The organism is uncultured Shimia sp., assembly GCF_947498095.1.
GTDB lineage: Bacteria > Pseudomonadota > Alphaproteobacteria > Rhodobacterales > Rhodobacteraceae > Shimia.
Window position 1 is genome coordinate 110,574 of sequence record NZ_CANMJE010000007.1, and the last position, 56,753, is coordinate 167,326.

The window sequence follows — 56,753 nt, forward strand, 5'->3', positions numbered from 1 at the left end:
GCGGCAATTTCCTTTGGATTCGAAGACACGGCCCATCCGGCCAACGGCTTTCGCACGGGTCGGGCAACGCTGGATGACATGGTGGTTTGGCACGACACCTAGGCTGAGCACCAATCAACTGGCCTGCGAGGCACCTTCTGGGTTCACGACCTGTTCGGCAGTTTCGTGCAGGCTTTCGGACACGTCCTGACCAATCTTGCGCTTCTTGCGAAAGAGGAACAATTTCCCCCAGTTTTGCCAGGTGCCAACGGCGGGCGCGTCAGGGTCCGTGACAAAGCGTGATCGCCAGTCCGGAGGCAGTGACAAGCCACAGCTTTCGGCCTTTTCCAGCATCCAGACCAGAGGAATATTTGAAAGTGGGCGCGCCGCATCAAACCCGCCAAGCTGTCCGCCTATGTCTCCATGCGCTCCGGGGAACCAAACCTGTTCGGCCCGTCCGCCCCACCCTTCGGGGCACTCCCAAAGAACCGGCTCAAAGACTTCGCGGGTTTCATCCAAGGCGAGCGCGTGAAACCCATGTTTGATGGACGCGCCAAGATGGTGGTTGTGAAAGGCATGCCGGTCTTCGGTTAGCCGCCACAACAGGGGCAAGCGCAGCCCCAAGGCTTTGACCGTATCCCAGACACCGATCATTTCGATCTCAATTTCGGGGTGGCAGTGCTCTTGCGCAAAGGCCTGCGCCGCGTCCCCATCGGGATTGGCCTCATACAGCCGATAGACCTGACGCACGTTGCGCTCAGTCGCGCAAGATGCCCGCAACAGGCCAACCCGGTCAATGACGCCAGCCAATGATCGCACCGCAAAGGCGCCGCGAGAATACCCCATCAGGAAAATCCGATCACCGGGGCGATATCGTGAAGCAAGAAACCCATAGGCCCGACGAATTTGCCGGTTCAGGCCCCGCCCCATCATCACGTCCAGTGCAGAGCGCCAACTGGACCATTGAACGCCTGCCTCATAATAGAGCGTCACGCTCCCGTTCATTTCCTGCAACAGGCGATAGGTCAGCCCGGCGTTGGTTTCTTTGCCCGGCTCAAGCGAGGACATCGTACCATCAAGGATGATGACATGGGTTTGCTGCCCACGTCCACGCGTCTTGGTATGGTCTGACCACAACCGGCCACCGAACCATCCAGAGATACGTTTTTTAAGCCCTTTCAGATCCATCCTTCAACATGTCCCAAACTCGAAGCGGTGTGAAAGGCATATCGGCCTGCCGCACGCCCCGCTCCCATAACGCATCTTGCACCGCGTTGGCCGTGGCTGCCATTGCCCCGACCGTCCCAGCCTCGCCACAGCCTTTCATACCCATGATGTTGGCCGTGGATGGCACCGGTTCGGTGTCAAACACATACATAGGCACGTCCGCCGCCCTTGGCATCGCATAATCCATAAACGTTGCCGTGAGCAGTTGGCCGTCTTCATCATACCCCACATGTTCCATCAAGGCTTGGCCGATCCCCTGAGCAATGCCACCGTGGACCTGCCCCTCAGCCAGCATCGGGTTGATAAGATTGCCAAAATCATCAACCACTGTATAGCGATCAACAGTGATTTGGCCAGTTTCTGGGTCCACCTCAACCTCGCATACATGGGCACCATTGGGAAAGGACCGACCCGGCAATGTCATACGTTCCTGATGGGTCAAAAGATCGTGACGCTCGTCAGCACGGGCCATCTCTGCGACCTCCAGAACCGTGGGCGTCTCGTTTGAGCCTTCGGCGCGGAAGCGCTCGTCGTCAAAGCCGATCCCGTCTTCATCAACCCCCAGCTTGTCTGCCAGATAGGGACGGAAGGCCGCCATCATTTTGTCCACGGTCGCAAGCGTGGCGCTGTTTTGCGTAGTGACCGAGCGTGACCCGCCGGTGCCACCACCTTGGGCAATGCGGTCGCTGTCGCCCTGCACCACTTCGATCAGATGGGCGGGAATGCCCGTCTGATCCGACAGGAACTGGGCGTAGACCGTTTCATGCCCCTGACCATTGCTTTGCGTGCCTACGTAGATCGACACCGTGCCATCCTCGTTAAACTCAACCTTTGCGCCTTCGGAAGCATCCCCCAGAATGCTTTCGATATAGTAACACAAGCCCTGCCCCCGCAGTTTGCCTGCCGCCACGCTGGCGGCTTTGCGGGCCGCAAAGCCCGCGTGATCGGCCAGTTTTCCAACGGCTTCCAGAACGCGCGAGAAATCCCCGACGTCATAGGTTTCTCCAGTTGATGCGGCGTAAGGAAAGGCGTCAGGTGCGATGAAATTCTTGCGTCGCAACGCCCAAGGGTCGACGCCAAGCTCACGTGCGGCGCGATCCATCAGGCGTTCAAGGACATAGATCGCCTCGGGGCGCCCTGCCCCACGATAGGCGTCAACCGGTGCGGTGTTGGTAAAGATGCCTTCGACCCGCAGCCAAGTGTTTTGGACGTCATAGACCCCCATCAGAACGCGGCTGAAAAGGCGCGTCTGGATCAACTGCCCGAACTGAGAGTTATAGGCGCCCAGATTGCACTTGGAATGGACACGATAGCCTATGGCCTTGTGGTCCGCATCAAAGGCCATCTCGGCCACCGATGTCAGATCACGGGCACCGTTGTCGCCCAGCATCGCCTCGGTCCGGTCCGACATCCAACGCACAGGGCGCCCCAAATGGCGGGCGGCTTGCGCAACCGAGAACATCTCGGGATGCACCATGCCTTTGAGACCAAAACCACCGCCGACATCAGGATTGGTGACGCGCACCTGTTCGGCGTCCAGCTTGAAGGCGCTGACCAGTTGGTTCTTGGGAACCCAAACCCCTTGGGCATTGACCGCAACATGCAGCCGATCCCCATCCCATTCGGCGTAACAGCCACGGGGTTCCATCGGATTCACGATCACCCGGTTGTCGTCAATCTCAAGAGAGACAACATGCGCGGCCGCGTCAAACACCGCTGAAACTGCGGCCTTATCGCCCATACCCCAATCAAAAGCGCGATTGTCGGGGACATCCGTGTGGATGGCTTCACCGCCCACTTCACGGTCCAGTTTCGCGGGCAGGTCATCGTAATCCAACAGGATCATCTCAACCGCATCGCGCGCCTGATCCAGGGATTCGGCCACCACCAGCGCCACGGGTTCGCCGACAAACCGCAGCTTGTCGCGGGCCAGCATGGCGCGGTTGGGGTTGGCACCTTTACTGCCATCCTGATTGTCGACCGTCACGGCAAACATCGCTGTGTTCATGCCTGCCGCGTCCAGATCGTCGATGGTTAGCACCGCGTGCACCCCGTCGGCCTCTTGCGCGTCGCCGATGTCAAGCTCGGCAATCACCGCATGGGCCACGGGAGACCGCAGGAAAACCCCGTGCAAAGCCTCTGGTGGAGCAATGTCATCGACATAACGCCCCTCCCCCGTCAAAAACCGCAGGTCTTCGACTCGCGTCACCGATTGGCTTTTGCCGAATTTTTCCATGATGGTCCCTCGCGCCTCGCTTTGAACAGAGACTAGGCGCGCAAGGGGACCTGTCCAACCCTTCCGGGTGTCATTTTTAACTTTCGTCGCGGAACCGGTTCACGATGGGATAACGGCGGTCCATCCAAAAGGCCTTTTTCGACAGGCGGGCGCCGGGGGCCGACTGGAACCGCTTGTATTCCGAGATGTAGATCAGATGCTCGACCCGTTTCACAGTGGCGCGGTCGTATCCGGCTGCCACGCAGTCAGCCACGGATTTGTCCTCGTCGACCAGCATGTACAGGATCGCGTCTAACACCTCGTAAGGCGGCAGGCTGTCTTCGTCCTTTTGATCCGGGCGCAGCTCGGCCGAGGGTGGCTTGTCGATGATCGACACAGGAATGACCTCACCCTCAGGCCCCATCATCCAGTCTCGATGCACCGCGTTGCGCCAGCGCGAGGTTTCAAAGACGCGGATCTTGTACATGTCCTTGATCGGATTGTATCCGCCCGCCATGTCTCCATAAATCGTGGCATAGCCCACTGCGACCTCGGATTTGTTGCCCGTGGTCAAAAGCATTTCGCCAAACTTGTTCGAGAGGGCCATCAGCAAGAGGCCGCGCAGCCGCGACTGGATATTTTCCTCGGTCAGCCCAGCCTCGGTGCCCTCGAACAAAGGCGCCAAAGTGTTGGTGATCGCCTGTCGCCCCTCTTTGATCGGGACATAATCGTATCGAACACCCAGTCTCTCTGCGATGTCCTTGGCGTCATCCAGTGACCCTTGCGACGTATATTCCGAAGGCAGCATCACGCAGCGTACATTCTCTGCGCCAAGCGCGTCGACAGCGATCGTCGCCACCAACGCCGAGTCGATGCCCCCAGACAAGCCTAGCAAGACCTTCTTGAACCCAGTTTTACCCATGTAGTCGCGCAAGGCTTCGACGCTGACGCGATAGTCTTGTTCTTCGCCCGCGGGAAGCATGGCTTTCTGCCCATGCTCTGCTCGCCAACCGTCGGCAGTGCGCTCAAAGTCCACATGGACTGTCATCTCATCGAAGACCGGCAGTTGAACCGCCAGCTCACCACCTGGATTCAGCACAAAAGAACCGCCATCAAAGACCTGATCGTCCTGTCCACCAACCATGTTGATATAGACCAGCGGTAGACCGGTTTCGATCACGCGGGCAACCATGTGGTTCATGCGGCGGTCAAATTTGTCTCGGTAATAGGGCGATCCATTGGGCACCAAGAGGATTTCCGCGCCGGTCTCTTCGAGAGTCTCGCAAACGTCCTCGAACCAGGCATCTTCGCAAATCGGCGAGCCCACACGAACATCATTCACGTCATACGGCCCACCAAGCGGGCCATGCGCGAACAGGCGTTCCTCGTCAAAGACGGTGTAATTTGGCAGGTGATGCTTGCGCTGGCGATGTACGATCTTGCCACCACGGCAGATGAAATACGCGTTGTAGAGTGTGCCATCCTCGAACAGCGGTCCCCCAATGGCCAAGGCAGGCCCGTCCGCGCATTCCGCAGCCAGTTTTTCGATCCGCGCCATCGCGGCAAGGTAAAAAGCAGGTTTCAGGATCAAATCTTGTGCGTTGTAGCCTGTGATGAACATCTCAGGCAGCGCAACGAGGTCTGACCCTGCGTCTTTGCCTTCTTGCCAGACTGCGAAAGCCTTGGCAGCGTTGCCTTCCAGGTCACCCATCGTTGGGTTGGCCTGAGCCATTGTCAGTCGGAATCGCTCGGGCATTCTCAGCCTCCTGTCACGTCTTCGCACGAAGATTTAGCAGATGTGCACGAGAGGAAAAGGTCAAACGCCCAAAAGACATTGCCTGCCGCGCGGCCCTGCTTTAGGATTTTGCAAAAGACGTGGCAGCGGCTGGGGTAAACCCTTGGGGATAGAATAAGATGAGCAGAACTCGGGCATTCACTTTCGCATCCATCTTGGCAGCGGGCAGTTTTGCCTTGCCGGTGTTGGCGCAAGAGGGCGAAATTCTCACCAAACAATATGATGATGGTGGTGTTTACGAGGGCACTTTCAAAGGTGGCCTGCAACATGGCACCGGGACCTATCGTCTGCCAAATGGCTACGAATATGTTGGCGACTGGATCGACGGCGAAATCAAGGGCAAGGGCATGGCGCGCTTTCCCAATGGCTCTGTTTATGAAGGCGAGTTCGCCAAGGGCAAGCCCGAAGGGATCGGCAAGATCACCTTTACCGACGGCGGCACCTATGAGGGCGAATGGGCTGACGGCAAAATCACCGGCAACGGCGTTGCGATCTATGCCAATGGTGTGCGGTTCGAAGGCAGCTTTATGAATGCCATGCACAACGGCAAGGGCGTGATGACCAGCCCCGGCGGCTATATCTACAGCGGCGATTGGGTCAACGGTGTCAAAGAGGGCATGGGCGAAATCACCTATCCTGACGGCGCCACCTATCTTGGCGATATTGTTGCAGGGGAACGTGATGGTCAGGGCACCCTGACCATGCGCGATGGCCTTGTGTACGAGGGGCTATGGCGCGCGGGTCAGATCGAAGGCACTGGCAAGCTGACTCAGCCCAACGGCGATGTCTATGAAGGCGAGTTGGCCGGCGGTCAGCGTCAAGGTCAGGGCAGTGTGATTTACGCCAACGGCGACGTCTACGAAGGGGCCTTTGAGGCCGATAAACGCCACGGCCAAGGATCCTTCCGAGGTGCCGACGGATATGACTATGTTGGCGGTTGGGTTGCGGGGCGCATCGAAGGCGAAGGCACCGTGACCTATCCCGATGGGTCTGTCTACGTCGGCCAGTTCCGTGATGATCTTGCAGATGGGATCGGCAAAATCACCTACCCCGACGGCTCGTCATACGAAGGAGCCTGGGTCGCAGGCGTGATCGAAGGATCGGGGAAAGCCATTTACGCTAACGGCTTGGTTTATGACGGAGAATTCCTGAACGCCAAGAACCACGGTTTTGGCATCATGACCTATGAAGACGGCTATCGATACGAAGGCAACTGGGTCAACGGCCAACGCGAAGGCATGGGAACGGCCTCTTATCCGGATGGCACTGAGTACAAAGGCCAGTTCGCAAACGGTCAGCGCGAAGGCATTGGCGAAATCGTCATGCCAGACGGGTTCACCTATGCAGGCGAATGGCAAGCTGGCGAGATCAGCGGCAGCGGCGTGGCAACATACGCCAATGGCGACATCTACGAAGGCATGTTCAAAGCGGGTAAGCGTCAAGGCGAAGGCACCATGCGCTATGCCACAGGCCAGGAGGCCACAGGCAACTGGCAAAACGGAGCGCTGGCCAACGACGGGTAGTCACCAAGGCAGCTGAGTGCCGTCCCAGTTGTAAAACTGGCCGGTGTCGGCAGGGCTTAGCCCATTCAAAACCTTCAAGAGATTGGCCGCGCTTGTTTCAGGCGCGGTTTTCTTATGCGCCGGATAGTTTTGTGTGAACGCCGTATCGACCGTACCTGGATGTAACGCTACGCAAATTGACTGTCGATGGCTGCGTGCCAACTCGATCGCGCCTGTACGGATGATCTGGTTCAAGGCCGCCTTGGACGCGCGATAGGAATACCAGCCGCCCAGACGATTGTCGCCAATCGAACCGACCTTGGCCGAGATTGCCGCAAAGACACAGTGCGCATCCCGCCGCAACAAACGTGGCGCAAGGCGCAATACCATTGCAGGCCCAATCGTATTGACCGCAAACTGAGCCGTCAGTTCCTCGGACGTAAGTTCTGACAAGGATTTCTCCGGGCGCGCCGTGGTGACACTCAGCGCACCGCTGGCCACCAGAATGCCATCGAAACCGGTCGACAACTCTGACAGAACCGTTTCGATGGTCTCAGGGGCGTGGAAATCCAACCCGCTGGATCGGGACAGGGCTGTAACCTGAGCACCAGCGTCCTCCAGCTTTGAGCGCAACGCGGCGCCTATTCCGCCGCTTGCACCGATCAGCAATACGTTCTTCATAGGTACGCTAGATAGGCCACGTTGAGGCGAGGACCAGTGTCTGAGCCCCCCTTTTGTTTACCGACAGATGCAAAAGAGAACGCGGCTTTTGCACTTTTCATTTCGTTTTGGGCATGTATTAATCGCTCTCATGATGACCAAGGCCCATATCGCAGCACCCGCACAGCGCACCCGCGCTGCGATTCTGGCCGACCTTCTCCTACTAGCCCGCCTCTGAGCGTGCCGGTCTTTGGCGCGACCGCTCAGAGGATGCCGCTTCGCGCCTAGGCTTCTGGAGAAATAAGAGAGATTTCAAAATGACTACGACTAGCAAACAAGACCGCGTCTTGATTTTTGACACGACATTGCGCGACGGCGAGCAAAGCCCCGGCGCCACGATGACCCACGAAGAAAAGCTCGAAATTGCTGAGATGCTGGACGAAATGGGTGTCGATATCATCGAAGCAGGTTTCCCGATTGCCTCGGAAGGTGATTTTCGCGCTGTAAGCGAAATTGCGACCCGCTCTAAGAACAGCCGCATTTGTGGTTTGGCCCGTGCCAACTTCGCCGACATTGACCGCTGTTGGGAGGCGATCAAACACGCTGAAAAGAGCCGCATCCATACGTTCATCGGAACGTCCGAGCTGCACCGCGCCATCCCAAACCTCACCATGGATGAGATGGCCGACAAGATCCACGAGACCGTCACCCACGCGCGCAATTTGTGTGAAAACGTGCAGTGGTCACCGATGGACGCCACCCGGACCGAGTGGGATTACCTGTGCCGTGTGGTCGAGATCGCAATCAAAGCTGGCGCCACAACGATCAATATCCCTGATACTGTGGGCTACACTGCGCCGGTCGAAAGTGCTGATTTGATCCGCAATCTGATCGAAACTGTACCGGGCGCCGATGAAGTGGTGTTTGCCACCCATTGTCACAATGATCTTGGGATGGCGACTGCGAACTCTTTGGCGGCCGTAGCCGGAGGTGCGCGCCAGATCGAATGCACCATCAATGGACTTGGTGAACGCGCGGGCAACACAGCACTGGAAGAAGTGGTGATGGCGTTGAAAGTACGCAACGACATCATGCCCTGGACGACAGATATCGACACCACAAAGCTGATGGCCATCTCGCGCCGGGTGGCCACCGTGTCGGGCTTTCCTGTGCAATTCAACAAAGCCATCGTTGGCAAGAACGCCTTTGCTCATGAGAGCGGCATTCACCAGGATGGCATGCTGAAAAACAAAGAGACATTCGAGATCATGCGCCCCGAAGACGTGGGCCTCTCGGGAACGTCATTGCCATTGGGCAAACACTCGGGCCGGGCCGCCTTGCGTGACAAGCTGGAGCATCTGGGCTTTGACATTGGCGACAACCAGTTGAAAGACGTCTTTGTCCGCTTCAAAGACCTCGCAGATCGTAAGAAAGAGGTCTTCGACGACGACATCATTGCCCTCGTGCGCACAGGTGGCGACACGGAGAATGATCATCTGAAACTGGTGACCTTGCGCGTCGCATGCGGCACCGGTGGCCCTGCGGAGGCAACTATGGTCATGTCGGTCGACGGCGAAAACAAAACCGCTATTTGTCAGGGGGACGGCCCCGTAGATGCGGCCTTCAAGGCGGTGCGCGAAGTGCACCCCAATGACGCGCATTTGCAGCTTTATCAGGTGCACGCAGTCACCGAAGGTACTGATGCCCAAGCCACCGTTTCGGTGCGTCTTGAGGAAGATGGCAACATCGCCACCGGTCAATCGGCTGATACAGACACGGTTGTTGCCTCGGCCAAAGCCTATATTCACGCGTTGAACCGCTTGATTGTGCGGCGTGGCAAAATGGGCGAAGGCGTCGATACGCGGGAAATTTCGTATCGCGACGTCACCTGACATTCTAAGGGATATGACCGGAAGAGGCCGCCCATTTGGGTGGCCTCTTTCGTTTTACAGGGGCCAAACAACAAACCTAAATCTATGATCCTGTGGACAAAAACTACATTCTAGGCAAAGCTGGACTCACAATTGATCACGGAATGCCAAATGGCCAACCTCATCTCAAAGCTCGGATTTGCCGCCGCCGTGATTTCAACCGCGACGCTTGCGTCGGCGCAAGACGTCAACTGGTCTTGGGGTATCGATTTCACGTCGAACTACGTCTTCGCCGGCGTCACGCAAAGTGATGACAAGCCCGCGATCCAGCCGTGGTTCGAGGTCGAAAGCCGCGGATTTTACTTTAGTTTCTGGGGGTCAACTGTCGATCTGGGCCCCGACGATTGGGAGCTTGACTACTACCTCGGATATCGCAGTACCACCGGCTATGACCTTAATTGGGATGTCAGCGTGGCGCGATATACCTATGACTCCACCGGATATTGCTGCAGCGAAGTTCGTCTCGACTTGTCCTATCCAATTGCCGATCGCGGTGTGATCGGGGGATTTCTCGGCGTGGATCCCGACACTGGTGACGTTCATCGGTATCTGGATGGATCCTATAATATCTCTAACAAGATTACGGCTTTGGGACGCTACGGAGCTTCTGACAGTTTGGGCACCGAGTATTGGCAACTGGGTGCAAGCTACGTTCTCAGTGACCGCGTTTCCGCCGATCTGCGCTATCACGGTGCCAATGTCGGAGACGCTGGACTGGTCTTCAATCTGAGCCTTGGTTTCTGAATTTACGGCTTTAAGAAACCAAGCGTCACAGATGTGACGGGGTACCATGCAAAAAAACCGGCGAAATCGCGCTGATATGAAGGGATTGAGGTCTTTCGTAATGGGGGGAGGCCGACTATAAGAAAGCCCGGTCTGCACCCGGGGAGTCGCAGGCCCTTTTTGAATTTCTGCGGGAACTTTACATTTATGCTGGGAAATCTGGGCAGCCTGTTTACTTCTGACATGGCAATCGACCTCGGGACGGCCAACACGCTGGTCTACGTCAAAGGCAAGGGCGTGATCCTGTCGGAACCTTCTGTGGTCGCGTATCACGTCAAAGATGGCGTCAAAAAAGTGCTGGCCGTGGGCGAAGACGCAAAGCTGATGCTTGGTCGGACGCCGGGGTCAATCGAAGCCATTCGCCCGATGCGCGATGGTGTGATTGCAGACTTCGACACAGCCGAAGAGATGATCAAGCACTTCATCCGCAAGGTTCACAAACGCTCGACCTTTTCCAAGCCCAAGATCATCGTCTGTGTGCCGCATGGCGCAACGCCGGTTGAAAAGCGCGCCATTCGCCAGTCGGTTCTTTCGGCAGGTGCGCGCCGCGCGGGCCTGATCGCCGAGCCCATTGCTGCCGCGATTGGCGCTGGCATGCCCATCACCGACCCAACCGGCAACATGGTCGTGGACATCGGCGGCGGAACCACAGAGGTTGCTGTTCTTTCGCTGGGCGACATTGTCTATGCCCGTTCGGTCCGCGTTGGTGGAGACCGTATGGACGAAGCGATCATCAACTATCTGCGCCGTCAGCAGAACCTGTTGGTCGGCGAGAGCACTGCAGAGCGCATCAAAACCTCGATCGGCACCGCCCGCATGCCCGACGACGGCCGCGGCCAGTCGATGCAGATCCGTGGCCGTGACCTGTTGAACGGTGTCCCGAAAGAAACCGAGATTTCGCAAGCCCAGGTGGCCGAAGCTCTCGCGGAACCCGTCCAGCAGATTTGCGAGGCCGTGATGACCGCGCTGGAAGCAACGCCGCCCGATCTGGCCGCAGACATCGTGGATCGCGGCGTCATGCTGACCGGTGGCGGAGCGCTGCTGGGGGATCTGGATCTTGCCCTTCGCGAACAGACTGGTCTTGCCGTTTCGATTGCAGATGAAAGCCTGAACTGCGTTGCGATGGGTACGGGCAAAGCATTGGAATACGAAAAGCAGCTGCGTCACGCGATCGACTACGACAGCTGATCCCGATTTGACGCATGGGTTAAGCCCATGCCAGTCTCGGGCTGATGACCTGAACAGGGGATGACGTGGCCAAGGACCGCAGCCAAGGCGAAGACTATATCGGCCCGCTGAAACGGCTTCTGCTGGCAGTCCTATTGCTATGCCTGTTTGCCATCTTTCTGGTTTGGCGCATCGACAGTCCGCGCGTGGAACGGTTCCGCGCACAGGTCGTCGATCAAGTTGTTCCCTCAATGGATTGGGCGATGGCGCCGGTCACTGGCGCGATCAATCTGGTGCGGGATTTCCAAAGTTACCAGCGTATTGCTGCGCAAAACAAAGAGTTGCGGCGAGAGCTGCAGCAGATGAAGGCGTGGAAAGAGGCAGCCCTTCAGTTGGAACAGGAAAATGCGCGACTATTGGACTTAAACAATGTGCGGCTTGACCCGCGTCTGACCTTTGTCACTGGCGTGGTTCTGGCCGACAGCGGCTCGCCTTTCCGTCAGTCTGTCTTACTGAATATCGGCGCCCGTGATGGCATTGTGGATGGCTGGGCGGCGATGGACGGGATCGGTCTGGTTGGCCGGATATCCGGCGTTGGTAAATCTTCGTCCCGCGTGATCCTGCTCTCAGACAGTTCCAGCCGCATTCCGGTGATCATACAGCCCTCGGGACAATCGGCCATTGTGGCGGGTGACAACACCATCGCGCCCTATATCGATTTTCTTGCGAATCCTGAGCACGTGCGCCCCGGAGACCGCGTGATTTCGTCCGGGGATGGCGGAGTATTTCCAAGTGGGTTGCTTGTGGGGCAAGTGGCGGCTGATCCGGGTGGCCGTTTGCGTGTGCGCTTGGCCGCAGACTATGGGCGTCTGGAATTCCTGCGCGTGCTGCGCGATCATGGCATGGAACAAATTGAACAACCCGGTGGCGTAATTTCCGCGGAAGAGGCTGAAGTGCAGGAGGGCAGCGATGGCTGACGCTGCGATCTCGGGCAAATGGCGCATGCGCTTCTGGTTTGTGTTGCTGATCTTTGTTCTGCTTTTTCTGCAGCTCTTGCCTCTGCAAACCGTTCCACGCAGTTGGGCTGGGCCGGACCTGATCGTGCTTTTCACGGTTGCCTGGTCTGTTCGCCGCCCCGAGTATGTGCCCACCCTTCTTGTGGCAGGACTGACCTTGCTGGTGGACTTGATACTGCTACGCCCGCCCGGAGTCATGGCAGCGATCATGATTCTGGCGCGGCAAACGTTAAAAGGACAAGAACGGGGATTGCGGGATTCAACATTCATGGCGGAATGGCTTGTTGCCACTTTGGCTCTGGCGACGATCGCTTTGACCAACCGTGTGTTCCTATCGGTGTTTTTGGTGGATCAGGCGCCTCTGGGCATGAGCCTGACGGAATTGGCAATGAACGTGATCACCTATCCGTTCGTGGCTTTGGTATCTTACACTGTGTTTGGGCTGCGCAAGGTCAGCCCCGGTGAAACAGATGCAATCGCAGGTGCCACATGAAGCGCCCCAAGGTGGATTCGAGTGAATTTCAGGCTAAAGTCAGCCGCCGCGCCTTGTTGCTTGGCGGTGTACAGCTGGGATTCATGGGTCTTCTTGGGTTGCGAATGCGCCAGTTGCAAGTCGAACAGGCCGATCAGTACCGGCTGTTGGCCGAAGAAAACCGGATCAACATTCGCCTGATCCCCCCAGCCCGGGGCGAGATCTTTGACCGCAACGGCATCACTTTGGCCCGTAATCAGCCGTCGTATCGCATCAACATCGTTCGTGAAGATGCCGGAGATATCGACGATGTTGTTCATCGCCTGTCGTCGTTGGTTACCCTCGAAGATGAGGACATCACCCGCGCATTGGCCGAGATGAAGCGCTCAGCGCCATTTTTGCCGGTGACTTTCGCGGATCACGTGAGCTGGGAAGAGGTCAGCCGGGTCGCGGTCAATGCCCCTGCCCTGCCCGGTGTGACACCCGAGGTCGGCTTGTCGCGCCAATACCCGATGGGCAAGGATTTTGCGCATGTTGTGGGCTATGTCGGCCCAGTCAGCGACTATGATCTTTCCAAGATCGAGAACCCTGATCCATTGCTGCGCATTCCCCGTTTCCAGATCGGCAAAGTCGGGATTGAGGCAAAGCACGAAGCCGAATTGCGCGGCTCAGCTGGCACCAAGCGTGTCGAGGTCAACTCGGTCGGGCGCGTGATGCGAGAGTTGGACCGTCAAGAAGGTTTGCAAGGTCAGGACCTGCAGCTGACTATTGACCAAAAGCTGCAATCGTACATTCAGGCGCGGCTGGGTGAGGAAAGTGCCGCAGCGATTGTGATGGATTGCCAGAATGGCGATCTCTTGGCCGTCTGTTCAGCGCCCACTTTCGATCCCAACCAGTTCGTGACCGGAATATCTGTCGCGAACTATCAAGAGCTGACGGACAACAAGTATCGGCCCTTGGCGGCCAAATCCGTACAGGGCACTTATCCTCCGGGGTCAACGTTCAAGATGATCACTGCCCTTGCTGCTCTGGAAGACGGCCTGATCTCATCGGAAGACACTGTCTGGTGCCCCGGCCATCTGGAAGTCTCGGATCGCAAGTTCCATTGTTGGAAACGCGCAGGCCACGGCCACATGAACCTCAACAAGGCGCTGCGCGAAAGCTGCGATGTCTATTTTTACGAACTGGCGCTGGAACTGGGCATCGACCGAATTTCGGCAATGTCGGAAAAGCTGGGCCTTGGTCATCGCCACGACCTGCCGCTATCTGGCATCGCCAGTGGGCTGAACCCCACTCGGGAATGGAAGGAACAGGTGCGCGGGCAAAACTGGGTGCCGGGTGACACCGTCAATGTCTCAATTGGACAGGGGTTTGTGCTGGCCTCCCCCCTGCAACTGGCGGTGATGACCGCGCGATTGGCCTCAGGTAAGTCGCTGGATCCGCGCGTCGTCAAATCCGTGAACGGGGTTGAGACCCCGCGGGTCGATGCCCCGTCGCTGGGATTGAACGAAAACAACCTGCGCCAGGTCAGGCGTGCCATGTTCGACGTGTCGAACAATCGCCGGGGCACGGCCTATGGCAGCCGGATCATCGACGATGCCGCCCGCCTTGCTGGCAAGACAGGAACCAGCCAGGTCCGCAACATCACGGCTGCAGAACGGGCGGCCGGTGTGACACGCAATGAGGATCTGCCTTGGGAACGTCGCGACCACGCCCTGTTTGTAAACTTTGCCCCTATGGAAGACCCGAAGATCGCGGTTGCCGTGGTGGTCGAACACGGCGGCGGCGGTTCAAAAGCAGCCGCCCCCATCGCGCGCGACATCACCCTTCAGGCGCTGTTTGACGGCGATCCACCGCTTGAAGCCTATCCCAGTCGAGATCGCCGCAAAATCAAGGAACAGCAGGATCGATTGCGCGTCCTGATGCCCGACCGGGACGGCAATCGCGGGGATGCCCGCACATGAGTTATCTAGAGTATACCGTCAAATCCGTGCCAACCGGCCCGCGCAAGGTGCTCTACCTGAACTGGCCATTGATCCTGTTGCTGTCGGCAGTGGCGGGCGTTGGTTTCATGATGCTCTATTCAGTCGCCGGAGGTGGTTTCAGCCCTTGGGCAGAACCGCAGATCAAGCGCTTTGTCATGGGGCTGGGCTTGATGATGGTTGTGGCCCTGATCCCGATCTGGTTCTGGCGCAGCATCTCAAGTGGGGCGTATTTAGGTACGATCCTTTTGCTGGTTCTGGTAGAGGTCATGGGCAGTGTCGGGATGGGGGCTCAGCGATGGATCGACCTTGGTTTCATGCGCCTGCAGCCTTCAGAGTTGATGAAAATCACGCTCGTGATGGCGTTGGCAGCTTACTATGACTGGCTATCGCCAGACCGGGTGTCGCGCCCGCTTTGGGTTTTGCTGCCGGTGCTGGCGATCCTGTTGCCAACCGCCTTGGTTCTGCGCCAACCCGATCTTGGCACATCGCTTTTGCTGATCATGGGCGGCGCGATGGTCATGTTTATGGCGGGTGTTCACTGGGGGTACTTTGCCGCCGTGACGACGCTGGGTGTTGGCCTGATTACAGCGGTCTTTCAGTCGCGCGGAACCACATGGCAATTGCTCAAAGACTATCAGTACCGCCGTATTGATACTTTCCTTGATCCTGCCAGTGACCCCTTGGGCGCCGGCTATCACATCACGCAGTCCAAGATCGCCTTGGGGTCCGGCGGATGGACGGGACGTGGCTTTATGCAAGGCACACAGTCACGGCTAAACTTTTTGCCCGAAAAGCATACCGATTTTATCTTTACGACTTTGGCGGAAGAGTTTGGCTTTCTGGGCGGCATCTCATTGTTGGGGCTTTATGCGCTGATCATCGTGTTCTCCATCACCGCCGCTTTGGTCAACCGCGACAGGTTCTCGTCACTCCTGATCCTAGGGATCGCAGCGACCTTCTTCCTGTTCTTTGCGGTCAATATGTCGATGGTCATGGGATTGGCGCCTGTGGTCGGGGTGCCCCTGCCCTTGGTCAGCTATGGCGGCTCTGCCATGTTGGTTCTGATGGTGGCCTTTGGGTTGATCCAAAGCGCCCATGTGCATCGGCCCCGTTAACCGGGCTTGCCCAGCGCTGTGATCTGTGGCCTGACTGTCGCAATTCGCAGGTGACGTCTCAGAGGAAATTAGATGATCAACGTTCTATTTGCCGCCCGCCCCGAGCGTTGGACCACTTACGAGGCCCCGCTGAAGGCTGCGTTTCAGGAACTGGCGCTTGAGGTTAACTTGCGCACTGATTTGGCGCCGCAAGAGGTGGATTACATCGTCTATGCGCCCAACAGTGAGGTGCAGGATTTCGGACCCTACACAGACTGCAAGGCGGTATTGAACCTGTGGGCCGGTGTGGAAGCCATTACCGGCAACCAAACTCTGACCCAGCCTTTGGCCCGCATGGTGGACTATGGATTGACCCAAGGCATGATCGAATGGGTCACAGGGCATGTTCTGCGTCACCATCTGGGTATGGACCTGCACATTACCGGGCAAGACGGAGACTGGCGCACATTTGTCCCGCCCCTAGCCGAAGATCGCCGCGTGACGATCCTGGGATTGGGCGAACTGGGCATGGCCTGTGCAAACGCCCTCGCAGGGCTGGGGTTCCCGGTGACAGGCTGGAGCCGTTCTGCGAAAACCGCCGAAGGGATAACATGCCTGAACGGACCTGGTGGGTTAACAGAGGCATTGGCGACCGCCGACATTCTTGTGTTGTTGCTGCCCAACACACCCGCGACCACCAACATCTTAAACCATGAGACCTTGTCACAGCTTCCCAAAGGCGCGGTGATCATCAACCCCGGTCGCGGTCAGTTGATCGACGATGATGCCTTGCTGACGGCGTTGGACTGCGGACAGGTCGGCCATGCCACGCTGGACGTGTTTCGTGTCGAACCTTTGCCCAAGGACCACCCCTATTGGGCCCATCCAAACGTGACGGTGACGCCGCATATCGCCAGTGAAACCCGGCCGGTATCAGCCAGCCGCGTGATCGCGCAAAACATTCGTCGCTGCGAAGATGGAGAGCCTCTTTTGTATCTGGTCGACCGGGCCGCCGGCTACTGAGACCACGCGCGCTTGGCCATCCAGATTGTTGCCCCGATCACAACGCCCCAAAAGGCACCGCTCACGCCAAACAGGCTCATGCCGCTGGCGGTAATGAGGAAAGTCATCGCAGGCGCCTCGGTTTGAGCGGGATCGTTGAACGCGGCTGAAATGGCAGCGACCAGCGCAGGGATCAACGCCAAACCCGCCACGGCCGTGATCAGATCCGCGGGCGCAACGCTGGCAAGCGCGGTCACCGCGGCGGCTGCAAAGGCAAAGCCGACGTAAACCACTCCCGAAACGATTGCAGCCCAATAGCGGCCCTTGGGATCTGCGCCGGCGTCATCTCCGGCCATCATTGCAGCGGTTATCGCGGACATGTTGACGGGTACGGACCCAAAAGGCGCAATCAGCAAACTGGCCAACCCGGTTTGACGCAGCGCCGACTGGCGATTGACGGCGTAGCCGTTTAACTCAAGGACCGAAAAGCCCGGAATGTTCTGACCAGCCATTGTCACGAGATACAGCGGAATGGCGATAGAGATCACGGATTGCACGGAAAAGACCGGGGCAATCCATGTCATCTCGGGCAAGAAACGTGCGGCTTCGGTCTCGGCAACCTGCGGCACCTCAACGCCAAAGATCATCACGCCAAGAAAGGCGACGACGGCCAGCGGCATTGCAGCAAGGCGGTTCCACGTCAGGCCAATAACCCATGCGATGATGACCGGAATCACCAGTTTCGGCGCGCTGCCCAAGCCCAGGGCTGGCGCCAAACACAGTTTCAGGATCACCCCTGCCAAGAGGGCATTGGCCACGGGTTTTGGGATCGCTGCAACAACACGCCCTAGCGCAGGGATCACGCCTGTCAGGGCGATCAACAGCGCGCAGGCGATCATCGCCCCGACCGCTTCGGCAAAGCCTCCGGGCAAAGTGGCAGAAGCGGCCAGAAACGCAGCGCCAGGCGTGGACCATGCCACTGCCGCCGGCGTCCGTGTGATGGCCGGCAGCCAGATGCTGCAAAACCCCATGCCAAGTGTCGCAAAGAACAAGCCGGTTGCGGCTTGTGACTGGCTGGCCCCCATCGCTGTAAGACCCGCCAGAACAATTGCAAAGGACGCCGCGTAGCCGACAAAGGCCGCCAAGGCACCGATATAGATCGCCCGAAGAGATATGTCCTGAAACATCCCGGCCTCTCTTTACCTAGGGGTTCATAACGAAGGCTAACGCAGTTTGGGGGGATTGTCCGGGTCGCTGCCCGGTGTCACGGGTACATATTCTTGCGGCTTTGCTAGTTCCGGCAGGTCAAACCGCAACCCGACACGCGCCATCTGTGCGGCGACCGGATCACTGGCGGCAAAAAAACCAACATCCAATGCACCGGCTTCGATACCAGAAAAGGTCAGCGCCTCTGACACGGCTTTGGCCAAGGCACTTTGAGCGTCCGGGATTGCCTCGACAAAACCCAACATGTGGCTTTGGCTACCGGTGTCGTAGGACACCCCAACCAAATACGCCATTTTCGCAAGTCCGGCGGCTGTTGAGAGCTTCTGATCCAGGGCTGTTACCAGATTTTCAGGCAACCCTGCGGGTGCGGTGAATTCCTGTGGGGTTGCTTCGACCTCATCAGGTGTGTTGGTCAGCGTTTCGGCCAACCATTTCAGCGCTTCCGGCGGGATCAGGATTGACGAGGGCGCAACCTCGAGATTCAGACCCAGCCCAATGTTCTGCCCGGCCAGCATGGAAGAGATCACACGCCCCGACAGGGCGGCATAAGGTGCGGGTTTGCCGACAAAAGTGCCAAGGCGCTCTTCGGTGTCAAAGACCAGCACAAAGGAATGATCCGACAGGTCGAACAATTCCGGTGAGATACTGTCACCTTCGGGCTCTTTGCTGAGCAGCAGGAACAGTTCGGCATCCGCCAGGCGTTCGTAAAAGCGTAAACGCGCGGCGTCGTCCTCCGGGGCGGCGTCCATTGCAGCATGGGTCTGATCCAGCGGTGTCATTCCAGAACCTCTTTGATCCGGGTGCGCAAGACCGGTAAAAGATCGGACGCGAACCACGGGTTTTTCTTTATCCATGCCGTATTGCGCCACGACGGATGTGGCAAGGGAAAGCGGTCGGGCGCATAGTCGCGCCACGCTGCCACGGTCTCGGTCACACCAGCCTTGTGACCCAGGTGCCATTTTTGCGCATAGCCTCCGATCAATAAGGTCAGCTGCACATTCGGCAGATGATCGAGAACCCGCTGGCGCCACGTCGAGGCGCAGATTGCCGGAGGCGCCAGATCGCTGCCCTTGGCGTTGTAGCCGGGAAAACAAAAGGCCATCGGAAGGATGGCGATCTGGTCTCGGTCGTAAAAGACCGCGGGATCAACACCCATCCATTCGCGCAGGCGATCGCCTGACGGATCGGTAAACGGTTTTCCACTTTCATGTACCCGCGCGCCCGGCGCCTGCCCGACGATCAGAAGCCGCGCATCGGGTTGGAACCACGGAACCGGGCGCGGGCTGTGCCGCGTGGCTGTTTGGGCAAAACGATCCGCGCAAAGACGGCAGGCCCGAATATCTTCGATCAGTGACATGCACCCAATCTGCGTCACCCTACTGCGAAGCGAAACCGAATTATATTTCGACAAATATCGAAATATACCTTGCGCCAAATAATTATTTCTATATTTCTAGAAATATGAAACACGAATCAACAGATGATATCTCTCTCGCTATCGCCGCCTCGACCTTTGCGGCGCTGGGTTCAGAGCAACGGCTTTCCGTGCTGCGCTGCCTGGTGCGCGCGGGCCCCGAAGGTCTGAGCATTGGCGAGTTGGGACAACGCAGTGGTGTGACGGGGTCAACCCTCACGCACCACATGAAAATTCTGGCCCAATCCGGGCTGGTAACGCAGGAAAAACAGGGGCGATCCATCATTTGCGCCGCCGTGGCCTATGACGAGATCCGCACCCTGTCCCAATTTCTGTTGAATGAATGCTGCGCTGACAGCGACCTTCCCCATGAGGATCATGACCATGGCTGATACCACGCAATCCCCGCCGCCCATTGGCGCTCGGCTGGCACGAATTGACAAAGCGTGGCTGGCGCTCATTCTGATCTTGATTGCCGTGGCCGTTTTGGATTTACCGCAATTCATCCCGACGGTAACCTTTGCCATTGGCGCGCTTGGACATACGGCGCCGTTCATTCTGTTTGCGATCTTTGCCATCGGCTATCTCAAGGCAACGGGGGCGGAAACGATCCTCGCCAAAGCTTTTGAAGGCCGCGAAACACGTATGATCCTGTTTGCAGCCCTCTTGGGCGGGCTGTCTCCGTTTTGCTCATGCGAGGTCATCCCGTTTATCGCGGCGTTGCTGGCCGTCGGGGCACCTCTGAGCGCGGTCATGGCCTTTTGGCTGGCTTCCCCCCTGATGGATCCGGCAATGTTCGCCATTACCTCAGGGACGCTGGGTTTCGATTTCGCGATTGCCAAAACCTTGGCGGCCGTGGGCCTGGGGCTGATGGGCGGGTTTGTCACAATGACCTTTGCCAAGTCACCGGTTTTTGCTGATCCACTGCGTGAAAAACCACAAGTTGGTGGGTGCTGCGGGGTCAAACAGCCGTTCCAAGGCAAACCGGTTTGGAAGTTCTGGCAAGAGGCTGAGCGCCGCGAGACTTTCAAAAATGCGACGCTGGAAAATGGTCTGTTCCTGCTGAAATGGCTCGCCTTGGCCTATGTTATCGAAGCCCTCATGCTGGAATACGTCCCGGCCGAAATGATTGCCGCATTCCTCGGCGGTGAAGGCATCAAACCGATCCTTCTGGGTGCACTCGTCGGAGCTCCGGCCTATCTGAACGGCTACGGCGCGGTGCCGTTGGTGGACGCTCTCTTGCAGCAAGGCATGTCCAACGGCGCGGCTATGAGCTTTGTGATTGCCGGCGGCGTCAGCTGTATCCCAGCCGCAATCGCCGTCTGGGCATTGGTCAAGCCGCGCGTCTTTGTTGCCTATCTTGGTTATGCGATGATTGGTGCATTCTTGGCCGGTCTGGCCTGGCAATACGTCGCCTGACGCGTCTAATAGACCCAAGAACTTAACGCGGGGCATTGTTTGGCACATCAGTCAAACAATGCCCCGTGGCCATTGCGACAGGGAATTCCTAAGGGCATATGCACCGTTGATTTTGCGATGACCCCCTTGATGCAGCGCAGCTTTCCGCTTTTGCAGGCACGGCTTGTCGCGTCCGAAAACGCAACCTCTAGTCGTAAAACACCCGAAAACCCGAGAAACTGGTGCAGTTACGCCGTTTTTTTGCCGCCCAATGTTCAATTTTATGCAGCATGTTGTTGCTAATTCCCCCTGTATTCCGACATATTGGGAGATAAGACGCCACATAGAGCGTTAACCAAAACCCTTTAAGAGGGATGGCCAGAGCAGAGCCGGAGCGATTTATGCTCGAATTTGATAATGTGAGTAAGTCCTTTTGGACGGGAACCCAGCGCAAGGTGATCCTTGACCGCGTGTCTTTTCGCGTGGACATTGGAAAGTCCCTTGGCATTCTCGCACCCAATGGTACCGGCAAGACGACACTTATCAATATGATGGCCGGGCTGGAAAAACCCGACGAAGGTGACATCCGCCGTAAATGCCGCATCTCATTCCCGCTTGGATTTATGGGCGGCGTTGTCGGCAAGCATTCCGCCGTTGAGAACAGTCGCTACATCGCGCGTCTTTATGGGCTGGACCCGGACTATGTCGAAGCCTTCTGTCGCTGGCTTTGCAATCTTGGTGAATACTTTGACCAGCCACTGGGAACCTACTCGGCTGGCATGCGGTCCCGGTTTACATTTTCCCTGCTGCTCGCGCTTGATTTCGACATGTACCTGATTGATGAGGGCATGCCGTCATCCACCGATGTCGAGTTTAACCGCAAGGCAGGTGAACTATTGAAAGAACGGCTGCGCACCACAACGATCGTGATCGTGTCGCACCAGCCGCAAATCCTAGAAAAATACGCAAGCTCGGCAGCCGTCCTTCTTGATGGTAAGCTATTCATGTTTGACACCTTGGAAGAGGCAAAGCAGCTCTATGACTACCAAACCCAAGGCTAAAAAGTTTCGCATACGTCGCAGCGCACCCGAAGGGGGCGCCGCAGGCCAACAGGCTTCACCTCGATCAGAGGGTCCTGCGGCTGCGGCACCCGTGCAACCCATCAAACCTCAACCGGCGCAGCCACAGGCGTCGCAACCTCGCCCCCCCCATGCCGAGACCCCTCCGCCTGAGCAAACCGCACCTTCATCGGCGCCGCATCCCGCCCCTGGTACGATGAGCCCGGATCAGGAAATCGACGTGATCAAACGCGAGGGTCTAACCGGACGGCAATTGCGCATGGCGCGCCGTGTCGCTCAGAAAAACGGGCTCGCCTCGACTTCAGACTATGACGCGGTTCGTCTGTTGCGTGCCAATGGGATTGATCCGTTTCAGCGTACGAACATGCTAGAGCTCGTGGCCCCCGACAATGGCCCCGCCAAAGAGGAAGCAAGTCAAAGAGGTAAAATTCAGTTACCTCAGACGATGGCGCTAAGCCGACAGAACGTGCCATCTACGGACGTTTCCGAGATTTCACCCGCGGAGCGACGCGCCAAAGAGATTAGCGACATTCAGCGAGACATCGCCCGGCGTCGACGCCGCAAGCTGGCTTTGTTGATGGCCAGACTTTCGGTGTTTGTCTTTCTCCCGACATTCCTTGCTGGGTGGTATTTTTATGCAATCGCAACGCCGATGTACTCGACCAAATCTGCGTTTTTGGTCCAACAGGCCGAAGGTGCAGGCGGCGGTGGCTTGGGCTCGCTGTTGCCGTCTCAGTTCAATGTGAACAGCGATGCCATTGCGGTACAGGATTATCTGACATCCAAAGATGCGATGATCAGGTTGGACAAAGACGTGGGGTTCAAATCGCATTTTTCGAACCCCGCAGTAGACCCAATCCAGCGGCTTGACCCGAACCCGTCCCACGAGCAGGCTTACAAAGTTTACAAGAAGATGGTGAAGATCAGTTATGATCCCACTGAAGGGTCTATCCGGATGGAAGTGAGCGCAGCCAACCCTGCCATCGCTGCTGAGTTTTCGGAAAAGCTGATTTCCTATGCCGAACAGCGCGCGGATGACCTGTCTCAGCGCAAACGGGAAGATCACTTGCGGGATGCGCGCGCCAGCCTGGAAGACGCCAAGCTCGAACGGCGCGAGGCACAAGAAGCGCTTGTAAAACTGCAAAGTGATTCAGATCTGATTGATCCAGAAGGGTTGATTGCAAGCCTGCGTGCTCAAGTGTCGAATGTTCAGATCCAGCTGCAGGAAAAAGAACTGCAGCTTGCCGCGCTTGAAGACAACCCACGTCCGAACAAGGCCCGTGTTGAAGGTGTCAAAGGCGATGTTCGCCGACTTCAAAACTATCTGGCGACACTTGAAGACAAGATGACAGATGCGACTATTGGTGGCGTGTCATTGGCTGAAAAAACCGCACGTATCCAAATGGCACAGGCCGACCTCGCGACCGCGGACTTGTTGATGCAATCCGCTTTGCAAACGATGAAACAAACCGAGCTTGAGGCAAATCGGCAGGTTCGCTACCTGACCACAAGTGTGACGCCCGTTGCCTCACAAGACCCAAGTTATCCAAAGTCGTTTGAAAACACGATTGTGGCCTTTTTGATCTTTTCGGGGATATATCTGATGATCTCGCTAACGGCATCTATCCTTCGTGAACAGGTATCTTCGTAAACCATGAAACATATTTCGATTGGTGGCTTGACCACTGGCAATGACCTCCCGCTGACGCTGATCGCGGGGCCTTGCCAACTTGAAAGCGCAGATCATGCGCAGATGATCGCCGGCACACTCAAAGAAGCCTGTGACAAAGCTGGCGCGCAGTACATTTTCAAAGGCTCCTTTGACAAAGCCAACCGCACGTCGCTCAACGCGGCACCTGCTCTTGGTCTGGATGCCGGACTGAAAGTTCTACAGTCCGTCAAAGAGACACTGGGTGTCCCTGTTCTGACAGACATTCATGACCCGGGACAATGTGCACCAGTCGCAGAGGTCTGCGATGTTTTGCAGATCCCGGCATTCCTGTGCCGCCAGACGGCACTGTTGCTGGCCGCCGGTGAGACAGGCGCCGTTATCAACGTCAAAAAGGGTCAGTTCCTTGCCCCTTGGGATATGCCAAACGTGGTTTCAAAAATTGAGAGCACAGGGAACACACGAATTTTGTTGACCGAACGCGGTGCCTCCTTTGGTTACAACCGCCTTGTGGTGGACATGCAGTCCCTGCCTGAAATGGCCAAGACTGGCTATCCGGTGGTCATGGATGCGACCCACGCGGTGGCGCAGCCTGGCGGCTTGGGCGGGGCATCCGGGGGCCAGCGTGAATTTGCACCGGTTCTTGCACGGGCCGCCGTTGCAACCGGAGTTGGCGCCGTTTTCACCGAAACGCATCAAGACCCTGACAATGCGCCCTGTGACGGGCCGAACATGATTTACCTGCGTGACATGCCTGCCTTGATCGAGACCCTTATGGCCTTTGATCGCCTCGCCAAGGCCAACCCGATTTCCATCTGACCCCAGTTTAGAGAGTTAGGATTTTTTTTGATGACCCGTCCCCTTCCAGACGTGACCCCGAACACTTGGGAATTTCTGCGCGATGCCATGATCAAACCGACAGGCTTTCGCGAATACGATGCACGCTGGAAGTATCCGGACGAGATCAACTTGCCGGGCATGACTGCCCTTGGTTTGGGGCTCGGCACGCAGATGCGACGCCGTGGGATTGAGCCCGTGATTGCCGTGGCCAACGACTATCGCGACTATTCGCTGTCAATTAAGAACGCCTTGATGCTTGGACTGATGCAGGCGGGTATCCATGTCAAAGACATTGGCCCTGCGGTGTCACCTATGGCCTATTTTTCCCAATTTCATCTGGATGTCCCTGCCGTTGCGATGGTCACTGCAAGCCACAATCCCAATGGTTGGACCGGGGTCAAAATGGGCTTTGAACGACCTTTGACACATGGCCCTGATGAGATGGCTGAACTGCGTGACATCGTGTTGAAGGGTGAAGGCATGCCCGCCGCCGGGGGGGGCTACGAATTCATTGATGGCGTGCGAGAGGCCTACATTCAGGACCTTGTGGGGGATTTCAAAATGACCCGCCCGCTAAAGGTGGTCTGTGCCACTGGCAATGGCACCGCTGCCGCGTTTGCACCTGAGGTATTTGAGCGTCTCGGGGTTGAGGTCGTCGATAGCCACAACCGCCTAGATTACACCTTTCCGCATTACAATCCCAACCCTGAAGCCATGGAAATGCTGCACGACATGTCGGACAGCGTAAAGGCATCCGGGGCAGATTTCGCTCTGGGCTTTGATGGGGATGGTGACCGATGTGGCGTGGTGGATGACGAGGGTGAAGAGATTTTTGCCGACAAGGTGGGCGTCATCATGGCGCGAGATCTGGGCAAACTCTATCCGGGGTCGACCTTTGTCGCCGATGTCAAATCAACCGGGCTGTTCGCGAGCGATCCTGAGCTGAAAAAGCTGGGCGTTACAGCGGATTACTGGAAAACCGGCCACAGTCACATGAAACGTCGCGTAAAAGAGTTGGGCGCGTTGGCGGGTTTTGAAAAATCCGGACACTACTTTCTCGCGGAACCGGTTGGCCGGGGCTATGACTGTGGTCTTCGCGTCGCGGTAGAGATTTGCAAATTGATGGACCGCAACCCGGACATGAAGATGTCTGACTTGCGCAAAGCGTTGCCGAAAACATGGGCCACGCCGACCATGTCACCCTATGCCTCGGATACAGAGAAATACGATATCCTTCAGCGACTTGTCGAGAAGCTCGTCGCCAAACACGAGGCCGGAGAAACCCTCGCCGGGCGCTCCATTAAAGAGGTTGTTACCGTGAATGGTGCCCGGGTGATTCTGGACAACGGATCGTGGGGACTGGTGCGCGCTTCGTCCAATACGCCAAACCTCGTTGTGGTTTGTGAAAGCTCCGAGTCAGAAGCAGAGATGCGCGCGATCTTCGCAGACATTGACGCAGTGATCCGAACCGAGCCAGGCGTCGGAGACTACGATCAGACGATCTGATTATCCATTCGTTAGGCTGTGACAAAACCGCTGATCTCGCCGGGGTTTTTAGGATATTTTTGCGTCTCTAACGATTTTGCGGCCAAGCCGACGTAGGTCGGACATGATTGTCCGACCTCCAGGTGCGGTAAATATTCAGGCGGCCAGCCCGCGCCCCTTAAGCAGCGCTTCTACCCCCGGCAAACGACCGCGGAACTGAACGTAGAGGTCTTCGGCCTCAACCGAGCCACCGGTCGACAGGATGTTGTCCTCGAGCGACTTTGCCATGGCCGGATCAAACGCTCCGCCCGCCTCTTCAAAGGCCTCGAACGCATCGGCATCCATGACCTCGGACCACATGTAGCTGTAATAGGCTGATGAGTAGCCGTCACCGGAAAAGACATGGGCAAAATGCGGTGTGGCATGGCGCATGATGATGGCGTGGGGCATGCCCAGCGCTTCCAACACCTCGGCCTGTTTCGCCATCGGATCGGCGGGGGCGTCGCCATCGTGGAAGGCCAGATCGACCAATGCCGAGGCGACGTATTCCACCGTCTGAAAACCCATGTCGAAATTTGCGGCACCGAGGACCTTGTCGAGCATCTCTTGTGGCATCGCCTCGCCGGTTTCTGCGTGCGTGGCAAACTCGGCCAGTACTTCGGGGACCTCGAGCCAGTGTTCATAGAGTTGCGAAGGCAGTTCGACAAAATCGCGCGCGACCGAGGTGCCCGAGACACGTTCATAGGTCACGTTTGACAGCATCTGGTGCAGGGCATGGCCAAATTCATGAAAGAGTGTTCGCGCGTCGTCGTACGACAAGAGCGCCGGGTCGCCCTTGGCAAAGTTGCACACGTTTATGACAACAGGTGTTTGCGTGTCCGGGAACCTGGCTTGAGAGCGCATCGCTGAACACCAGGCGCCGGAGCGTTTGGAGCCGCGGGCGAAATAGTCACCAATGAAAACGGCCACATGGGCACCATCGCGCGTGACGTCCCAAGCGCGACAATCATCGTGGTAAAGCGGCACATCAATTTCGCGGAATTCCAGACCAAAAAGGCGGTTGGCGCAGGCAAAAGACGCTTCGATCATGCGATCGAGCTGCAAGTAGGGTTTCAGCGCAGCCTCGTCGAGGTCGTGTTCTGCCTTGCGGCGTTTCTCTGCATAGTAGCGCCAGTCCCACGGCTCGAGGTCACCGTTGATGCCATCCGCATGCATCATCTCGGTCAAGACAGCAGCATCCGTGTTGGCCCGCGCCTTAGCCGGTTCCCAGACGGCCATAAGAAGATCGCGCACCTTGTCAGGCGTGCGGGCCATTTCGATTTCCAGCTTGAAGGCGGCGAATGAGGGGTAGCCCAGCAGCTTTGCACGCTCTTCGCGCAACTGCAGAGTTTCCGCGGCGATGGCACGGTTGTCGGTGTCGCCTCCGTTTGCGCCACGTGCGGCCCAAGCCTTGAAGGCAATCTCACGCAGATCCCGGCGCGGCGAAAATTGCAGGAATGGCGTGATGATCGACCGTGACAGTGTCACGACCGGACCATCGCTGCCCTTTTCCTTGCCTGCTGCGCGGGCGGCGTCGATCACAAAGTCCGGCAGGCCCGTCAGGTCGTCTTCGGTCAACGCCATGAACCAGTCGCGTTCATCCGCCAGAAGATTTTGGGTGAAGGCGGTGCCAAGCTCGGCCAAGCGTCCCATGATCTGTTTCATGCGGTCGTCTTCGTCACCCTCCAAAGCCGCACCTGAGCGGCGAAACCCACGGTGGGCCAGCATCAACACGCGCTGCTGTTCATCATTCAGGTCCAGACCATCGCGGGCTTCCCAGATCGCTGCAACCCGGGCAAACAGCGCTTTGTTCGACGAGATCGCCGAAGAATGCGCGGCAAGCTTGGGGCTGAAGTCACGTTGTAACGCCTCGCGCGCAGGATTGGAGTCCGCTCCGGCGACCGTAAAAAAGGCCGATAACACCTTGTCCAACGCTTCACCCGCCGCTTCCATCGCCTCAATCGTGTTGGCGAAGGTGGCCGGCGCCGAGTTTTGGGCAATCGCGTCAATTTCAGACGCATGATCGGCCAGCGCTTGCTCAAAAGCCGGGGCAAAATCATCGTCTGTGATGCGGTCAAACGGGGCCAATTCGAACGGGGTGTTCCAGTCGGACAAAAGCGGGTTGGTCATGGGCGTCTCCTTTGATCGTCAAGGTAAGCTGCTGCCCGGCAAGTGCAAGGTTTGGAGGCGCCCAGTTAGCGAGATTTCGGGCCCGGACCAGCGACAGGAATTAGCCTGCCGAACCACACACCGGACACTCTGCCCGGCGTTTCAGCTTCATCTTGCGGCTTTCGCCGTAGAGCGCGTCGTAGATCACCATCTCGCCTCGCAAGGGCGCTCCGGCGCCTGTGATCACCTTGACGGCCTCAACCGCCATCATCGAGCCGATCACACCAGGAAGCGGGCCAATCACACCCGCCTCTGCGCAACTGGGCGCGAGGCCTGGGGCCGGGGCTTCGGGAAAGATACATTGGTAGCACGGGGCGTCGTTGGCCGGGTCAAAGACACTCAGCTGACCTTCCCATTGCGACAGGGCGCCTGAGATCAGCGGCTTGCCTTGCGCGACGCAGATGCGGTTCACAAGGTAACGTGTGTCGAAGTTGTCAGTGCCGTCCAGCACAAGGTCGTAGTCGGCAATCAGCGCGTCTGCATCGTCTTCGGTTAGGCGCCTGTGATAAGGCTTAACTGTGACAAAGGGATTTTGTGCGGTCATCGCTTCGGCGGCGGAAAACACTTTGGGCATGCCGATGGCTTTGTCCTGATGGATGACCTGTCTCTGGAGGTTGGAATTGTCGACCTCGTCGTCATCGACCACGCCGATGGTGCCAACTCCTGCCGCCGCAAGATAGAGCAGCGCAGGCGAGCCAAGCCCCCCTGCCCCGACAACCAACACTTTGGCATCTTTCATCTTTTTTTGACCCAACCCGCCAATTTCGCGCAACACAATATGACGGGCGTAGCGGTTAAGCTCGGTCTCGGTGAAAGGGCCTTGCGGCATGGTTTGCTCCGGTTCCTGGACCCGCGATCTCAGCCATTTGAGGCCGGCGCGATAGACCAGAACCATGATCCCAAAACCGCCGATCAGCAACCACAAGACGGGGCTTTCGCCGGTCATCTGCCGAACCGGGTTGCCCTCGGGCAGAACCAGATTGGCCAGTAACACCGCGAAGTAGAGCACCCCTATCATAGACCACCGCGTGCGTGTCGGAACCCGCATCACGGCACCCAGAACCCACAGCCCGACAGCAAGGCAAATGACCAATAGCATCAGCTAACCCCAGTTGACCCAAAGCCGCCTGTGCCACGCTCGGTGTCACCAAGGTCATCGGTGAGGTCAAACCCCGCCTGTACCACCGGCGCGACCACCAATTGAGCGATACGCGCGCCATGTTCGATGTGAAAGGACTCAGAGCCAGCGTTCATCACAATGATGCCCAATGGACCGCGGTAGTCACTATCAATTGTGCCGGGGCTGTTGGGCAGGGTGATCCCATGTTTCAGGGCGAGACCTGACCTTGGGCGCACTTGAATCTCAAACCCATCCGGGATCTCAACCCGCAAACCGGTCGGCACGAGAACACGTTCCCCCGGAGCCAAGACAACCCCCGCGCGGGCATCTGCCGGAAAGTTGGCACGTACGTCTGCACCGGCGGCACCTGTCGTCTCATACGACGGCAGAGCAATGTCCCGGTCAGCCTCGTCCAGCCAGTTCAGCCTGATCTGCACCAAGGTCCGTTCCTTCCTTACGCCAAAGCTGCGGCGATGCGTTCAGCCAGTTGATGGGCCACTTCGTCTTTGCCCATGCGCGGCCAATGCTCGGCGCCCTCATCGGAAATCAGCGTCACGGTGTTTTCCGTCCCGCCCATGATGCCGGTTTCGGGGCTGACATCGTTGGCAACGATCCAGTCACATTGCTTGCGCTTCCGCTTGGCTGTGGCGTTGGCGATGACGTCATCTGTTTCGGCGGCAAATCCTACCACCAGACCAGGGCGGCCTGATGTCATCTGGCTGACCGTGGCCAGGATGTCGGGGTTTTCGGCGAAATCGAGCGATGGGATCGCCCCGGCCTGTTTTTTGATCTTGCTGTCCGATGCACTGGCGACGCGCCAATCCGCCACCGCGGCGGCAAACACAGCCGCATCAACCGGCAGGACGGATTGCACCGCCTCCAGCATTTCATCGGCGGTTTCGACTTCGAGAATATGCGCCCCTTCGGGGCGATCTGCATCTGCCGGACCCGTGACAAAGATCACGTCAGCCCCCAGTACCGCCAAGGCGTGGGCAATTGCTGTGCCTTGGGCGCCGGATGAGCGGTTGGCAATGTAGCGTACCGGATCAATGGGTTCATGAGTCGGGCCAGAGGTCACCAGAACCCGCCGCCCGGTGAGCGGACCTTCGGCCAGCGCGGTTTCGATCGCCGCGACAATTTCCAAGGGTTCGGACATGCGGCCAGGGCCGTATTCACCACAGGCCATGTCACCTTCGTTCGGACCTACAAACATCACGCCATCGCCGCGCAAGGTGGACACGTTGCGCCGCGTCGCAGGGTGTTCCCACATGCGAACATTCATGGCAGGCGCTACGAGAACAGGCGTGTCCGTCGCCAATAGCAAGGTTGAAGCCAGATCATTGGCGTGACCGTTGGCCATCTTGGCCATGAGATCGGCGGTTCCCGGCGCCACCACCAACAGGTCAGCGGACCGTGACAGTTGAATGTGGCCCATGTCGGCCTCATCCGTCAGGTCAAAGAGATCACCATAAACCTTTTCACCGGCCAGCGCAGACACCGACAAGGGCGTCACGAACTCGCTGCCAGCTTGTGTCAGCACAGGCGTGACCCAAGCCCCGCGTTCGCGCAGCCGACGGATCAGGTCCAGCGACTTATAGGCGGCGATTCCACCACCGATGATGAGAAGAATTCGTTTGTCTGTCAGCATTTTGGCGCCCGTTCAGAAACTTCGCCACGACACTATGACGTGCCGGGTCAGGACTCAAGCCAAGGCAGACATCTGCTATTGGAAGGCGAGGCAGGGATCTTCGCGGGTCGCCTCGGGGGTGATGATCCAATGGTCAAAGGGTCTGTCAGTTTCGGGCCTGACTTCGAACTGGGCAATGCTGATCTGCGAGATCGACGAGTCAAGAAGTCGTGGGGCGCCCCAATCCTTGCGCGCATGGCCATTGCCGGTGATGACAACAACAGGACCGCCGGTTTCTGCCAATGCGCGGGAAATCTCGCGCGCCATCGTTGCGTCGCGCAGGCGCTGCCCCAGCACCATGCCAGGCAACATCTCGCGCGGCAACGCATCACAATGCGCCGCAAATTGTTCGTCTTCTCGCTGTGCTTGTTCATCCTCTGTCAGCGGGACGGCCAGCCCGAACTCTTCCACCTCGGCCCCGAATGAGGCAACCACATCGCCACCCATGATGGCCTCCCGAACGGCTTCGCGCGGGACCTGTGCACCATACACCTGTGCATTGGGAGCGGCCTGAAAGATGGGGTAATACATGGCAAAGTCTGGCCATCCGCTTTGCGCCCAATTCAACGTCTTGGCCAGCGCGTCGGCATCATCCAGCAAAGGGCGTGTGATCAATCGCGCCTGTTCGCGCGTCAGCATTTCAAACACGATGGCTTTGGGAGCTAAGGCAGAGACGGCTGCGGACTGGTTTTCGTGATGCCAGGGGTTGTCATGCAACTCACCCAGATACACCACGTCTATCGCCGGTAATGTGGCGATATCTGCGAGAGTAAATTCTTCGGCAAGCAGCGGGGCAGCAACAAAGGCCAGAACGGCCGGAATCAGGTGTTTCATGACACCAAGTCATGCACCCCCACACCCTGACGTTCAAGAACACCGCGCATCTTCTTGAGGGCCGCGGCTTCTAATTGCCGCACGCGTTCTTTCGACAAACCCATTTCTTCGCCCAGATCGGCCAGGGTTCGGCCGTCTTCGCGCATGCGGCGCTCGCGCAGGATGAACTGTTCGCGTGGCGTGAGAACTTCCATCGCATCATCTAAACGGGTGCGCAGTTTGTCATGATCGTGACGTTCCACCACAGTGTCTGCGCCCAAGGCGCTTTCATCTTCCAAGAGGTCGACCCACTCGCGACCCGACTCTTCGGTACTCTGTTGTGCGTTCAGCGACATGTCAGACCCCGACATGCGGCCGATCATCATCTCAGCATCCGCGCGCGACACACCAATCTCACTGGCAATCTTTTCACAGACCTGGTGGCTGTCCAAATGCTCGCCACGCGCCATCGCTTCGCGCTCGAGCCGCGCCTGAACACGGCGCAGGTTGAAAAACAACGACTTCTGCGAGGTTGTCGATCCAGTTCGGACAATCGACCAATTGCGCATGACATGATCCTGCAGACCGGCCCGAATCCACCAAACCGCATAGGTCGAGAAGCGCACACCGCGATCAGGGTCAAACCGATCTGCTGCCTTCATAAGGCCTAAGGACGCCTCTTGAATAAGGTCGCTATGAGACAGTCCCGTTCGGCGAAACTTGCCCGCCATCGAAATCGCCAGGCGAAGATAGGCGCGGATCAGTCGATGCAAGGCGGCTGCGTCGCGCTCATCTCGCCATGCTCGGGCAAGGTCCGCTTCGGTGTCTGCATCCAGCATCTCGGCCTTCATGGATTTGCGAGTGATGCTGCTCGTCATTGGGGCATGCATAGTCATTTGCGGTTTCCTTCCTCCTTGCGCTCTTACAAGGAATTACGCACCCTGCAGGAAAACGGATCACTCGGTACGAAATTTAGTTTGGATCAAAAAGATGATTCTAAAAACCACCTTTATACTGGGCGGTGCCGCGTCAGGCAAATCCACCTATGCTGAACACCTGGTTGTGGCGACCGGAAAGCCGCGCGTGTATCTAGCGACCTCTCAGGCGTATGACGCTGAAATGGAAGATAAAATCTCTCGACACCAGACCTCACGCGGGCCAGACTGGGAGACGGTGGAATGCCCATTTGAGCTAGCAAAAGCCTTGGCAAAAATTCGCGCGGATCAGGTGGCTTTGGTCGATTGTGCCACCATGTGGCTGAGCAATCACCTGCTGAAGGACCACGACTTGGAGGCGGAAAGCGGGCTTTTGCTGCGCGCCATTGTCGCGTGCAAAGGGCAGGTTGTGATCGTTTCAAACGAGGTTGGCATGGGGGTTGTCCCCGACAATGCTTTGGCCCGAAAGTTTCGCAATGTGCAGGGCAAGTTGAACCAACAGATTTCCGAGATTTCTGAGACAGCGATTCTCGTCGTCGCAGGGCTGCCCATGGCACTAAAAGGTGAACTACCATGAGTCGCCTGTTTATGGTGAGGCACGGTCCAACACACGCCAAGTCGATGGTCGGCTGGAGCGACATTCCCGCCGATCTGTCTGACACCGCGGCGCTGACAAGGCTGTCTGCCTTTCTGCCGCAAGATGCGCCTGTGGTCAGTTCGGATCTCAGCCGAGCGGTCGAGACCGCGACAGCTATTGAAAACGGTCGGTTGCGATTGCCACACCGCGAAGGCCTGCGCGAAATGCACTTTGGCGACTGGGAGTTGAAGCGGTTTGATGAGGTTTCGGCGCAAGACCCCCACCATATCCGTGCCTTTTGGGAAACGCCGGGCGATGTTGCGCCGCCCAATGGCGAGAGTTGGAACGTGGTTTGCGCGCGTGTTGACGATGCCATCGATGGGCTTTTAGCGGATCACAATGACACCGACATGATCGTGGTCGCCCACTTTGGCGCTATCCTGACCCAAATTGCACGCGCCGAAGGGCTAAGTGGATCGGATGCCTTTGGTCACAAGATCGACAACCTCTCTGTCACGGTCATCGAAACACATGGGAACTGGCGGGCCGAGGTGATCAATCACAATCCGTGATGGGTTTGGATCACAGTTCTTCGTTTTGCGATGCGCGAAACCGGCGCTAGGTTGCCTGCATGACATATCATTTGCTTCTGGGCGATTACGCCTATTCTTCGTGGTCGCTTCGCGGCTGGTTGTTGTTTGAAAAATTCGGGATTTCCCGGAAACAAACGATGCTGGATTTCTCAGGCCGGGATGTGGCGGGCCAATTGACCGCCTACGCTCCGGCGCACACCGTGCCGACGGTTATCACCCCTGAAGGCGCTGTGGTCTCGGATTCGCTGGCGATTGCAGAAGAATTGGCGTCACGTCACCCCGACGCCGGGCTCTGGCCAAGCGATCCACTGGCCCGCGCGACGGCCCGCAGCCTGACAAGCGAAATGCACTCGGGCTTTACGGCCTTGCGTACGGACTGTCCTATGAGCCTGCGTCAGGCGTATTTGGATACCTCCCCTTCCGATGCGGTTCTGGCCGATCTTGAACGGATCGAAACCCTCTGGGCGCACGCTCAAGAGACCTGTTCGGGCAGCGGGCCTTGGCTTTGTGGTGAATACTCTGCCGTCGATGCGTTCTATGCACCGGTTGCCGCACGCATCGCCGGGTTTAGCCTGCCTGTTGGTGATCGGGCTGCGGCCTATGTTGCCGCGCATCTGGCAGATCCGGCATTCCGACGTTGGCGGGCGATGGGGCTGGTCAGCGGAGCTACGTTGCCTTGGTATGCGCAGGACTATGAGGTCGGCGCATGGCCAGGCCCTACTCCATTGTCAGCCAAGGCGGTTGAGGGGCTTGAGGCCGAGAATGAGGCCTGCCCCTATTCCGGCAAACCGGTGACGGATGTACTTGAGTTGGACGGTCGGCGCTTTGGGTTCTGCAACCCGTTCTGCCGTGACAAAACCGTGGCTGATCCCGAGGCCTGGCCGGCCTTTATGGCCTTGCTGTCGGCATGACCACGTTACCCCCCGCTTTCAGTTCTTAAACGCAACGGCCAACAATTAACCTCTCGCTAACCATGCAGCGTTAACACTTTTCCAAGGAATTGGGAGAAGTGTTCATGGCATCACGGGCCTATACGGTGGCTTTCGAAGGGGTGGATGCCCACACGGTCGAGGTGCAATGCGCGGTTTCCGCTGGCTTGCCTGCGTTTTCTATTGTGGGCCTGCCCGACAAAGCGGTGTCAGAAGCCCGTGAGCGGGTGCGCGCGGCTTTGAACGCGATGGCGATTGCATTGCCCTCGAAACGCATCACCGTGAACCTGTCTCCGGCGGATCTTCCGAAAGAGGGCAGTCATTTCGATCTGCCCGTCGCCGTGGCGCTTTTGGCGGCGCTCAACATCATTCCCGAAGACGCGGCCGAAGGCAGTGTGTCACTGGGGGAGTTGTCCTTGGATGGCACGTTGATTCCGGTGACGGGCGCTCTGCCGGCCGCGATGTCAGCAGCGCAAAGCAACCGCACCTTGCTCTGCCCGGCCGCCTCAGGCAGCGAGGCGGCGTGGGTTGGCGATGCGCAGGTGATCGGGGCGGTCACGCTGGCGGACGTTGTGCGTCATTACAACGGGCAGTCTCCCCTTGCCCCGTCGGAACCGGGAGAGGTCACGGCCCTGCCCGGCAATCGCGACCTGCGGGATATCAAAGGTCAGGAACGCGCCAAACGTGCGTTGGAAATTGCCGCGGCTGGACGACACCACTTTCTCATGACCGGCAGTCCGGGGTCAGGCAAATCCATGCTGGCCGCACGTATGCCGACAATACTGCCGCCGCTTTCGCCGCAAGAGGCGCTTGAAACTTCGATGGTGCATTCCGTGGCCGGGTTGTTGGATCAGGGAGGCATTTCGCGCATCCGCCCCTTTCGTGAGCCGCATCACACGGCCTCGATGCCCGCGATTGTGGGCGGAGGGCGGCGGGCCAGCCGCGGCGAAATCAGTCTTGCCCATAACGGCGTGTTGTTTCTGGATGAGCTGCCCGAGTTTTCACGCGCGGTGCTGGAAACCTTGCGGCAACCGATTGAAACAGGAGAGGTGATGGTGGCCCGCGCCAATGCCCATGTGACTTATCCTTGCAAGTTCCTGCTGATCGCCGCTGCCAACCCCTGTCGTTGCGGGGAATTGTTCGATCCGGCCAAGGCGTGTTCGCGGGCACCGAAATGCGGTGAAGATTATATGGGGCGCATATCCGGGCCGTTGATGGACCGTATTGATCTGCGGCTTGAGGTCCCCCCGGTCGACTTTCGCGATCTCGATCTGCCCTCAGATGGCGAGACGTCCGCCACGGTCGTCGCGCGGGTAATGGGCGCCCGCGACATTCAAGGACAGCGGTTTGCAGATCACGACGAATTGCGGGTCAACGCAGATGTCGAAGGCGCCATGCTGGAGGACATTGCCACCCCAGACAAAGAAGGCCGCGCTTTCTTGCAGGCCGTCGCTGACCGTTTTGGTTTATCGGCACGCGGCTATCATCGGGTGTTACGGATAGCCCGCACCATCGCCGATCTGGAAGACAGCGCAGAGGTGCGCAAACCTCATGTCGCCGAGGCCGTCAGCTTTCGAATTTCAAATGCGACCTGACAGGTCAGGCGCGTTTTGATTCAATGGCTTGCCAGATCTTTTCGGCAATATTGACGCCATCAAACCGCTCAAGCTCCTGAATGCCTGTGGGCGAGGTCACGTTGATCTCGGTCAGGTAATCACCGATCACGTCAATCCCGACAAAAACCTGCCCTTTCTCTTTCAAAAGCGGACCAATGCGGGCGCAAATTTCAAGGTCTCTTTCACTCAGAGCGATTTTCTCAGGGCGCCCGCCGACATGCATGTTGGAGCGGGTTTCGCCTTTGGCTGGGACCCGGTTGATCGCGCCGACGGGTTCACCGTCTACAAGGATCACGCGCTTGTCGCCATTGCTGACATCGGGCAGGAACTTCTGGACGATCAACGGCTCGCGGCTGAAGCTGGCAAACAACTCATGCAGCGAGGTCAGGTTGCGGTCGTTGCGATCCAGACGGAAGACGCCCGCGCCGCCGTTGCCATAGAGCGGTTTCAAGATCACATCACCATGCTTTTCCTTGAATGCCTTGATGGTGTCCAGATCGCGGGCAATGGTGGTTGGGGGTGTCAAATCCGGGAAGTCCAGCACAAGCAGTTTTTCGGGATAGTTGCGCACCCAGAAGGGATCGTTCACCACCAACGTGCCGGGCGCCAAACGGTCCAACAGATGGGTTGAGGTGATGTAGTGCATGTCAAACGGCGGATCTTGACGCAACCAGACCACGTCAAAATCGGCTAGATCGACCTGGGTCAGCGCGCTCAGGTCGGCGTGGTTTCCCTGTTCGCGGCGCACCGTGAAATGATGGCCTTTGGCCGTGATGCGCCCCTCTTCATAGGCCAGATGATCAGGTGAGTAGTAGAACAACTCGTGACCGCGGGCCTGTGCTTCTTCGGCAAGACGAAATGAGCTGTCGGCATTGATATCCACCGACTGAATAGGATCCATCTGAAAGGCGATTTTCATGGGGCGCGTACCTCGAATGCATGTCTTGCCCCTTACATGGCGTACCAACCTGCGCCTTGCAATGCCTTGGCGTCAGCCAGACAGCGCATTTTCGAGAATGTGAATTTCGCCTTGTGCATTAACCAATGCCACATCAAAGCGACATTCCGTCATTTCACCGCGTGGCTCTCCGGCCAGATAGGCCGCTGCCCCATCAGCCAAGCGCATCATCTGACGCGCTGTAAGCGACTCTGCCGCCCGTGCGAAATCGCGGGATTTCTTGACCTCAACAAACACCAGCGTTTTGCCATCGCGCATGACAAGGTCCAGTTCCCCGACACCCTGACGACGCCAGCGACGCGCGGCAGTTTCTAGGCCATGATCGAGGTAATACCGCTCAACAGCGTTTTCAGCGGAGACACCAGAGTGATAGGCGCGCTGGCTGCGGTCTGATCGGTTTTGCTCGGTCAAAAACATGGGTGCCTCTCAAAAAGACTGTAACTGGGTGCCGCGCCCCCGTTACTTGCCTGAGAGTTTAATGGCCATTTGGTAAACAGAACGTTTGTGCGCGCCATAGGCTTTTGCGACGCTGTCGGCGGCATCGCGCACCGACATGGTTGTAAGCGCGGACTGCAACGCGGCCTCAAGGTCTTCGTCCGAGGTTTCCCTGAGGGCTGCCCGGTCGACCAGAACAACAATTTCTCCCTTGAGCTTGGTTCCGGAAATCTCTTCGGCAAGCGTGCCAAGCGTTCCGCGGCGCACCTCTTCAAACTTTTTTGTCAATTCGCGGCAAATCACGGCCTTGCGGTCTGGTCCGAGAACTCGCGAGGCATCGCTGAGCATATCGCCTATCCGGTGCGGACTTTCGTAAAAAACCAGCGTACCGGGCACATCTTTCACAGCTTCCAGCCCGGATCGGCGCGCGCCTTTGGCGTTGGGCAGGAACCCCGCAAAAAAGAATGCATCCGTCGGCAGGCCAGCCAGCGTCAATGCGGTGATAATGGCGCTGGGACCTGGCGCAGATGTTACGAGATGGCCGGCCTCAGCCGCCTCAACCGACAAGTGGTACCCGGGATCGGCAATCAGGGGCGTGCCTGCCTCGGACGCATAGGCCACGGATTGCCCGTCTTCGAGATACGCCAGCAGTTTTCCGCGCACTTTGGCGCTGGAATGATCGTGATATGACAAGAGCGGACGATCACCCAATGGAACCCCGTGGATTTCCAACAGGCGCCGCAACGACCTAGTGTCCTCGGCTGCAAGCACATCTGCCGACGCCAAAACGTCAAGTGCGCGCAAGGTGATGTCGCGGGCGGTGCCGATCGGTGTTGCGACAAAGTGCAATCCCGGTTGCAATCTGATGGCCTGATGATTCAAAGCTGGACCCAGTGTTTGTGTCGTCTATGATCCCCTACCGAGGTACAGGCCCCAGAGCCAGTCAGATTCAGACCCGCCAGAGGGAGTGAGGATTTTTTATGATTACCCGTCTTAACCCTGCAAGCCGTTTTCTGAAAGGGGTCGCCTTGGCGCTGGCCCTCACGGGTCTTGCGGCCTGTGTCGAAACAGGCCCAACGATCTCAACCTCTGATCCTGTTCCTGTCGCCCTTTTGGTGCCCTCGGGGTCCAGCGATTCCGGGGATGCGGTCATTGCGCAAAGCCTCGAGAATGCGGCCAAGTTGGCTATTGCCGACTTGCAAGGTGTCAAAATCGATCTGCGGGTTTACAGCACTGCGGGTAATGCGGCCACAGCACAGGCGGCTGCGATCACGGCGGTCAATGAAGGGGCCAAGATTATTCTTGGGCCATTGCACGGCGAGGCGGCGAATGCGGCGGGCAAGGCGGTGGCGTCGAGCAACGTTAACGTCCTTTCCTTTTCGAACAACACCACCATTGCCGGCGGCAACGTCTTTGTTCTGGGGGCAACCTTTCAGAACACAGCCAACCGCCTGACACGCTTTGCATCGGCCCAAGGCAAGGCCCGGGTCGTTGTGGTGCATGCCAACAACGTCGCTGGTGAAGTAGGTAAAAACGCGATTAACGGCGCGCTTGCCGGCGTCGCTGCCAGCAATGTGGGCACCGTCGGGTACGAATTTTCTCAAGAAGGTGTAATCAGCGCGGTCAGCCAGGTGCGCAGCGCCGTAGAGCAGGGTCAGGCTGATACGATCTTTTTGACCTCGAACACCTCTGGCGCCCTGCCGCTAATGTCGCAATTGCTGCCTGAGGCTGGGCTTACGGCTGACAAGGTTCAGTATGTTGGGCTGACGCGCTGGGATATTCCATCTCAGACGCTGTCGCTGCCTGGCGTTCAGGGCGGCTGGTTTGCGCGGCCAGACGAGGCGCTGACACAGCAGTTCCAACAGCGCTATGCCTCGGCTTATGGCGGCTTGCCGCATGCTTTGGGCGGGTTGGCCTATGACGGCATTGCGGCGATCGGTGCTCTTGTCAAATCAGGCAAAACCAATGCATTGACCACCAGCGGCCTCACACAAGGTGCAGGCTTTCAGGGCGTAAACGGGATTTTCCGCCTGAGATCTGACGGAACGAACGAGCGCGGACTGGCGGTTGTCACGATTCGCGACAGACAGGTGGTGACTCTTGACCCAGCCCCAACCAGCTTTAGCGGAGCCGGCTTCTAATCAAACGCCGATGCAAATTCCCAATCCTCCCAATGGGCTGATCTGCGCGCCGGATGACATCTTTGACCGCGCTTCGGTGGCTGAGCAGCTTGCAGCGGCGGCTGAAAACAGCAGTGAGGACCGCGCGCTGCGCGCCGAGACAGTGCGTATCTTGATGGAAGCACAAAAGTCGGGGCGCGCCACGATTGAGGCCGCCTTTCGCGCGCAGCCCTTTGATGCACGCCCTATGACCCGCGCCTACACATGGCTGACCGATTGTCTTGTGGGGTCCGCCCATTTCGTCGCGACGACCTATATTCACCCCCTTGCCAACCCCACCGAAGGCGAGCGCATAGCGTTGTTCGCGGTTGGCGGCTATGGACGCGGTGAGATGGCGCCCCAGTCCGACGTCGATCTACTGTTCCTGACGCCCTACAAGATTACTGCCTGGGCTGAGAGCGTAATCGAATCCATGCTCTACATGTTGTGGGATCTGCGGCTGAAAGTGGGTCATGCGTCGCGCACTGTGAAAGACTGTATTCGTCTGGGTGGCGAAGACTTTACGATCCGCACGGCGCTGTTGGAAAACCGGTTTTTGCGGGGTTATGAACCGCTGAACGACGAGTTGAACGACCAGCTTTACAAAGATCTGTTCAAAGGCACGGAACGAGAATTTGTCGAAGCCAAGCTTGCCGAGCGCGATACCCGCCACGAAAAACAAGGCCAGCGTTATATGGTCGAGCCGAACGTCAAAGAAGGCAAAGGTGGCCTGCGCGATCTGCAATCGATGTTCTGGATTGCCAAGTATGTCTACCACGTCCAAAGCGCGCGTGACCTGATTGATGAAGACCTGTTCAACGAGGACGAGTACGAGCGTTTTGCACAGGCTGAGAATTTTCTCTGGGCGGTGCGGGCGCATCTGCACCTGATTGCGAAGCGCCCCGTGGAACAACTGACCTTTGATATGCAGGTCGAAGTGGCAGAGCGCATGGGCTATGTCGACAAAGGCGGGCGCCGTGCGGTTGAACACTTTATGCAAGAGTATTTTCACCACGCGACCAGCGTTGGCGATCTTACCCGTATCCTGCTGACCAAACTGGAAGCCAACCACACCAAAGCCGCGCCGCTAATGGAGCGGTTGTTCCGACGCCGCCGCAAGATGAAAAAGGGCTACAAGGTTATTCATAACCGCCTTGCCGTGAGCGATGACGACGAGTTCCTCAGCGATCGACTGAACCTATTGCGCGTATTTGAAGAGGGGCTGCGGACCGGTCTGCTCATTCACCCTGATGCCATGCGCCTGGTGACTGCCAATCTGGATATGATTGACGAGTCATTCCGCCAGAACAAAGAAGCCCAGCGGATTTTTCTGGATCTCTTGCTGAAGCACGGCAACCCGGAACGCGCGCTGCGACGTATGAATGAGCTTGGGGTTCTTTCAGCTTTCATCCCCGAGTTTGAACCCATCGTGGCGATGATGCAGTTCAACATGTACCATTCATACACGGTCGATGAACATACGATTCAGGTGATTTCAAACTATGCCGAGATCGAACGCGAAGAGCTGGAAGAAGAGCTGCCCGTGTCGTCGGAAATCCTGAAGACTGGCGTCAATCGCAAGGTGTTGATGGTGGCCATGCTGCTACATGACATCGGCAAGGGCCGCGACATCGATCACTCAATCCTCGGCGCGCAGATTGCCCGAAAAGTGGCTCCGAATCTGGGGCTGAGCAAAGCGGAATGCGAAACCGTCGAATGGCTGGTGCGTTATCACCTTTTGATGTCCGATACGGCCCAGAAACGCGACATTGCTGACCCGCGCACAATCCGGGACTTTGCCAAGCTTGTTTCAACCGTTGACCGGTTGAACCTGCTGACCGTTCTGACGGTCTGTGACATTCGCGGCGTTGGGCCAGACACATGGAACAATTGGAAAGCGGTGCTGATCCGGGCCTTGTATCGCCAGACCAAAGTTGCACTTGAGGATGGGCTTGAGGCCATCACCCGCGAAAACCGTGGGGCAGAAGCCAAGAAAAAGCTGCGTGCCGAGTTGGTGGAATGGTCGACCAAGGATCTTAAGAAAGAGACCGGGCGGCACTACGATCCTTATTGGCAAGGCCTGCATGTCACGGCGCACACGGTCTTTGCGACGCTTCTGCGGGACATTGCCGATGATGAAATCCGCATCGATATGCACCCAGACGAGGATCGCGATGCCACCCGCGCCTGTTTTGCAATGGCCGATCACCCCGGCATTTTCAGCCGGATGTGCGGCGCGCTGGCGCTGGTTGGTGCCAATATCGTGGATGCGCGCACCTTTACCTCGAAAGATGGCTATGCCACTGCCGCGTTCTGGATTCAGGATGCCGAGGGCAAGCCCTTTGAGGCGAGCCGCCTCAAACGTCTGGAGCAGATGATCCACAAGACGCTCAAAGGTGAAGTGGTCGCGACCGAGGCGATGCAATCCCGCGACGTCATCAAAAAACGCGAACGCGCCTTTAAGGTGCCGACAACGATCACATTCGATAACGATGGCTCCGAGATCTATACGATCATCGAAGTTGATACCCGCGATCGTCCGGGGCTTCTGTTTGATCTGACCCGAACGTTGGCGCACAGCAACATCTACATCGCTAGCGCGGTGATCGCGACCTATGGTGAACAGGTGGTCGATGCGTTCTACGTCAAAGACATGTTCGGATTGAAATTCCATTCCGAGGCCAAACAGAAAACGCTTGAGAAAAAGCTGCGCAAGGCCATCGAAAAGGGTGCTGAAAGGGCTGTTTCGTGAAACCGATCCGGCTCATGCGCGGTTTCCTCACGGTGGGGGGCTGGACGATGGCCAGCCGCGTGCTGGGCTTTGTGCGCGACGCCCTGATCCTCGCGCTATTGGGGACGGGGCCATTGTACGAGGCCTATGTGGTGGCTTTCCGTTTGCCCAACATGTTCCGGCGCTTCTTTGCTGAAGGCGCGTTCAACATGGCCTTTGTGCCGATGTTTTCGAAGCGGCTGGAAGGTGATGAACGCCCCTTGGGGTTTGCGCGCGAAGCCTTTGCGGGGTTGGCATCGGTCCTGATCGTTCTGACCTTGCTCGCGCAAGTGGCCATGCCTTGGCTGGTCTGGGGGTTGGCATCAGGATTCGCTGGTCAAGAACAGTTTGATCTTTCCGTTGAATTCGGGCGCATTGCCTTCCCCTATATCCTGTTCATTTCGCTGGCTGCGCTTTTGTCCGGTGTGCTCAACGCAACGGGCCGTTTTGCCGCCGCCGCGGCGGCACCGGTGTTGCTGAACATCTTGATGGTGGGCGGCATCTCTATCGCCGCCTGGCTGGACAAAGACGTCGCACGTACTTTGATCTGGCTTGTTCCGGTTGCTGGTGTCGCTCAGCTGGCATTGGTCTGGGTCGCCGCTGCCAGAGCCGGGTTCCCGATGCGGCTGCAACGCCCTCGTTGGACACCCGACATGAAACGATTGGTTGTTGTGGCGTTTCCGGCAGCACTTGCGGGGGGAGTCGTTCAGATTAACCTTTTGGTTGGCCAACAAGTCGCAAGCTATTTTGACCGTGCCGTGGGGTGGCTTTACACCGCTGACCGGCTTTACCAGTTGCCGCTGGGTGTCGTCGGTATCGCCGTTGGCATCGTTCTGCTGCCAGATCTTTCCCGTCGCCTCAAGGCGCATGATGAGGCCGGATCGCGGATCGCGTTTTCACGGGCAACTGAGATTGCTCTGGCCCTCACAATCCCATGTGCTGTGGCCCTTGTGGTCATTCCTTTGCCGTTGGTTTCGGTTCTGTTTGAACGCGGTGCGGCCACGGCAGATGACAGCGCGGCCATTGCCGTGGCCGTGTCGATCTATGGGTTGGGCCTGCCTGCCTTTGTGATCCAGAAAATCCTGCAGCCCCTGTTCTTCGCCCGCGAGGATACCAAAAGCCCGTTCCGCTATGCGGTTTGGGCGATGGTGGTCAATGCTGTGATTGCAATCGGCCTGTCGCCTCTGATTGGCTGGATTGCACCAGCAATCGCCACAACTTTGGCGGCCTGGGTTATGGTGGCCCTGCTGGCCAAGGGGACGCGCCCGATGGGGTATGTGGCCAAATTCGACAAACGTCTGCGCAGGCGCCTGCCCCGTATTGTCTGGGCCTCGGCCATAATGGGAGTTGTCCTTTGGTTCACCGCGCTGGCCCTTAGCCCAGCGCTTGGCACGGATGGCTGGCGGTATCTGGCATTGGCACTGCTGATCACGTCCGGCATCGTGACCTATTTCGGAGCCGGGCAATTGATCGGGGCCTTTCATATCTCGGACTTTCGCAAGGCTGCCCGACGGAACAGCTAAATCCGATCTCTGAAACTCATCTTTTCCTTGCGTTATGATCCAGCAACGCCTTTGCTGCGTTCAGTTGCACATTTGAAGGGGAGAAATGATGGGTAATTGGATGATATTGATGATACTGGGCGTTCTTGGCGTGGTCGCCGGGCTCATGGCCTTGCTGAACCCGTTTGGCGCATCGCTGACAGCTACGGTGATTGCAGGATGGTCGTTCCTGATCCTTGGCGCCTTGCAAATCTACGCGTCCATGCGATCTGAGGGTTGGAGCAGCAAGGCTTGGTCGATCCTGATGGGTGTGGTTGCCGTGATTTTGGGCGTCAGCCTTTTGGCAAACCCTCTGGAAGGCATGATTGCGTTGACGATCGTGGTCGGGGCGATGTTCCTGGCTTCGGGGTTGTTCAAGCTGATCGTCGGATGGAGCATCCAACAGAGCGAGTTGAAATGGGCCGTGGTGATCTCAGGTCTGGTCTCAGCAGTACTGGGCTTTATGGTGCTCAGCAACATGCCAGGTGCCGCCGTGGTCACATTGGGCGTGCTCTTGGGCATCGAACTGCTGTCGAGCGGCGTGAGCATGATTGCCCTGGCTTTGGCTCGCAAAGCAGGAGGCGTCTCGGGCGCCTGAGCCTACATAACAAAATGATGTTGAAAAGGCGTGGCGCGGGTCGCGCCTTTTTTTAATCGCGGCGCATATGCGCGCGAATGCGCGCCCAGCCACCGGGAACAAATAGAAACGACATCAGAAACCCGGCGACAAATCCAGCAACGTCCGCCACCCACCCTGCATTGCCCCCAAACAGAAGGCCAAACAGCAGCTGGATGCCGACCAGAAACCCGATCAGCCTAAACGCGCGCGCCTGGTTTTCACCCAATTGGCCAAGCCGGGTCCATATGAGGAAAGTAAAGGCCCCGAGCAGACCATAAACGGCCGGATAGGCCCCAATTAGCGGTGAAGGACTGTTTAGGATCAGGGCAAAGACCACCGCTCCAAATATGCCGGACAAAACAAACACCGTTAGCGTTGCCCATGCTGAAAACACTTCGCCGACCATTTTACCCAAAGCCAAAAGCAACACCGAGGAAAAGGCCGCGTGTGTGAAATTTCCGTGTATGAACAGGTAAGTCACCGTCCGCATGACATGTTCCATTGGCCAAACGCCATTGGAGAGCATCCAGTCGAAAATGTCGCCCGAGAACGAATACTTCTGCAACGCACCAAGCCGCCATCCGATGGCTTCCTGCCCGCCGATCAGCCCTCGTGCGCCCAGCGTAAAGATGACCTCGACCCCAATAATCAGTAGAAACAGGGCGACGACAACCGGCGGCAGTGGGTTGATCGGGCTTTGGGTCTCGGGGTCTGACATGCCTGCGCTCCTTGACGGCGATTGGGGTCATGGGTAAGGCAAGCTCACCCATAAATCCAGACGGAGAAATACCATGTCCGAGGCGGTCCAAACGTCCTCTCAATTCACCCCGCGCGTCTTCTCGGGAATCCAACCCTCGGGTGGTCTGACGCTCGGTAATTATCTTGGCGCGATGAAGCGTTTTGTCGATATGCAGAATGTCGGCAATTTCGAGACCATCTACTGCATGGTCGACCTGCACGCGATCACCGTCTGGCAAGACCCCGAAAAGCTGCGCCATGCCACACGCGAGTTGTGCGCCGGGTTCATTGCCGCGGGTATCGACCCGGAACAGTCGATCCTGTTCAACCAGTCCCGCGTGCCGGAACACGCGCAACTGGCGTGGATTTTCAACTGCGTCGCCCGCATGGGTTGGATGCAGCGTATGACCCAGTGGAAAGACAAGGCTGGCAAGAACCAGCAAAATGCCTCGCTGGGCCTTTTTGCCTATCCCGCACTGATGGCCGCGGACATTCTGATTTACCACGCGACGCATGTTCCTGTGGGCGATGACCAGAAACAACACCTGGAGCTGACACGCGATGTCGCGATCAAGTTCAATCACGACTACGGCGTCGATTTCTTTCCGATCACTGAACCTGTAATCGAAGGAGCTGCGACCCGTGTGATGTCGTTCCGCGATGGTTCCAAGAAGATGTCGAAATCGGACCCCTCGGATGCCAGCCGCATCAACATGACCGACGATGCCGACACCATCGCCAAGAAAATCCGCAAGGCTAAAACCGATCCAGAGGCGCTGCCTTCGGAAGTCGATGGGCTAGAAGGTCGTCCCGAAGCGCGCAACCTTGTGAATATCTATGCCGCTTTGGCGGATATGAACGTCGACGCGGTATTGCGTGATGTCGGTGGCAAGCAGTTTTCCGAGTTCAAACCCATGCTCTCGGAACTTGCCGTTGAAAAACTCGCGCCAATTTCGACCGAAATGGCCCGTTTGACCGCAGACAGCGCCGAAATCGACAAGATTTTGGATCGTGGTGCCGAACGTGCACGCGAAGTGGCCGCACCGGTTCTCAAGAAAACATATGAGATCGTCGGAATGGTCGGCGCCTAAGAAACCGCGGGCGCCCTTTGGGGTGCTCGTTGACTTGTGCAAGCTTGCACAGGCCGCGCGCGGCAAGCGGGCTTTTGCATCTACGCGGCGCGCCTTAGGTTTCTCGTAGACAGGAGAAACCCATGACACACAGCGTTCATCCCCAAACCCGCATAGGCCACGTCCACCTTAAGGTGGCTGATCTGGACTGTGCGATTGCGTTTTACTCCGGCGTGCTAGGCTTTGATGTTCAGGTCCGTAGCGGGGACGAGGCGGCCTTTCTGGGTGCAGGCGGCTATCACCATCATATCGGGCTGAACACATGGCGCAGTCGCGGAGGAACGCCGCCGCCAGAGGGGCACACCGGGTTGTTTCACACCGCGTTTCTTTTTCCAGATCGCGCCCAGCTTGGGGCAGCTGTACACCGGGTGATTGATGCGGGCTATGAGATCGAAGGCGCATCGGATCATGGTGTCAGTGAAGCTGTGTACCTGAGCGATCCGGACGGCAATGGCGTGGAACTCTATCGTGATCGCCCCGAAAACCAGTGGCCCCGTAACCCGGACGGCAGTTTGGGCATGTACACCCGACGGCTGGATCTTCAGGCCCTTCTGGACGACGCGGCCTGACAGAGACCCGAACCTCTGGCATTGGCTCAATATTGGGCCCGTTACATCCTGCGCTGACGTCACCTTTTGGATGGACCTCGGCCCGGCGCAGGACTAGCATCCCGCTGACACGAGTAAGAGGGGCGCATCATGGCCGTCAGTAAGAACGTAAAAACCTATTACAATGGCGAATGGCATGATGGCGACGTGCCAGTCATGCGCGCCGCGGATCATGGCAGTTGGCTGGGGACCACTGTCTTTGATGGGGCACGTTTCTTTGATGGCATGACCCCGGACCTCGAACCGCATCTGGCACGGGTCAATCGTTCGGCGGCCGCATTGATGCTGAACCCAACGGTCTCGACAGAGGATATGCTTGAGATCACGCGAGAGGGTCTGAAACGGTTCCAGCGGGATGAGGCCGTTTACATCCGCCCGATGTACTGGGGCATTGATGGTGATTTGAGCATGAATGCCATTGTCCCTGACCAGTCGGAAACCGGCTTTGCCATCTGCCTCGAGGTGATTCCGATGGCGCAGGCAGATGCCACCACCACGTTGACGCGCACCAGGTTCCGCCGCCCGGTGCTAGAGGATGCCGTCGTCAACGCCAAGGCCGGTTGTCTCTATCCCAACAACGCGCGGATGCTGGCCGAGGCCAAATCGAAGGGGTTTGCCAATGCCCTTGTGGCCGACGCCATGGGCAACGTGGCTGAGACGGCAACTGCCAATGTGTTCATGGTCAAGGACGGCGAAGTGTTTACCCCCATTCCCAACGGCACCTTTCTTGCGGGGATCACCCGCTCACGTCACATGACAAATTTGCGCCGTGAGGGGATGGCCGTGCATGAAAAAGTTCTGAGCTTTGACGACTTTAATGACGCGGACGAAGTGTTCATGTCCGGCAATATGGCCAAGGTCACACCCGTCACCGCTTTGGACGACCGGCAGTATCAGGTTGGGCCGGTAACACGCCGGGTTCGCGAGATGTATTGGGACTGGGCAGCTTCGGAAAATTAGAGGCGTGACAACTCGGCTATTGCCCTGCGCTTGGCTTGCAGCCATTCTCGGGACGAATTGGAGGACGGACAATGCGTAAGTTTCTGGTGGTCTTGGATGACAGCCGCGAATGCCTGAACGCCATGCGTTTTGCGGCCATGCGAGCAGCCCATACCCAGGGCGGAGTGCAAATTCTGTCGGTCATTCCACCGGATGAGTTCAACCACTGGATTGGTGTCGGCGACATCATGCGTGAGGAGGCTCGGGAACGGATCATCGCGCATTTCGAAGTCTTTGCGAAGTGGATGCGAGACAAGCAAGGTGTTGATCCGGAACTGGTTATTCGCGAAGGCGAGGCTGTTACGGAAATTCTGGGCCAGATCAGGGAAGATACAGAAGTGGGTGTGCTGGTTCTTGGGGCTGGCGACGACAAAAAGGGGCCCGGCCCCCTGGTTACCCAGATGTCGCGCAATTCGGGCAGCTTGCCCATCCCGGTCACGATTGTTCCCGGTGATCTGTCCAAAGAACGGTTGGAAGCAATCACCTGAGACTGGTTATTCGACCCTGAAAATGACGTCCCACCCGGCGCCAGCCTGTTTTCTGACGTCAGTTTAGAATCATTCCAAACCTTGACACTCTGACAGGTGAAGCGCATATCTCAGAGCAAGAGAGAAAAGGTGCCGCACCAATGTTCATTCAAACAGAATCCACGCCGAACCCCGCTACGCTGAAATTCCTGCCCGGTCAAACGGTGCTGGAAGTTGGTACAGCTGATTTCCCATCTGCCGAAGGCGCAGACGCGTCGCCACTGGCGAGCCGGATTTTTGGTGTCAAAGGCGTGAACGGTGTGTTTTTCGGCAATGACTTTGTCACCGTGACCAAAGCCGAAGACGTCGAGTGGGATCATATCAAACCCGCGATCCTTGGCGCCATCATGGAGCATTTCCAATCCGGTCAACCCGTCATGGCAGGCGAAGCAACCGCCCCATCAGGTCATGCCGAGCACACCGGTGAAGATGGCGAAATCGTCGGCCAGATCAAAGAGCTTTTGGACACACGCGTTCGCCCAGCCGTGGCACAGGATGGTGGCGACATCACCTTCCACGGCTTTGATCGCGGTGTTGTCTACCTGCACATGCAAGGCGCTTGCGCGGGCTGTCCCTCGTCAACGCTGACACTGAAAATGGGGATTGAGAACCTTTTGCGCCACTACATTCCTGAAGTGACCGAAGTGCGCCCGGTTGCGGTCTGAGCCACACCGCTCGACCATGACCCATCCAGAGTTTCAGATCACGGGACGGTGCTATTGTGGCGCCGTCTCTTTGCGTTCAGAGCATCCACCGCGAACTGTTGCCTATTGTCACTGTTCCGACTGCAAACGCTGGACCGGTGCGCCCGTCGCTGCATTTGCGGCGTTTTTAGCCGACGATCTGCACTTTTGCCCCGATCAGGGCGCGGGGCGATCTCATGCGGCGGGCGTTACACGCTGGAACTGCAAATCCTGCGGGTCTCCGCTGCAAGCAGCTTTCGACTACTTACCAGATCAGGTTTATGTGCCCTTGGGATTGATCGATCAGGCGGATGACCTCCCGCCACAGCTTCATTGCCATTCAAACTCCTGCTATTCGTGGCTTTCGATTTCGGATGAAGCGGACCGTGCAGCCAAGTCAGGGCGCTCACAATTGAACGAGGCCACAGGCTCATGACGCAGCGCGATACGTTGGTACTGGGGTTTGACACGTCCGCCCGACACTGCGCGGCCTCTCTTATGCGCGGCGACACCGTCCTTGTCTCGCGGGTCGAAGAGATGGCACGCGGACAGGCCGAGCGTCTTATGCCCATGCTCGAGGAAGTGTTAAGCGAAGCAGGTGTCACGTGGCGTGACCTTGACGTCATCGGTGTGGGTGTCGGACCCGGCAACTTTACGGGCATCCGTCTCAGCGTGTCGGCAGCGCGTGGTCTGGCCCTTGCGTTGGGGGTGCCTGCCCTGGGGGTGTCGACCTTTGAAGCAACCTCGCTGGGCGTGAGCGAAGACCATATTGCGGGCGTTGAGGCACCACGCGGGCAGGTCTATGTCTGCGCACCGGGTGGCGAGCCAAGACTGGAACCCGAACACCCCACCGATGGCTCGAAACTCGTCTTGTCGCCGCCTGCGGACAAACTCGCAGAAAACATCGCGCGAATTGCAGCCACACGGCGGAATGATGGCACGCGCCCTGCCCCTCTCTACATCAAGGCCGCAGATGCTGCTCCGCCACGCGATCCGGCGCCGGTGATCCTGCCATGACCTCGGCGGACTTGGCGTCGATCTATGCGGCTGCTTTTCCACAAGGCCGGGCGTGGAAGACCACCGAGTTCGACACCTTGCTGGAGTCGCCTCATTGCTTTCTGGTGACCTGCGACCGTGGTTTTGCTCTGGGCCGCGTCATCCTGGACGAAGCCGAGCTTGTCACCATCGCCACCCACCCTGATGCGCAGGGCAATGGGATTGGCCGCCAGTGCCTAAAGATGTTCCAAGAGGAATCAGCTGCTCAGGGTGCTACGTCGGCATTTCTTGAAGTCGCCTCAGACAATTTGGTGGCACTGCACTTTTATGAGTCGGAGGGTTGGTACAAAACCCGGACTCGCAGAGGATATTACACGCGAAACGATGGTTCTGCGGCAGATGCGCTGCTTATGGGCAAATCACTGACCTAGGGTCATGCGTTGAATCCAGAGAATCCTGACCAAATCGTCAAATCTTCCTTGACCCTACCCGGTCTCTGCGGCCTTACTTGCAGATGATCTGACTGGATCAATGAGTCCGACGGGCCGGATTGAAAACCAAAAATGGCCCGGAAACCACTTGGGAGAGATACATGACCCTCATGAAGAAACTTCTCGGTGCTGCTGTCGCGGTGGCTGTCACCGCAGGCACAGCTTTTGCTGAACCAGCACTGATTTTTGACCTTGGCGGCAAGTTCGACAAATCGTTTAACGAAGCAGCCTTTAACGGTGCACAGCGCTGGGCCGAAGAAACCGGCGGCAAGTTCCTTGAAATCGAACTGCAATCCGAAGCACAGCGTGAGCAGGCCCTGCGCCGTTTCGCTGAAGCAGGCGCCAACCCGGTGATCACAACCGGTTTTGCCTTTGCCACACCTGTTGAGAACGTTGCAGGCGACTATCCTGACACCAAGTTCGTCAACATTGACGGTTGGATGCCCGAAGTGCCGCCAAACGTGCAACTGATTGGCTTTCAAGAGCATCAGGGCTCTTACCTTGTTGGCATGATGGCTGCAATGGCGTCGAAATCCGGCACCGTTGGCTTTATCGGCGGCATGGACATTCCGCTGATCCGTCACTTCGGTTGCGGCTACGCCCAAGGCGCCAAGTCCGTCAACCCAGACATTAAGATCGTTGCCAACATGACCGGCACCACGCCGACAGCATGGAACGACCCGGTGAAAGGTTCGGAACTGACCAAAGCCCAGATCGCCCAAGGCGCTGATGTGGTTTATGCCGCGGCTGGCGGCACTGGCGTAGGCGTTCTGCAAACTGCTGCAGACGAAGGCATCCTGTCGATCGGTGTGGACAGCAACCAGAACCACCTGCACTCGGGCAAAGTTCTGACCTCGATGTTGAAGCGCGTTGACGTGGCCGTTTACAACTCGATGAAAGCTGGCGAAGCTATGGAAACCGGTGGGTTCACGACACTGGGTCTGGCCGAAGAGGGTGTTGGCGTCGCGATGGACGAGCACAACGCCGCACTGGTTAGCGACGACATGAAAGCTGCCGTAGAAGACGCACGCGCCAAGATCATCAATGGTGATCTGGAAGTTGTGGCCTACTACACCAATGACAGCTGCCCGGTTCTCGACTTCTAATCAGAACCGCGAATAGAACAGGGGCCGTGCCACTGCGGCGCGGCCCTTTGCTTTTGGGGAAGCAGCATATGTCTCAAGTCATCGACGCCTTTTTTGCCGCCTGGGGGGAAACCGACCCCAAGCTTCGCGCCGCAACATTGCGCAGGTGCCTGTCTGATGACGTTGCTTATCTGGATCCTCGCCTGACCGAACCCCTGAAGGGGATTGAGGCCGTTGAAGGCTATGTGGCGATGTATTCGACATATGCACCCGGTGCGACGGCTGAGGTCATCCAGCAAACCCAGGATGGCCAGACGACCCGCGCTTCGGTTGCCTTTCGTATGAGCGACGAAACCGTCCAACATGGCCACTACTTCATAGAAGCTGACGACCAAGGACGCCTGACGCGTCTTGAGGGGCATGTCGGCTTGGGAGAAACTGAATGACCGCTCCTGCAATTGAACTCAAAGGCATCTCAAAAGCCTTTGGCCCTGTTCAGGCCAATAAGGACATCTCGATTTCCGTTCAACCGGGCACAATCCATGGCATTATCGGCGAAAACGGCGCTGGAAAATCAACTTTGATGTCAATCCTTTACGGCTTTTACAAAGCCGACAAAGGTGAGATTTTCATTAAGGGTCAAAAGACCCAGATTCCAGACAGCCAGGCCGCGATTGCCGCCGGCATCGGCATGGTGTTTCAGCACTTCAAGCTGGTCGAAAACTTCACAGTTCTGGAGAACATCATCCTTGGCGCGGAAGACGGCGCTTTGCTGCGTCCGTCTCTTGCGAAAGCGCGCAAAGAACTGCAGCACCTCGCCGAGGAATACGAGCTGAACATCGACCCGGATGCGGTGATTGAAAACCTGAGCGTCGGGCATCAGCAACGGGTCGAAATCCTCAAGGCTCTGTACCGCAAGGCTGACATTCTCATCCTGGATGAACCCACAGGCGTGCTGACACCTGCCGAGGCAGATCAACTGTTCCGCATTCTTGATCGCCTGCGTGAAGAAGGCAAAACCATTATCCTGATCACCCACAAGCTGCGCGAGATTATGGACATCACCAACACGGTAAGCGTGATGCGACGTGGCGAGATGACGGCGACGGTTAAGACGGCAGAGACCAGCCCGGAACATTTGGCCGAGTTGATGGTCGGCCGTAAAGTTTTGTTGCGCGTTGACAAAAAGCCTGCATCGCCCGGCGAGGTGGTTTTGGAAGTCGAAGGACTGCGTGTTGTCGATGACAAGGGTGTTGAACGCGTCAAAGGCATCGACCTGACAGTCCGCAAGGGCGAAATTCTGGGCATTGCAGGCGTCGCAGGCAATGGCCAGTCAGAGCTGTTGGAAGTCTTGGGCGGTTTTGCCAATGCGACAGGCGAAATTCGTGTGAACGGCCAGCCTATCGATTTGACCGGGCGCCACAGCGATGGCCAGTCCCGGCGCGCACGCGGCATCGCGCATGTGCCTGAAGACCGGCAGCGCGAAGGCCTTATCATGGAATACACCGCATGGGAGAACATGGTGTTCGGCTATCATCTGGACCCCGAGTACCAGTCGGGTCTGTTGATGGACAATGCAGGCATTCAAGAGCTGGCTCAGGAGAAAATGGATCGCTTCGACGTGCGTCCACCGCATCCCAAGCTGGCCGCTAAAAACTTCTCGGGCGGCAATCAGCAAAAGATCGTTCTGGCGCGTGAGATTGAGAGGAACCCGGATTTGCTGTTGGTCGGCCAGCCCACGCGCGGCGTGGACATTGGTGCGATCGAGTTTATCCACCAGCAAATCGTCAACCTGCGTGATGAAGGTAAAGCGATCCTGTTGGTGAGTGTCGAACTGGAAGAAATTCTGTCCCTCAGCGACCGCATCGCGGTGATGTTTGACGGCCACGTCATGGGAGAGCGCATGCCCGACCAGACAGATGAGAAAGAACTTGGCCTATTGATGGCAGGTGTTACACAAGAACCAAACGCGGATACGGCCAAAGTGGTGGACCAGCAGTTTGCCTTGCAAGACGAAGAGCGGGGGGGCGCATAAGATGGAAAAGATGCCACATTGGGCCGATATCGTCCTTATTCCTCTGATCTCACTTTTGTTGGCGGCGTTCCTTTCAGCGCTTGTGATCCTCGCGATTGGAGAAAATCCCTGGACCGCCTTTAAGCTTATGGTCGATGGCGCTCTGATGCGCTCGGCGGGCTGGGGTTATACGCTCTATTACGCCACCAACTTTATGTTCACCGGCCTTGCCGTATCCGTCGCGTTCCATGCGCGGATGTTCAACATCGGGGGCGAAGGTCAGGCGATGCTTGGGGGGTTGGGCGTTGCCTATATCTGCCTGTTTATCCCTTGGCCGCATTGGTCACTGGCCTTGCTGGGGGCCAGTGTTGGAGCGGCGGCGTTCGGGGCCTTTTGGGCGCTGATCCCGGCCTACCTGCAGGCCAAGCGCGGCAGCCATATCGTGATCACCACGATCATGTTCAACTTTATCGCTGCAGCTGTTCTGAACTATATACTCGTCAATGTCCTACGCCCGCCACGTTCGATGGATCCGGCGACGGCAAAGTTTCCCGAGGCCACGCATTTGCCGACGTTCCGAGACATGTTTTCGACAGCCGAGAACATCATGTTCCGAGGCGCACCAGCCAACGTGACGTTCTTTCTTGCCATCGCGGCCTGTGTTCTTGTCTGGTACCTGATCTGGCGCACCCGGCTGGGCTATGAAATTCGCGCGTTTGGGTTTTCAGAAAGCGGCGCGAAATACGCGGGTATTTCACCTGTCCGGATCACCATCATCGCGATGGTCATCTCGGGCGCGCTGGCGGGCATGATGTCAGTCAACACCACGATGGGCGAAAGCGAACGCCTAATCCTTAACTCGACCGAAGGCGCCGGGTTTATCGGGATCGCCGTGGCATTGATGGGTCGCAACCATCCGTTTGGCGTGTTCCTCGCCGCGATCCTCTTTGGGTTCCTCTATCAAGGCGGCGCCGAATTGGCGCTCTGGACAGACATCCCACGCGAATTGATCGTGGTCATTCAGGCCCTGGTGATCCTGTTCACCGGGGCGTTGGACAACATGGTCAGGATGCCTCTGGAGAAATTGTTCATGGCTTTGCGGAAAGGAGACGCGTGATGGATTTCGTGACCCTTCTGCAGGTGCTGGATTCGACCGTTCGTCTGGCTACCCCATTGTTGCTGGCCTGTCTGGCGGGCCTGTTCTCGGAACGTGCCGGGATTTTTGATATCGGCCTTGAAGGCAAAATGCTGGCGGCGGCGTTCTTTTCTGCCGCCATCGCCTACATGTCTGGAAACGTCTGGTTGGGGCTACTCGCCGGGATCGGTGCGTCAATGGCTCTGTCTCTTTTGCATGGGCTGGCCTCGATCCAGTTCCGAGGCAACCAGCTTATTTCCGGCGTTGCTATCAACTTTCTTGCCGCAGGCATCACAGTTCTGGTCGCCGAGGACTGGTTCAGTCAGGGCGGGCGCACGCCCTCGTTGCAAGGTGCCGCCCGGTTCGATCCCATTATGCTGCCTTTCGCGGAAACGCTACAATCCGTGCCAGTGCTGGGCCCGATTTACTATGAGCTGATTTCGGGGCATTCGATCCTTGTTTACATCGCCTTTGCCATGGTGCCACTGACGTGGTGGGTTCTGTTCCGCACGAGGTTTGGCCTGCGCTTGCGCGCGGTGGGCGAGAACCCCGCAGCCGTGGACACAGCTGGCGTATCGGTGATCGGGCTGCGCTATGCCGCGGTAATGATCTGTGGCGTGCTCTGTGGCATTGCGGGCGCATATCTTGCCACATCACTGCAGGCCGGCTTTGTCAAAGACATGTCAGCCGGGCGCGGCTTTATTGCATTGGCAGCTTTGATTTTTGCCAAGTGGCGGCCTTGGCATGCGCTGGGTACCTGCTTGTTGTTTGGCTTGTTCCAAGTTGTAGAACTGCGCCCCGACGTCATTGAGACGATGTTGGGAGTCAAAGTTCAGGTGCAGTTCCTTAGTGCGTTGCCCTACATCCTGACCGTCGTGATCCTCGCCGGGTTTGTGGGCAAGGCCATCCCGCCTCGAGCCGGCGGCGAACCCTACGTGAAAGAGCGCTGATTCCACTCCCGGCGGCGCTACACGGCGGCGCCGGAGAAACGCCAATTTCTCGTGATTTTTGGCACCTCAAGTATTATAAATGGTACTTTTGGTACCAAAACACGGCAAAGTATGTCCAAAATCAACGATTCCGGCGGTCCAACCCGATTGGGCCGCTTGCAATGCTGCACTGCGTCACGCTAACAGTGAGTATGCAGATATACCTCCCGATTGCCGAAGTTTCCGTGAACGCTTTTCTCCTGCTCGGATTGGGTGGAATCGTGGGCATTCTATCCGGAATGTTTGGTGTCGGCGGCGGCTTCTTGATGACGCCGCTTTTGTTTTTTATTGGCATCCCACCTGCCGTGGCTGTTGCCACTGAAGCCAACCAGATCGTCGCGTCTTCGTTTTCCGGCGTTCTTGCACACTTAAAGCGAAAAACCGTCGATCTGAAGATGGGTGTCGTGTTGCTGATCGGAGGCTTAGCGGGGGCCGCGCTCGGGGTCTTTGTCTTCAAT

At 57.7% G+C, this 56,753-nt stretch carries 55 protein-coding genes (2 of these 55 cut by a window edge); 38 read left to right on the forward strand and 17 right to left on the reverse strand.

From position 1 onward, the window contains the following. Window positions 1-102 carry the 3' portion of a nitroreductase gene (locus tag Q0932_RS13240; protein WP_299353760.1) on the forward strand. It extends 573 nt beyond the left edge of the window, so 102 of the gene's 675 nt are visible here — the last part of the coding sequence; the start codon falls outside the window, past its left edge; its stop codon occupies window positions 100-102. Between the two features lie 12 nt (window positions 103-114). On the opposite strand, the gene Q0932_RS13245 is transcribed toward Q0932_RS13240, so the two are convergent. The 3 genes from Q0932_RS13245 to Q0932_RS13255 all read right to left on the reverse strand — a co-directional run bounded on the left by Q0932_RS13245 (window position 115) and on the right by Q0932_RS13255 (window position 5,177). Next, on the reverse strand, window positions 115-1,167 hold the full coding sequence (locus Q0932_RS13245) for a DUF2235 domain-containing protein (RefSeq protein ID WP_299353763.1): 1,053 nt from the start codon (window positions 1,165-1,167) through the stop codon (window positions 115-117). After that, window positions 1,148-3,442: a xanthine dehydrogenase family protein molybdopterin-binding subunit gene (locus tag Q0932_RS13250; protein WP_299353766.1), complete on the reverse strand. Its 2,295-nt coding sequence runs from the start codon at window positions 3,440-3,442 to the stop codon at window positions 1,148-1,150. Before Q0932_RS13250 ends, Q0932_RS13245 begins: the two co-directional genes overlap by 20 nt. Window positions 3,443-3,518: 76 nt before the next feature. After that, a complete protein-coding gene (locus Q0932_RS13255; RefSeq protein ID WP_299353767.1) occupies window positions 3,519-5,177 on the reverse strand; it encodes an NAD+ synthase in 1,659 nt (552 codons plus the stop codon). Window positions 5,178-5,335: 158 nt separating this feature from the next. On the opposite strand from Q0932_RS13255, the gene Q0932_RS13260 reads away from it, so the two are divergent. Next, window positions 5,336-6,739 (forward strand): 2-isopropylmalate synthase, encoded by a 1,404-nt coding sequence (locus Q0932_RS13260; RefSeq protein WP_299353770.1) that lies wholly within the window; start codon window positions 5,336-5,338, stop codon window positions 6,737-6,739. On the opposite strand, the gene Q0932_RS13265 is transcribed toward Q0932_RS13260, so the two are convergent. Beyond that, the gene (locus Q0932_RS13265) at window positions 6,740-7,399 is read right to left on the reverse strand and encodes an SDR family NAD(P)-dependent oxidoreductase (RefSeq protein ID WP_299353773.1); all 660 of its coding nucleotides are present in this window, start codon (window positions 7,397-7,399) and stop codon (window positions 6,740-6,742) included. Between the two features lie 296 nt (window positions 7,400-7,695). On the opposite strand from Q0932_RS13265, the gene Q0932_RS13270 reads away from it, so the two are divergent. From Q0932_RS13270 to Q0932_RS13305, 8 genes are all read left to right on the forward strand, one after another. Beyond that, window positions 7,696-9,270, forward strand: coding sequence for a 2-isopropylmalate synthase (locus tag Q0932_RS13270; RefSeq protein ID WP_299353776.1), 1,575 nt, complete (start codon window positions 7,696-7,698; stop codon window positions 9,268-9,270). Window positions 9,271-9,420: 150 nt separating this feature from the next. Further along, a complete protein-coding gene (locus Q0932_RS13275; RefSeq protein ID WP_299353779.1) occupies window positions 9,421-10,053 on the forward strand; it encodes a TorF family putative porin in 633 nt (210 codons plus the stop codon). A 186-nt stretch (window positions 10,054-10,239) separates the two neighbouring features. Continuing rightward, the gene (locus Q0932_RS13280; RefSeq protein WP_299353782.1) at window positions 10,240-11,280 is read left to right on the forward strand and encodes a rod shape-determining protein; all 1,041 of its coding nucleotides are present in this window, start codon (window positions 10,240-10,242) and stop codon (window positions 11,278-11,280) included. Window positions 11,281-11,345: 65 nt separating this feature from the next. Further along, window positions 11,346-12,236 carry a rod shape-determining protein MreC gene (gene mreC, locus Q0932_RS13285; RefSeq protein WP_299353784.1) on the forward strand — a complete coding sequence of 297 codons (891 nt, stop codon included), beginning with the start codon at window positions 11,346-11,348 and terminating at the stop codon, window positions 12,234-12,236. Further along, the gene (locus Q0932_RS13290) at window positions 12,229-12,768 is read left to right on the forward strand and encodes a rod shape-determining protein MreD (protein ID WP_299353787.1); all 540 of its coding nucleotides are present in this window, start codon (window positions 12,229-12,231) and stop codon (window positions 12,766-12,768) included. Before mreC ends, Q0932_RS13290 begins: the two co-directional genes overlap by 8 nt. Continuing rightward, the gene (gene mrdA / locus Q0932_RS13295; protein ID WP_299353790.1) at window positions 12,765-14,711 is read left to right on the forward strand and encodes a penicillin-binding protein 2; all 1,947 of its coding nucleotides are present in this window, start codon (window positions 12,765-12,767) and stop codon (window positions 14,709-14,711) included. The genes Q0932_RS13290 and mrdA overlap by 4 nt, the downstream gene beginning before the upstream one ends. Continuing rightward, a complete protein-coding gene (gene rodA / locus Q0932_RS13300) occupies window positions 14,708-15,847 on the forward strand; it encodes a rod shape-determining protein RodA (RefSeq protein WP_299353793.1) in 1,140 nt (379 codons plus the stop codon). Before mrdA ends, rodA begins: the two co-directional genes overlap by 4 nt. Before the next feature lie 72 nt (window positions 15,848-15,919). After that, window positions 15,920-16,849 carry a glyoxylate/hydroxypyruvate reductase A gene (locus tag Q0932_RS13305; RefSeq protein WP_299353797.1) on the forward strand — a complete coding sequence of 310 codons (930 nt, stop codon included), beginning with the start codon at window positions 15,920-15,922 and terminating at the stop codon, window positions 16,847-16,849. Here the strand turns inward: Q0932_RS13305 and Q0932_RS13310 are convergent. From Q0932_RS13310 to Q0932_RS13320, 3 genes are read right to left on the reverse strand one after another with little or no spacing between them, the layout of a single operon-like run. Continuing rightward, window positions 16,843-18,015 (reverse strand): benzoate/H(+) symporter BenE family transporter, encoded by a 1,173-nt coding sequence (locus Q0932_RS13310; protein WP_299353800.1) that lies wholly within the window; start codon window positions 18,013-18,015, stop codon window positions 16,843-16,845. The two genes, Q0932_RS13305 and Q0932_RS13310, sit on opposite strands and share 7 nt — an antisense overlap. Before the next feature lie 36 nt (window positions 18,016-18,051). Next, window positions 18,052-18,834 carry an SseB family protein gene (locus Q0932_RS13315; RefSeq protein ID WP_299353803.1) on the reverse strand — a complete coding sequence of 261 codons (783 nt, stop codon included), beginning with the start codon at window positions 18,832-18,834 and terminating at the stop codon, window positions 18,052-18,054. Beyond that, window positions 18,831-19,412 (reverse strand): uracil-DNA glycosylase family protein, encoded by a 582-nt coding sequence (locus tag Q0932_RS13320; protein ID WP_299353806.1) that lies wholly within the window; start codon window positions 19,410-19,412, stop codon window positions 18,831-18,833. Before Q0932_RS13320 ends, Q0932_RS13315 begins: the two co-directional genes overlap by 4 nt. A gap of 104 nt (window positions 19,413-19,516) precedes the next feature. Between Q0932_RS13320 and Q0932_RS13325 the strand changes: the two genes are divergently transcribed. The 6 genes from Q0932_RS13325 to Q0932_RS13350 all read left to right on the forward strand — a co-directional run bounded on the left by Q0932_RS13325 (window position 19,517) and on the right by Q0932_RS13350 (window position 25,961). Continuing rightward, complete coding sequence (locus Q0932_RS13325; protein ID WP_299353809.1) at window positions 19,517-19,861, forward strand: metalloregulator ArsR/SmtB family transcription factor; 345 nt, start codon at window positions 19,517-19,519, stop codon at window positions 19,859-19,861. Beyond that, window positions 19,854-20,888, forward strand: coding sequence for a permease (locus tag Q0932_RS13330; protein ID WP_299353812.1), 1,035 nt, complete (start codon window positions 19,854-19,856; stop codon window positions 20,886-20,888). The genes Q0932_RS13325 and Q0932_RS13330 overlap by 8 nt, the downstream gene beginning before the upstream one ends. 380 nt (window positions 20,889-21,268) lie before the next feature. After that, the gene (locus Q0932_RS13335) at window positions 21,269-21,928 is read left to right on the forward strand and encodes an ATP-binding cassette domain-containing protein (RefSeq protein WP_299353815.1); all 660 of its coding nucleotides are present in this window, start codon (window positions 21,269-21,271) and stop codon (window positions 21,926-21,928) included. Beyond that, the gene (locus Q0932_RS13340) at window positions 21,906-23,597 is read left to right on the forward strand and encodes a capsule biosynthesis protein (protein WP_299353819.1); all 1,692 of its coding nucleotides are present in this window, start codon (window positions 21,906-21,908) and stop codon (window positions 23,595-23,597) included. The genes Q0932_RS13335 and Q0932_RS13340 overlap by 23 nt, the downstream gene beginning before the upstream one ends. A gap of 3 nt (window positions 23,598-23,600) precedes the next feature. Further along, a complete protein-coding gene (gene kdsA / locus Q0932_RS13345; protein ID WP_299353822.1) occupies window positions 23,601-24,434 on the forward strand; it encodes a 3-deoxy-8-phosphooctulonate synthase in 834 nt (277 codons plus the stop codon). 30 nt (window positions 24,435-24,464) lie between these two features. After that, entirely contained in the window at window positions 24,465-25,961 is a 1,497-nt protein-coding gene (locus tag Q0932_RS13350) for a phosphomannomutase/phosphoglucomutase (protein ID WP_299353825.1), read from the forward strand. A 135-nt stretch (window positions 25,962-26,096) separates the two neighbouring features. On the opposite strand, the gene Q0932_RS13355 is transcribed toward Q0932_RS13350, so the two are convergent. The 6 genes from Q0932_RS13355 to Q0932_RS13380 all read right to left on the reverse strand — a co-directional run bounded on the left by Q0932_RS13355 (window position 26,097) and on the right by Q0932_RS13380 (window position 32,664). Then, window positions 26,097-28,109 carry a M3 family metallopeptidase gene (locus tag Q0932_RS13355; RefSeq protein ID WP_299353828.1) on the reverse strand — a complete coding sequence of 671 codons (2,013 nt, stop codon included), beginning with the start codon at window positions 28,107-28,109 and terminating at the stop codon, window positions 26,097-26,099. A 100-nt stretch (window positions 28,110-28,209) separates the two neighbouring features. Further along, window positions 28,210-29,247: a molybdopterin-synthase adenylyltransferase MoeB gene (locus Q0932_RS13360; protein WP_299353831.1), complete on the reverse strand. Its 1,038-nt coding sequence runs from the start codon at window positions 29,245-29,247 to the stop codon at window positions 28,210-28,212. After that, window positions 29,247-29,708: a dUTP diphosphatase gene (dut, locus tag Q0932_RS13365; protein ID WP_299353834.1), complete on the reverse strand. Its 462-nt coding sequence runs from the start codon at window positions 29,706-29,708 to the stop codon at window positions 29,247-29,249. The genes Q0932_RS13360 and dut overlap by 1 nt, the downstream gene beginning before the upstream one ends. Before the next feature lie 14 nt (window positions 29,709-29,722). Beyond that, complete coding sequence (coaBC, locus tag Q0932_RS13370) at window positions 29,723-30,916, reverse strand: bifunctional phosphopantothenoylcysteine decarboxylase/phosphopantothenate--cysteine ligase CoaBC (RefSeq protein ID WP_299353837.1); 1,194 nt, start codon at window positions 30,914-30,916, stop codon at window positions 29,723-29,725. A gap of 75 nt (window positions 30,917-30,991) precedes the next feature. Then, the gene (locus tag Q0932_RS13375; RefSeq protein WP_299353840.1) at window positions 30,992-31,789 is read right to left on the reverse strand and encodes a ChaN family lipoprotein; all 798 of its coding nucleotides are present in this window, start codon (window positions 31,787-31,789) and stop codon (window positions 30,992-30,994) included. Further along, window positions 31,786-32,664 carry an RNA polymerase factor sigma-32 gene (locus Q0932_RS13380; protein ID WP_299353843.1) on the reverse strand — a complete coding sequence of 293 codons (879 nt, stop codon included), beginning with the start codon at window positions 32,662-32,664 and terminating at the stop codon, window positions 31,786-31,788. The genes Q0932_RS13375 and Q0932_RS13380 overlap by 4 nt, the downstream gene beginning before the upstream one ends. 94 nt (window positions 32,665-32,758) lie before the next feature. On the opposite strand from Q0932_RS13380, the gene cobU reads away from it, so the two are divergent. The 4 genes from cobU to Q0932_RS13400 all read left to right on the forward strand — a co-directional run bounded on the left by cobU (window position 32,759) and on the right by Q0932_RS13400 (window position 36,397). Continuing rightward, window positions 32,759-33,280 (forward strand): bifunctional adenosylcobinamide kinase/adenosylcobinamide-phosphate guanylyltransferase, encoded by a 522-nt coding sequence (gene cobU / locus Q0932_RS13385; RefSeq protein ID WP_299353846.1) that lies wholly within the window; start codon window positions 32,759-32,761, stop codon window positions 33,278-33,280. Continuing rightward, window positions 33,277-33,852, forward strand: coding sequence for a histidine phosphatase family protein (locus tag Q0932_RS13390; protein WP_299353849.1), 576 nt, complete (start codon window positions 33,277-33,279; stop codon window positions 33,850-33,852). The genes cobU and Q0932_RS13390 overlap by 4 nt, the downstream gene beginning before the upstream one ends. A gap of 59 nt (window positions 33,853-33,911) precedes the next feature. Continuing rightward, on the forward strand, window positions 33,912-34,784 hold the full coding sequence (locus Q0932_RS13395) for a glutathione S-transferase (protein WP_299353852.1): 873 nt from the start codon (window positions 33,912-33,914) through the stop codon (window positions 34,782-34,784). Between the two features lie 104 nt (window positions 34,785-34,888). Beyond that, a complete protein-coding gene (locus tag Q0932_RS13400) occupies window positions 34,889-36,397 on the forward strand; it encodes a YifB family Mg chelatase-like AAA ATPase (protein ID WP_299353855.1) in 1,509 nt (502 codons plus the stop codon). A gap of 4 nt (window positions 36,398-36,401) precedes the next feature. Here Q0932_RS13400 and gshB read toward each other — a convergent pair whose 3' ends face one another. The 3 genes from gshB to rsmI all read right to left on the reverse strand — a co-directional run bounded on the left by gshB (window position 36,402) and on the right by rsmI (window position 38,693). Beyond that, window positions 36,402-37,337, reverse strand: a complete 936-nt coding sequence (gene gshB / locus Q0932_RS13405; RefSeq protein WP_299353858.1) for a glutathione synthase — start codon at window positions 37,335-37,337, stop codon at window positions 36,402-36,404. A 72-nt stretch (window positions 37,338-37,409) separates the two neighbouring features. After that, entirely contained in the window at window positions 37,410-37,793 is a 384-nt protein-coding gene (locus Q0932_RS13410) for a YraN family protein (protein WP_299353861.1), read from the reverse strand. A gap of 42 nt (window positions 37,794-37,835) precedes the next feature. After that, on the reverse strand, window positions 37,836-38,693 hold the full coding sequence (gene rsmI, locus Q0932_RS13415; RefSeq protein WP_299353863.1) for a 16S rRNA (cytidine(1402)-2'-O)-methyltransferase: 858 nt from the start codon (window positions 38,691-38,693) through the stop codon (window positions 37,836-37,838). A gap of 98 nt (window positions 38,694-38,791) precedes the next feature. Between rsmI and Q0932_RS13420 the strand changes: the two genes are divergently transcribed. The 4 genes from Q0932_RS13420 (at window position 38,792) to Q0932_RS13435 (ending at window position 44,879) form a co-directional block, all read left to right on the forward strand. Then, window positions 38,792-39,952 (forward strand): penicillin-binding protein activator, encoded by a 1,161-nt coding sequence (locus tag Q0932_RS13420; protein WP_299353866.1) that lies wholly within the window; start codon window positions 38,792-38,794, stop codon window positions 39,950-39,952. A gap of 10 nt (window positions 39,953-39,962) precedes the next feature. Beyond that, a complete protein-coding gene (locus tag Q0932_RS13425) occupies window positions 39,963-42,722 on the forward strand; it encodes a [protein-PII] uridylyltransferase (protein WP_299353869.1) in 2,760 nt (919 codons plus the stop codon). Continuing rightward, window positions 42,719-44,263 carry a murein biosynthesis integral membrane protein MurJ gene (murJ, locus tag Q0932_RS13430; RefSeq protein ID WP_299353871.1) on the forward strand — a complete coding sequence of 515 codons (1,545 nt, stop codon included), beginning with the start codon at window positions 42,719-42,721 and terminating at the stop codon, window positions 44,261-44,263. Before Q0932_RS13425 ends, murJ begins: the two co-directional genes overlap by 4 nt. A gap of 88 nt (window positions 44,264-44,351) precedes the next feature. Beyond that, a complete protein-coding gene (locus tag Q0932_RS13435; RefSeq protein WP_299353874.1) occupies window positions 44,352-44,879 on the forward strand; it encodes a DUF308 domain-containing protein in 528 nt (175 codons plus the stop codon). A gap of 52 nt (window positions 44,880-44,931) precedes the next feature. Here Q0932_RS13435 and Q0932_RS13440 read toward each other — a convergent pair whose 3' ends face one another. Beyond that, complete coding sequence (locus Q0932_RS13440; protein ID WP_299353877.1) at window positions 44,932-45,618, reverse strand: rhomboid family intramembrane serine protease; 687 nt, start codon at window positions 45,616-45,618, stop codon at window positions 44,932-44,934. A 73-nt stretch (window positions 45,619-45,691) separates the two neighbouring features. On the opposite strand from Q0932_RS13440, the gene trpS reads away from it, so the two are divergent. The 14 genes from trpS to Q0932_RS13510 all read left to right on the forward strand — a co-directional run. Beyond that, window positions 45,692-46,729 (forward strand): tryptophan--tRNA ligase, encoded by a 1,038-nt coding sequence (gene trpS, locus Q0932_RS13445; protein ID WP_299353880.1) that lies wholly within the window; start codon window positions 45,692-45,694, stop codon window positions 46,727-46,729. Between the two features lie 122 nt (window positions 46,730-46,851). Continuing rightward, a complete protein-coding gene (locus tag Q0932_RS13450) occupies window positions 46,852-47,337 on the forward strand; it encodes a VOC family protein (RefSeq protein ID WP_299353882.1) in 486 nt (161 codons plus the stop codon). 129 nt (window positions 47,338-47,466) lie between these two features. Further along, window positions 47,467-48,336 carry a branched-chain amino acid aminotransferase gene (locus Q0932_RS13455; RefSeq protein ID WP_299353885.1) on the forward strand — a complete coding sequence of 290 codons (870 nt, stop codon included), beginning with the start codon at window positions 47,467-47,469 and terminating at the stop codon, window positions 48,334-48,336. A 71-nt stretch (window positions 48,337-48,407) separates the two neighbouring features. Continuing rightward, on the forward strand, window positions 48,408-48,863 hold the full coding sequence (locus tag Q0932_RS13460; protein ID WP_299353888.1) for a universal stress protein: 456 nt from the start codon (window positions 48,408-48,410) through the stop codon (window positions 48,861-48,863). A gap of 140 nt (window positions 48,864-49,003) precedes the next feature. Next, window positions 49,004-49,567, forward strand: a complete 564-nt coding sequence (locus Q0932_RS13465; RefSeq protein WP_299353890.1) for a NifU family protein — start codon at window positions 49,004-49,006, stop codon at window positions 49,565-49,567. Then, window positions 49,557-50,021, forward strand: a complete 465-nt coding sequence (locus tag Q0932_RS13470) for a GFA family protein (protein WP_299353893.1) — start codon at window positions 49,557-49,559, stop codon at window positions 50,019-50,021. The genes Q0932_RS13465 and Q0932_RS13470 overlap by 11 nt, the downstream gene beginning before the upstream one ends. After that, entirely contained in the window at window positions 50,018-50,602 is a 585-nt protein-coding gene (tsaB, locus tag Q0932_RS13475; RefSeq protein ID WP_299353896.1) for a tRNA (adenosine(37)-N6)-threonylcarbamoyltransferase complex dimerization subunit type 1 TsaB, read from the forward strand. The genes Q0932_RS13470 and tsaB overlap by 4 nt, the downstream gene beginning before the upstream one ends. After that, window positions 50,599-51,012, forward strand: coding sequence for a GNAT family N-acetyltransferase (locus tag Q0932_RS13480; RefSeq protein ID WP_299353899.1), 414 nt, complete (start codon window positions 50,599-50,601; stop codon window positions 51,010-51,012). Before tsaB ends, Q0932_RS13480 begins: the two co-directional genes overlap by 4 nt. A gap of 161 nt (window positions 51,013-51,173) precedes the next feature. Next, window positions 51,174-52,178: a BMP family ABC transporter substrate-binding protein gene (locus Q0932_RS13485; protein WP_299353902.1), complete on the forward strand. Its 1,005-nt coding sequence runs from the start codon at window positions 51,174-51,176 to the stop codon at window positions 52,176-52,178. A gap of 68 nt (window positions 52,179-52,246) precedes the next feature. Beyond that, window positions 52,247-52,603, forward strand: a complete 357-nt coding sequence (locus Q0932_RS13490) for a nuclear transport factor 2 family protein (RefSeq protein ID WP_299353905.1) — start codon at window positions 52,247-52,249, stop codon at window positions 52,601-52,603. Further along, entirely contained in the window at window positions 52,600-54,192 is a 1,593-nt protein-coding gene (locus Q0932_RS13495; protein ID WP_299353908.1) for an ABC transporter ATP-binding protein, read from the forward strand. Before Q0932_RS13490 ends, Q0932_RS13495 begins: the two co-directional genes overlap by 4 nt. A 1-nt stretch (window position 54,193) precedes the next feature. Beyond that, a complete protein-coding gene (locus Q0932_RS13500) occupies window positions 54,194-55,288 on the forward strand; it encodes an ABC transporter permease (RefSeq protein WP_299353911.1) in 1,095 nt (364 codons plus the stop codon). Then, complete coding sequence (locus Q0932_RS13505; RefSeq protein WP_299353914.1) at window positions 55,288-56,256, forward strand: ABC transporter permease; 969 nt, start codon at window positions 55,288-55,290, stop codon at window positions 56,254-56,256. Before Q0932_RS13500 ends, Q0932_RS13505 begins: the two co-directional genes overlap by 1 nt. Window positions 56,257-56,447: 191 nt before the next feature. After that, on the forward strand, window positions 56,448-56,753 hold the start of the coding sequence (locus tag Q0932_RS13510; RefSeq protein WP_299353918.1) for a sulfite exporter TauE/SafE family protein. It continues 612 nt past the right edge of the window; only the first 306 of its 918 coding nucleotides appear in the window; the start codon lies at window positions 56,448-56,450; its stop codon lies off the right edge, out of view.

Excerpts from the sequence above, each read along its gene's own strand:
- Q0932_RS13245 (WP_299353763.1), bottom strand. The coding sequence starts at position 1,167 with ATGGATCTGAAAGGGCTTAAAAAACGTATCTCTGGATGGTTCGGTGGC.
- Q0932_RS13250 (WP_299353766.1), bottom strand. The coding sequence starts at position 3,442 with ATGGAAAAATTCGGCAAAAGCCAATCGGTGACGCGAGTCGAAGACCTG.
- Q0932_RS13255 (WP_299353767.1), bottom strand. The coding sequence starts at position 5,177 with ATGCCCGAGCGATTCCGACTGACAATGGCTCAGGCCAACCCAACGATG.
- Q0932_RS13260 (WP_299353770.1), top strand. The coding sequence starts at position 5,336 with ATGAGCAGAACTCGGGCATTCACTTTCGCATCCATCTTGGCAGCGGGC.
- Q0932_RS13265 (WP_299353773.1), bottom strand. The coding sequence starts at position 7,399 with ATGAAGAACGTATTGCTGATCGGTGCAAGCGGCGGAATAGGCGCCGCG.
- Q0932_RS13270 (WP_299353776.1), top strand. The coding sequence starts at position 7,696 with ATGACTACGACTAGCAAACAAGACCGCGTCTTGATTTTTGACACGACA.
- Q0932_RS13275 (WP_299353779.1), top strand. The coding sequence starts at position 9,421 with ATGGCCAACCTCATCTCAAAGCTCGGATTTGCCGCCGCCGTGATTTCA.
- Q0932_RS13280 (WP_299353782.1), top strand. The coding sequence starts at position 10,240 with ATGCTGGGAAATCTGGGCAGCCTGTTTACTTCTGACATGGCAATCGAC.
- Q0932_RS13290 (WP_299353787.1), top strand. The coding sequence starts at position 12,229 with ATGGCTGACGCTGCGATCTCGGGCAAATGGCGCATGCGCTTCTGGTTT.
- mrdA (WP_299353790.1), top strand. The coding sequence starts at position 12,765 with ATGAAGCGCCCCAAGGTGGATTCGAGTGAATTTCAGGCTAAAGTCAGC.
- rodA (WP_299353793.1), top strand. The coding sequence starts at position 14,708 with ATGAGTTATCTAGAGTATACCGTCAAATCCGTGCCAACCGGCCCGCGC.
- Q0932_RS13305 (WP_299353797.1), top strand. The coding sequence starts at position 15,920 with ATGATCAACGTTCTATTTGCCGCCCGCCCCGAGCGTTGGACCACTTAC.
- Q0932_RS13310 (WP_299353800.1), bottom strand. The coding sequence starts at position 18,015 with ATGTTTCAGGACATATCTCTTCGGGCGATCTATATCGGTGCCTTGGCG.
- Q0932_RS13315 (WP_299353803.1), bottom strand. The coding sequence starts at position 18,834 with ATGACACCGCTGGATCAGACCCATGCTGCAATGGACGCCGCCCCGGAG.
- Q0932_RS13320 (WP_299353806.1), bottom strand. The coding sequence starts at position 19,412 with ATGTCACTGATCGAAGATATTCGGGCCTGCCGTCTTTGCGCGGATCGT.
- Q0932_RS13325 (WP_299353809.1), top strand. The coding sequence starts at position 19,517 with ATGAAACACGAATCAACAGATGATATCTCTCTCGCTATCGCCGCCTCG.
- Q0932_RS13330 (WP_299353812.1), top strand. The coding sequence starts at position 19,854 with ATGGCTGATACCACGCAATCCCCGCCGCCCATTGGCGCTCGGCTGGCA.
- Q0932_RS13335 (WP_299353815.1), top strand. The coding sequence starts at position 21,269 with ATGCTCGAATTTGATAATGTGAGTAAGTCCTTTTGGACGGGAACCCAG.
- Q0932_RS13340 (WP_299353819.1), top strand. The coding sequence starts at position 21,906 with ATGACTACCAAACCCAAGGCTAAAAAGTTTCGCATACGTCGCAGCGCA.
- kdsA (WP_299353822.1), top strand. The coding sequence starts at position 23,601 with ATGAAACATATTTCGATTGGTGGCTTGACCACTGGCAATGACCTCCCG.
- Q0932_RS13350 (WP_299353825.1), top strand. The coding sequence starts at position 24,465 with ATGACCCGTCCCCTTCCAGACGTGACCCCGAACACTTGGGAATTTCTG.
- Q0932_RS13355 (WP_299353828.1), bottom strand. The coding sequence starts at position 28,109 with ATGACCAACCCGCTTTTGTCCGACTGGAACACCCCGTTCGAATTGGCC.
- Q0932_RS13360 (WP_299353831.1), bottom strand. The coding sequence starts at position 29,247 with ATGCTATTGGTCATTTGCCTTGCTGTCGGGCTGTGGGTTCTGGGTGCC.
- coaBC (WP_299353837.1), bottom strand. The coding sequence starts at position 30,916 with ATGCTGACAGACAAACGAATTCTTCTCATCATCGGTGGTGGAATCGCC.
- Q0932_RS13375 (WP_299353840.1), bottom strand. The coding sequence starts at position 31,789 with ATGAAACACCTGATTCCGGCCGTTCTGGCCTTTGTTGCTGCCCCGCTG.
- Q0932_RS13380 (WP_299353843.1), bottom strand. The coding sequence starts at position 32,664 with ATGACTATGCATGCCCCAATGACGAGCAGCATCACTCGCAAATCCATG.
- cobU (WP_299353846.1), top strand. The coding sequence starts at position 32,759 with ATGATTCTAAAAACCACCTTTATACTGGGCGGTGCCGCGTCAGGCAAA.
- Q0932_RS13390 (WP_299353849.1), top strand. The coding sequence starts at position 33,277 with ATGAGTCGCCTGTTTATGGTGAGGCACGGTCCAACACACGCCAAGTCG.
- Q0932_RS13395 (WP_299353852.1), top strand. The coding sequence starts at position 33,912 with ATGACATATCATTTGCTTCTGGGCGATTACGCCTATTCTTCGTGGTCG.
- Q0932_RS13400 (WP_299353855.1), top strand. The coding sequence starts at position 34,889 with ATGGCATCACGGGCCTATACGGTGGCTTTCGAAGGGGTGGATGCCCAC.
- gshB (WP_299353858.1), bottom strand. The coding sequence starts at position 37,337 with ATGAAAATCGCCTTTCAGATGGATCCTATTCAGTCGGTGGATATCAAT.
- Q0932_RS13410 (WP_299353861.1), bottom strand. The coding sequence starts at position 37,793 with ATGTTTTTGACCGAGCAAAACCGATCAGACCGCAGCCAGCGCGCCTAT.
- Q0932_RS13420 (WP_299353866.1), top strand. The coding sequence starts at position 38,792 with ATGATTACCCGTCTTAACCCTGCAAGCCGTTTTCTGAAAGGGGTCGCC.
- Q0932_RS13425 (WP_299353869.1), top strand. The coding sequence starts at position 39,963 with ATGCAAATTCCCAATCCTCCCAATGGGCTGATCTGCGCGCCGGATGAC.
- Q0932_RS13435 (WP_299353874.1), top strand. The coding sequence starts at position 44,352 with ATGGGTAATTGGATGATATTGATGATACTGGGCGTTCTTGGCGTGGTC.
- Q0932_RS13440 (WP_299353877.1), bottom strand. The coding sequence starts at position 45,618 with ATGTCAGACCCCGAGACCCAAAGCCCGATCAACCCACTGCCGCCGGTT.
- trpS (WP_299353880.1), top strand. The coding sequence starts at position 45,692 with ATGTCCGAGGCGGTCCAAACGTCCTCTCAATTCACCCCGCGCGTCTTC.
- Q0932_RS13450 (WP_299353882.1), top strand. The coding sequence starts at position 46,852 with ATGACACACAGCGTTCATCCCCAAACCCGCATAGGCCACGTCCACCTT.
- Q0932_RS13455 (WP_299353885.1), top strand. The coding sequence starts at position 47,467 with ATGGCCGTCAGTAAGAACGTAAAAACCTATTACAATGGCGAATGGCAT.
- Q0932_RS13460 (WP_299353888.1), top strand. The coding sequence starts at position 48,408 with ATGCGTAAGTTTCTGGTGGTCTTGGATGACAGCCGCGAATGCCTGAAC.
- Q0932_RS13465 (WP_299353890.1), top strand. The coding sequence starts at position 49,004 with ATGTTCATTCAAACAGAATCCACGCCGAACCCCGCTACGCTGAAATTC.
- tsaB (WP_299353896.1), top strand. The coding sequence starts at position 50,018 with ATGACGCAGCGCGATACGTTGGTACTGGGGTTTGACACGTCCGCCCGA.
- Q0932_RS13480 (WP_299353899.1), top strand. The coding sequence starts at position 50,599 with ATGACCTCGGCGGACTTGGCGTCGATCTATGCGGCTGCTTTTCCACAA.
- Q0932_RS13485 (WP_299353902.1), top strand. The coding sequence starts at position 51,174 with ATGACCCTCATGAAGAAACTTCTCGGTGCTGCTGTCGCGGTGGCTGTC.
- Q0932_RS13490 (WP_299353905.1), top strand. The coding sequence starts at position 52,247 with ATGTCTCAAGTCATCGACGCCTTTTTTGCCGCCTGGGGGGAAACCGAC.
- Q0932_RS13495 (WP_299353908.1), top strand. The coding sequence starts at position 52,600 with ATGACCGCTCCTGCAATTGAACTCAAAGGCATCTCAAAAGCCTTTGGC.
- Q0932_RS13500 (WP_299353911.1), top strand. The coding sequence starts at position 54,194 with ATGGAAAAGATGCCACATTGGGCCGATATCGTCCTTATTCCTCTGATC.
- Q0932_RS13505 (WP_299353914.1), top strand. The coding sequence starts at position 55,288 with ATGGATTTCGTGACCCTTCTGCAGGTGCTGGATTCGACCGTTCGTCTG.